Origin of the sequence: Vibrio sp. La 4.2.2, assembly GCF_027586995.1 — a bacterium.
GTDB classification, from domain to species: domain Bacteria; phylum Pseudomonadota; class Gammaproteobacteria; order Enterobacterales; family Vibrionaceae; genus Vibrio; species Vibrio mediterranei.
On the sequence record NZ_JAPPTJ010000014.1, the window covers coordinates 1 to 57671 of the forward strand.

General features: G+C 45.7%; 59 protein-coding genes and 1 riboswitch (1 of these 60 running past the window's edge). Of the genes, 23 read left to right on the forward strand and 36 right to left on the reverse strand.

The window, feature by feature from the left end; genetic code table 11:
- Window positions 1–445: 445 nt before the first annotated feature.
- Entirely contained in the window at window positions 446–901 is a 456-nt protein-coding gene (locus tag OH456_RS22720) for an RNA recognition motif domain-containing protein (protein WP_006075693.1), read from the forward strand.
- On the opposite strand, the gene murI is transcribed toward OH456_RS22720, so the two are convergent.
- From murI to OH456_RS22735, 3 genes are all read right to left on the reverse strand, one after another.
- Complete coding sequence (murI, locus tag OH456_RS22725; RefSeq protein WP_006075692.1) at window positions 855–1655, reverse strand: glutamate racemase; 801 nt, start codon at window positions 1653–1655, stop codon at window positions 855–857. The two genes, OH456_RS22720 and murI, sit on opposite strands and share 47 nt — an antisense overlap.
- A 70-nt stretch (window positions 1656–1725) precedes the next feature.
- Window positions 1726–2397, reverse strand: a complete 672-nt coding sequence (locus OH456_RS22730; RefSeq protein WP_270034302.1) for an ATPase — start codon at window positions 2395–2397, stop codon at window positions 1726–1728.
- A 50-nt stretch (window positions 2398–2447) separates the two neighbouring features.
- Window positions 2448–4298, reverse strand: a complete 1851-nt coding sequence (locus OH456_RS22735) for a TonB-dependent receptor domain-containing protein (protein WP_124940504.1) — start codon at window positions 4296–4298, stop codon at window positions 2448–2450.
- Window positions 4299–4353: 55 nt separating this feature from the next.
- Window positions 4354–4563, reverse strand: a riboswitch (cobalamin riboswitch).
- Between the two features lie 154 nt (window positions 4564–4717).
- Between OH456_RS22735 and trmA the strand changes: the two genes are divergently transcribed.
- Window positions 4718–5827 carry a tRNA (uridine(54)-C5)-methyltransferase TrmA gene (gene trmA / locus OH456_RS22740; RefSeq protein WP_006075524.1) on the forward strand — a complete coding sequence of 370 codons (1110 nt, stop codon included), beginning with the start codon at window positions 4718–4720 and terminating at the stop codon, window positions 5825–5827.
- A 71-nt stretch (window positions 5828–5898) separates the two neighbouring features.
- On the opposite strand, the gene OH456_RS22745 is transcribed toward trmA, so the two are convergent.
- Window positions 5899–6270 (reverse strand): YijD family membrane protein, encoded by a 372-nt coding sequence (locus OH456_RS22745; RefSeq protein WP_006075523.1) that lies wholly within the window; start codon window positions 6268–6270, stop codon window positions 5899–5901.
- Window positions 6270–6911 (reverse strand): HTH-type transcriptional repressor FabR, encoded by a 642-nt coding sequence (gene fabR, locus OH456_RS22750; protein ID WP_006075522.1) that lies wholly within the window; start codon window positions 6909–6911, stop codon window positions 6270–6272. Before fabR ends, OH456_RS22745 begins: the two co-directional genes overlap by 1 nt.
- A 395-nt stretch (window positions 6912–7306) precedes the next feature.
- Between fabR and sthA the strand changes: the two genes are divergently transcribed.
- Window positions 7307–8707: a Si-specific NAD(P)(+) transhydrogenase gene (gene sthA / locus OH456_RS22755; protein ID WP_038228742.1), complete on the forward strand. Its 1401-nt coding sequence runs from the start codon at window positions 7307–7309 to the stop codon at window positions 8705–8707.
- 44 nt (window positions 8708–8751) lie between these two features.
- Here the strand turns inward: sthA and dinF are convergent, their stop codons facing one another.
- From dinF to OH456_RS22770, 3 genes are all read right to left on the reverse strand, one after another.
- Window positions 8752–10098, reverse strand: a complete 1347-nt coding sequence (gene dinF / locus OH456_RS22760; protein ID WP_270034304.1) for an MATE family efflux transporter DinF — start codon at window positions 10096–10098, stop codon at window positions 8752–8754.
- Between the two features lie 95 nt (window positions 10099–10193).
- Window positions 10194–11006 carry a class I SAM-dependent methyltransferase gene (locus OH456_RS22765; RefSeq protein WP_038165398.1) on the reverse strand — a complete coding sequence of 271 codons (813 nt, stop codon included), beginning with the start codon at window positions 11004–11006 and terminating at the stop codon, window positions 10194–10196.
- A 752-nt stretch (window positions 11007–11758) separates the two neighbouring features.
- The gene (locus OH456_RS22770) at window positions 11759–12376 is read right to left on the reverse strand and encodes a c-type cytochrome (protein ID WP_031493056.1); all 618 of its coding nucleotides are present in this window, start codon (window positions 12374–12376) and stop codon (window positions 11759–11761) included.
- A 195-nt stretch (window positions 12377–12571) separates the two neighbouring features.
- On the opposite strand from OH456_RS22770, the gene yihA reads away from it, so the two are divergent.
- Window positions 12572–13231 carry a ribosome biogenesis GTP-binding protein YihA/YsxC gene (gene yihA, locus OH456_RS22775; protein WP_031493055.1) on the forward strand — a complete coding sequence of 220 codons (660 nt, stop codon included), beginning with the start codon at window positions 12572–12574 and terminating at the stop codon, window positions 13229–13231.
- Between the two features lie 401 nt (window positions 13232–13632).
- On the opposite strand, the gene OH456_RS26005 is transcribed toward yihA, so the two are convergent.
- The 4 genes from OH456_RS26005 to hemB all read right to left on the reverse strand — a co-directional run bounded on the left by OH456_RS26005 (window position 13633) and on the right by hemB (window position 18882).
- Window positions 13633–13680 carry a hypothetical protein gene (locus OH456_RS26005; RefSeq protein WP_438356636.1) on the reverse strand — a complete coding sequence of 16 codons (48 nt, stop codon included), beginning with the start codon at window positions 13678–13680 and terminating at the stop codon, window positions 13633–13635.
- Window positions 13681–13873: 193 nt separating this feature from the next.
- Window positions 13874–16672 carry a DNA polymerase I gene (gene polA, locus OH456_RS22780; protein WP_270034305.1) on the reverse strand — a complete coding sequence of 933 codons (2799 nt, stop codon included), beginning with the start codon at window positions 16670–16672 and terminating at the stop codon, window positions 13874–13876.
- A gap of 651 nt (window positions 16673–17323) precedes the next feature.
- Window positions 17324–17752, reverse strand: a complete 429-nt coding sequence (locus OH456_RS22785) for a GNAT family N-acetyltransferase (protein ID WP_006072197.1) — start codon at window positions 17750–17752, stop codon at window positions 17324–17326.
- Window positions 17753–17844: 92 nt separating this feature from the next.
- Window positions 17845–18882 (reverse strand): porphobilinogen synthase, encoded by a 1038-nt coding sequence (gene hemB, locus OH456_RS22790; protein ID WP_006072195.1) that lies wholly within the window; start codon window positions 18880–18882, stop codon window positions 17845–17847.
- Window positions 18883–19024: 142 nt separating this feature from the next.
- Between hemB and OH456_RS22795 the strand changes: the two genes are divergently transcribed.
- On the forward strand, window positions 19025–19786 hold the full coding sequence (locus OH456_RS22795; RefSeq protein ID WP_006072193.1) for a TatD family hydrolase: 762 nt from the start codon (window positions 19025–19027) through the stop codon (window positions 19784–19786).
- A gap of 159 nt (window positions 19787–19945) precedes the next feature.
- Here the strand turns inward: OH456_RS22795 and tatC are convergent, their stop codons facing one another.
- From tatC to OH456_RS22870, 15 genes are all read right to left on the reverse strand, one after another.
- The gene (tatC, locus tag OH456_RS22800) at window positions 19946–20701 is read right to left on the reverse strand and encodes a twin-arginine translocase subunit TatC (RefSeq protein ID WP_006072191.1); all 756 of its coding nucleotides are present in this window, start codon (window positions 20699–20701) and stop codon (window positions 19946–19948) included.
- An 82-nt stretch (window positions 20702–20783) separates the two neighbouring features.
- On the reverse strand, window positions 20784–21185 hold the full coding sequence (gene tatB / locus OH456_RS22805; protein WP_006072189.1) for a Sec-independent protein translocase protein TatB: 402 nt from the start codon (window positions 21183–21185) through the stop codon (window positions 20784–20786).
- 3 nt (window positions 21186–21188) lie between these two features.
- Window positions 21189–21443: a Sec-independent protein translocase subunit TatA gene (tatA, locus tag OH456_RS22810; RefSeq protein WP_006072188.1), complete on the reverse strand. Its 255-nt coding sequence runs from the start codon at window positions 21441–21443 to the stop codon at window positions 21189–21191.
- Window positions 21444–21497: 54 nt separating this feature from the next.
- Window positions 21498–23132, reverse strand: coding sequence for a ubiquinone biosynthesis regulatory protein kinase UbiB (gene ubiB, locus OH456_RS22815; RefSeq protein WP_270034306.1), 1635 nt, complete (start codon window positions 23130–23132; stop codon window positions 21498–21500).
- Entirely contained in the window at window positions 23129–23773 is a 645-nt protein-coding gene (locus OH456_RS22820; RefSeq protein ID WP_006072185.1) for a ubiquinone biosynthesis accessory factor UbiJ, read from the reverse strand. The genes ubiB and OH456_RS22820 overlap by 4 nt, the downstream gene beginning before the upstream one ends.
- 10 nt (window positions 23774–23783) lie before the next feature.
- Window positions 23784–24566 (reverse strand): bifunctional demethylmenaquinone methyltransferase/2-methoxy-6-polyprenyl-1,4-benzoquinol methylase UbiE, encoded by a 783-nt coding sequence (gene ubiE, locus OH456_RS22825; RefSeq protein ID WP_006072183.1) that lies wholly within the window; start codon window positions 24564–24566, stop codon window positions 23784–23786.
- 45 nt (window positions 24567–24611) lie between these two features.
- Window positions 24612–26021 carry a DNA recombination protein RmuC gene (gene rmuC / locus OH456_RS22830; RefSeq protein WP_006072182.1) on the reverse strand — a complete coding sequence of 470 codons (1410 nt, stop codon included), beginning with the start codon at window positions 26019–26021 and terminating at the stop codon, window positions 24612–24614.
- A gap of 172 nt (window positions 26022–26193) precedes the next feature.
- Window positions 26194–26625, reverse strand: a complete 432-nt coding sequence (gene fliJ, locus OH456_RS22835) for a flagellar export protein FliJ (RefSeq protein WP_062462583.1) — start codon at window positions 26623–26625, stop codon at window positions 26194–26196.
- 28 nt (window positions 26626–26653) lie between these two features.
- A complete protein-coding gene (fliI, locus tag OH456_RS22840; protein WP_270034307.1) occupies window positions 26654–28000 on the reverse strand; it encodes a flagellar protein export ATPase FliI in 1347 nt (448 codons plus the stop codon).
- Window positions 27993–28742, reverse strand: coding sequence for a flagellar assembly protein FliH (fliH, locus tag OH456_RS22845; protein ID WP_006072177.1), 750 nt, complete (start codon window positions 28740–28742; stop codon window positions 27993–27995). Before fliH ends, fliI begins: the two co-directional genes overlap by 8 nt.
- A 3-nt stretch (window positions 28743–28745) precedes the next feature.
- Window positions 28746–29762 carry a flagellar motor switch protein FliG gene (locus OH456_RS22850; RefSeq protein ID WP_006072174.1) on the reverse strand — a complete coding sequence of 339 codons (1017 nt, stop codon included), beginning with the start codon at window positions 29760–29762 and terminating at the stop codon, window positions 28746–28748.
- The gene (fliF, locus tag OH456_RS22855; RefSeq protein ID WP_006072171.1) at window positions 29728–31476 is read right to left on the reverse strand and encodes a flagellar basal-body MS-ring/collar protein FliF; all 1749 of its coding nucleotides are present in this window, start codon (window positions 31474–31476) and stop codon (window positions 29728–29730) included. Before fliF ends, OH456_RS22850 begins: the two co-directional genes overlap by 35 nt.
- Window positions 31477–31479: 3 nt before the next feature.
- Complete coding sequence (gene fliE / locus OH456_RS22860) at window positions 31480–31836, reverse strand: flagellar hook-basal body complex protein FliE (protein WP_006072170.1); 357 nt, start codon at window positions 31834–31836, stop codon at window positions 31480–31482.
- Window positions 31837–31848: 12 nt separating this feature from the next.
- Window positions 31849–33177 (reverse strand): sigma-54-dependent transcriptional regulator, encoded by a 1329-nt coding sequence (locus OH456_RS22865; protein ID WP_270034308.1) that lies wholly within the window; start codon window positions 33175–33177, stop codon window positions 31849–31851.
- On the reverse strand, window positions 33178–34047 hold the full coding sequence (locus OH456_RS22870) for a MotY family protein (protein WP_240207323.1): 870 nt from the start codon (window positions 34045–34047) through the stop codon (window positions 33178–33180). It abuts the gene before it with no gap.
- Between the two features lie 519 nt (window positions 34048–34566).
- On the opposite strand from OH456_RS22870, the gene OH456_RS22875 reads away from it, so the two are divergent.
- The 18 genes from OH456_RS22875 (at window position 34567) to OH456_RS22960 (ending at window position 49808) form a co-directional block, all read left to right on the forward strand.
- On the forward strand, window positions 34567–35385 hold the full coding sequence (locus tag OH456_RS22875; protein ID WP_236111286.1) for a FliM/FliN family flagellar motor switch protein: 819 nt from the start codon (window positions 34567–34569) through the stop codon (window positions 35383–35385).
- Complete coding sequence (gene fliN, locus OH456_RS22880; RefSeq protein WP_006072162.1) at window positions 35382–35750, forward strand: flagellar motor switch protein FliN; 369 nt, start codon at window positions 35382–35384, stop codon at window positions 35748–35750. Before OH456_RS22875 ends, fliN begins: the two co-directional genes overlap by 4 nt.
- Window positions 35751–35825: 75 nt before the next feature.
- A complete protein-coding gene (gene fliP, locus OH456_RS22885; protein WP_050798619.1) occupies window positions 35826–36539 on the forward strand; it encodes a flagellar type III secretion system pore protein FliP in 714 nt (237 codons plus the stop codon).
- 11 nt (window positions 36540–36550) lie between these two features.
- Window positions 36551–36820, forward strand: coding sequence for a flagellar biosynthesis protein FliQ (gene fliQ, locus OH456_RS22890; RefSeq protein WP_006072158.1), 270 nt, complete (start codon window positions 36551–36553; stop codon window positions 36818–36820).
- Entirely contained in the window at window positions 36820–37596 is a 777-nt protein-coding gene (gene fliR, locus OH456_RS22895) for a flagellar biosynthetic protein FliR (RefSeq protein ID WP_124940495.1), read from the forward strand. Before fliQ ends, fliR begins: the two co-directional genes overlap by 1 nt.
- Window positions 37593–38720 (forward strand): flagellar biosynthesis protein FlhB, encoded by a 1128-nt coding sequence (gene flhB, locus OH456_RS22900; RefSeq protein ID WP_270034309.1) that lies wholly within the window; start codon window positions 37593–37595, stop codon window positions 38718–38720. Before fliR ends, flhB begins: the two co-directional genes overlap by 4 nt.
- Window positions 38721–38753: 33 nt before the next feature.
- Complete coding sequence (gene flhA, locus OH456_RS22905) at window positions 38754–40847, forward strand: flagellar biosynthesis protein FlhA (RefSeq protein ID WP_198558540.1); 2094 nt, start codon at window positions 38754–38756, stop codon at window positions 40845–40847.
- Window positions 40840–41652 (forward strand): EAL domain-containing protein, encoded by an 813-nt coding sequence (locus tag OH456_RS22910; protein WP_006072151.1) that lies wholly within the window; start codon window positions 40840–40842, stop codon window positions 41650–41652. The genes flhA and OH456_RS22910 overlap by 8 nt, the downstream gene beginning before the upstream one ends.
- A 239-nt stretch (window positions 41653–41891) precedes the next feature.
- Window positions 41892–42758 carry a lateral flagellin LafA gene (lafA, locus tag OH456_RS22915; RefSeq protein WP_006072148.1) on the forward strand — a complete coding sequence of 289 codons (867 nt, stop codon included), beginning with the start codon at window positions 41892–41894 and terminating at the stop codon, window positions 42756–42758.
- Window positions 42759–43215: 457 nt separating this feature from the next.
- Complete coding sequence (fliD, locus tag OH456_RS22920; RefSeq protein ID WP_270034310.1) at window positions 43216–44553, forward strand: flagellar filament capping protein FliD; 1338 nt, start codon at window positions 43216–43218, stop codon at window positions 44551–44553.
- An 18-nt stretch (window positions 44554–44571) separates the two neighbouring features.
- Window positions 44572–44958 carry a flagellar export chaperone FliS gene (gene fliS / locus OH456_RS22925; protein ID WP_006072145.1) on the forward strand — a complete coding sequence of 129 codons (387 nt, stop codon included), beginning with the start codon at window positions 44572–44574 and terminating at the stop codon, window positions 44956–44958.
- Window positions 44942–45253: a hypothetical protein gene (locus tag OH456_RS22930; RefSeq protein WP_006072143.1), complete on the forward strand. Its 312-nt coding sequence runs from the start codon at window positions 44942–44944 to the stop codon at window positions 45251–45253. Before fliS ends, OH456_RS22930 begins: the two co-directional genes overlap by 17 nt.
- A 4-nt stretch (window positions 45254–45257) precedes the next feature.
- Window positions 45258–46307 carry a flagellar hook-length control protein FliK gene (locus OH456_RS22935; protein WP_270034311.1) on the forward strand — a complete coding sequence of 350 codons (1050 nt, stop codon included), beginning with the start codon at window positions 45258–45260 and terminating at the stop codon, window positions 46305–46307.
- Window positions 46308–46341: 34 nt separating this feature from the next.
- Window positions 46342–46830, forward strand: a complete 489-nt coding sequence (locus OH456_RS22940; RefSeq protein ID WP_031493313.1) for a flagellar basal body-associated FliL family protein — start codon at window positions 46342–46344, stop codon at window positions 46828–46830.
- A 9-nt stretch (window positions 46831–46839) separates the two neighbouring features.
- Complete coding sequence (locus OH456_RS22945; RefSeq protein ID WP_006072137.1) at window positions 46840–47568, forward strand: FliA/WhiG family RNA polymerase sigma factor; 729 nt, start codon at window positions 46840–46842, stop codon at window positions 47566–47568.
- Between the two features lie 9 nt (window positions 47569–47577).
- On the forward strand, window positions 47578–48435 hold the full coding sequence (motA, locus tag OH456_RS22950; RefSeq protein ID WP_006072135.1) for a flagellar motor stator protein MotA: 858 nt from the start codon (window positions 47578–47580) through the stop codon (window positions 48433–48435).
- Window positions 48435–49424, forward strand: a complete 990-nt coding sequence (locus tag OH456_RS22955; RefSeq protein WP_006072134.1) for a flagellar motor protein MotB — start codon at window positions 48435–48437, stop codon at window positions 49422–49424. The genes motA and OH456_RS22955 overlap by 1 nt, the downstream gene beginning before the upstream one ends.
- A 90-nt stretch (window positions 49425–49514) precedes the next feature.
- The gene (locus OH456_RS22960; protein ID WP_006072133.1) at window positions 49515–49808 is read left to right on the forward strand and encodes a hypothetical protein; all 294 of its coding nucleotides are present in this window, start codon (window positions 49515–49517) and stop codon (window positions 49806–49808) included.
- A 294-nt stretch (window positions 49809–50102) separates the two neighbouring features.
- Here the strand turns inward: OH456_RS22960 and OH456_RS22965 are convergent, their stop codons facing one another.
- The 9 genes in view from OH456_RS22965 to flgE are tightly spaced (at most 40 nt apart) and all read right to left on the reverse strand, a layout consistent with a single transcriptional unit that may run on beyond the window.
- Window positions 50103–51140 carry a flagellin gene (locus tag OH456_RS22965; RefSeq protein ID WP_270034312.1) on the reverse strand — a complete coding sequence of 346 codons (1038 nt, stop codon included), beginning with the start codon at window positions 51138–51140 and terminating at the stop codon, window positions 50103–50105.
- A 31-nt stretch (window positions 51141–51171) separates the two neighbouring features.
- Window positions 51172–52071: a flagellar hook-associated protein FlgL gene (gene flgL, locus OH456_RS22970; RefSeq protein ID WP_006072129.1), complete on the reverse strand. Its 900-nt coding sequence runs from the start codon at window positions 52069–52071 to the stop codon at window positions 51172–51174.
- Between the two features lie 9 nt (window positions 52072–52080).
- On the reverse strand, window positions 52081–53454 hold the full coding sequence (gene flgK, locus OH456_RS22975) for a flagellar hook-associated protein FlgK (protein ID WP_239940979.1): 1374 nt from the start codon (window positions 53452–53454) through the stop codon (window positions 52081–52083).
- 2 nt (window positions 53455–53456) lie between these two features.
- Window positions 53457–54011 (reverse strand): rod-binding protein, encoded by a 555-nt coding sequence (locus OH456_RS22980; protein WP_062462608.1) that lies wholly within the window; start codon window positions 54009–54011, stop codon window positions 53457–53459.
- A 9-nt stretch (window positions 54012–54020) separates the two neighbouring features.
- Complete coding sequence (locus OH456_RS22985; RefSeq protein WP_006072123.1) at window positions 54021–55142, reverse strand: flagellar basal body P-ring protein FlgI; 1122 nt, start codon at window positions 55140–55142, stop codon at window positions 54021–54023.
- On the reverse strand, window positions 55142–55816 hold the full coding sequence (gene flgH, locus OH456_RS22990; RefSeq protein WP_006072121.1) for a flagellar basal body L-ring protein FlgH: 675 nt from the start codon (window positions 55814–55816) through the stop codon (window positions 55142–55144). The genes OH456_RS22985 and flgH overlap by 1 nt, the downstream gene beginning before the upstream one ends.
- A 40-nt stretch (window positions 55817–55856) precedes the next feature.
- The gene (flgG, locus tag OH456_RS22995) at window positions 55857–56642 is read right to left on the reverse strand and encodes a flagellar basal-body rod protein FlgG (protein ID WP_006072118.1); all 786 of its coding nucleotides are present in this window, start codon (window positions 56640–56642) and stop codon (window positions 55857–55859) included.
- Between the two features lie 23 nt (window positions 56643–56665).
- Window positions 56666–57397 (reverse strand): flagellar basal body rod protein FlgF, encoded by a 732-nt coding sequence (locus tag OH456_RS23000; protein WP_006072116.1) that lies wholly within the window; start codon window positions 57395–57397, stop codon window positions 56666–56668.
- A 10-nt stretch (window positions 57398–57407) separates the two neighbouring features.
- Window positions 57408–57671, reverse strand: the 3' portion of a protein-coding gene (gene flgE, locus OH456_RS23005; RefSeq protein WP_270034313.1) for a flagellar hook protein FlgE. The gene runs 933 nt beyond the window's last position; only the last 264 of its 1197 coding nucleotides appear in the window; its start codon lies off the right edge, out of view; its stop codon occupies window positions 57408–57410.

Sequence of the window (57671 nt, forward strand, 5' to 3'; positions counted from 1 at the left end):
AATACCGAAGTATCTAATTTGATTATCATCAACGAGTGCCCACACAGATTGATAGGTCTATATTTTTAAAGAACATTTTCTAACTCTCAAGCCGCTTCGCGTCTCGTCGTTAGGGGTGCGTATCTTACGCTTCCCGTTTTGAGAGTCAAGCGTTTTTTCAAACTTTCTTTTCTCTCTCAACCGACTCCGCTTTGTGACTTTCGTCTCACTCCGTGTCGGTGAGGCGGCATTATAGAGATCACTCAAACTATGACAAGTGTTTTTTTGAATTTATTTTTCGTTCGCACAAAAAGCCATCGATACGGTGTTTTTTCGATAAAAATTCAACATTTGAAATACATCACACCAATTAATTGGAAAAATCACACTCAACTACGTAATATTCTTATATCTATTTGTTAACGATAGATGCCATTATTCGTAAATAAAAAAGTAGTACTTTAATATGGACTCCAATAAATCTCTTTTTCTGGTAGTAGCGATTGCTATATTAGGCGGTATTGTATTTTCTCAATTCGCTGACGTACCACCAGCTGTTGCTTTTGTCATCGGTGTAGTAGCCACCTTTTTTGTTGTTAAGTTTTCTACTGCTTCACCAACACCATCTGCAGAAACTACAAAGTCGACCAAAACTCTCTACGTCGGCAATCTTCCTTATAAAGCAAATGAATCTCACGTAAAGGAGCTCTTTGCTGAGCATGGTGAGGTATTTGCCGTTAGGTTAATGAAGGATAAACGCACAGGTAAACGACGTGGGTTTGGTTTTGTTGTGATGGCGAGCTCCGATGCAAAAGCGGCAATCAAAGCTCTAAATGAAAAGGATTATATGCAACGTACTTTGAAAGTGCGTATTGCTAATGATCCGAAGCACCCTGAATCGGCAACAACTGAACAGGAGTAAAACAGAGTTGTCGTAATGTTTTATTTAGTGCTTCTTCTTCAAAAGGAGGAGCACTACTAAACGCCTCCATGGTTCCTTGTCCCAAAGATGCCTCTTTTATCTCCAATAGACTTTCAACTCTTCTTGCAATTGCGGCTCCTGAATCAACTAATTCAACACAGTCTCCCAATACCAATGCTATTTCTTCCTTAATAAGAGGAAAGTGGGTACAGCCTAATACTGCTACATCAATTTTTCCTTTAATCGGAGAAAGTATGAGTTCCAACTCTTGAAGGTCGACCTGCTCATTCCTCAGCTTTTGCTCTGCCATTTCAACTAATCGACTATCACCTATCAGCTTTACTTCTTTATCAGTAGCAAAGTTACGAATTAAGTCATGAGTATATTGGCGAGTAATCGTTGCTGGTGTAGCAATCAAGCCAACTGCTGTTTTAGAGAGTAGTGAAGCTGGCTTAATGGCAGGGACGACGCCAACCACAGGAATGTCTATTCGTTTTCTTAAATGAGGGAGCACAATAGTACTGGCCGTATTGCAAGCAATAACAACAATATCGACCGCTTTGCGCCGCATCATTTGTTGTATCAATGTACAGGTGCGGTTTACTAGTGTTTCCGGTGCCAATTCACCGTAGGGATAAGCCTCATTGTCGAATAGATAGATATAGTTTTCTTGAGGTAAGCGTTGGACTATTTCTTTAAATACAGAAAGTCCACCCACACCAGAGTCAAATATTAGTATATTTTTTCGATTCATTGATTAACGTATCACGCTCACTACTAACCTGTTCGCCAACATAATACTCATAACCCTATTGTCGGTAAACTTATCCGCGAAGTTCTGACTCAACGCTGTATCTTAGATGACTGAATCTCGGCGCTGTCTCAATTTCAATCTGTTGAATGGAAATAGGGTGACTAAAATACCTCGAATTACAGACTAAGGTATGGAATTCCCCATCTTCTCCACAAGGGTCAACATTATTAGGTAATTCTTGAATAAGCTCGTCGGTATAAACTTTTCCACAGAATGTTTCCGAAAGCACATTTCTATCGACGGTAACCAACACTGTCTCAATCCCTCTGGCAATGATCTCCTGTGCAAGCTTTGCGCTACTTTCACCAACCAAAGGAAAAACCGCTTCTAGCCCCGCTGGTTCGACATAGCTTTTTCTATATTCAACAATTCCATTACAGAACATGTCACCAAATGCTATCCCATCTACTGCCAAGCCAGAAGATTTTACCCCCTCAATAACGAGCGCTTGGTAAACATCGTTAGGTGGAAAAACTTCTGGTAGCTCTATCGTTACTAATGGCATCCCTAACCTATCTGCTTGCAATTGAACGACTTCTAATGGGGTTACTTGAAATGGAACCTCACCTTTGACATGAGTAGTGTAAAGACCAACGACATTATAATCTGGAGATTCAATTAGTCGTTCGAAAGTAAGGGTTGAATCTTTGCCAGATGACCAACTGATGATGATGTTTTTCATTTAGGACTACCTATTAAAAAGCGCCTCTTAATTGGAGGCGCTGTTTGCTCTTAGAACTGATACATGGCATTCACGTAGTAATTACGTTCTGGTGTTTTATAGCCACTCACCGTTTCATACTCTTCATCGAATAAGTTGCCAACTTTCGCACCTAGACTTAGGCCGTTATCAAAGTAGTAGGTGCCGGCAATATCAACTAACGAATAAGGGTCTAATACTTGAGTATTGGCTGCATCATTATAGCGTTTCCCTTGATATAGGTAGCTTAGCTCGAATCTCCAAGAGGCAATATTATATGAGGCATTCCACTTCCCGCTATTGCGAGCTCGTCTTACTAAGTCCTTACCTGTGCTTTCATCTTTAGCATCTAGATAGTCGTACGACACCTCATGCTCAATCGCTCCGGTATCAAAACGAGTTACTAGTTCAATACCTTCAATCTTAGCTTTGTTTATATTGACGTTCGTTGAACCATTACTGGCAATCATCTTATCCACATTACTGCGATAAGCGCCTAATCTAAATCCTAATAAAGCAAACTCACCCTCTAAAGCAATTTCAGAGGTAGCTGACTCTTCAGGGACCAGATTTGGATTACCTTCATAACAGCCCCATGGACCACACTCTTTAGGCCAATACAGTTCATTAAAAGTAGGTGCCTTAAATGCTGTTCCATGCATGGCTACAACCTTTAATTGCTCTGTGACATTCACACCACCACCTAACTGGTAAGTGGTGTAGTTTCCATAGGCACTATTGTCATCATGTCGAACATTAGCTTCTAGTGATAAGCGTTCTTGATTGTAGAGTGCACCTAAGAAGACGGCTCCATTGTCTCGAGTGTCTTTAGTCATAGCTTTAGTTGTGTTATCAACTTTATCTTTGTACCAATCAATGCCGCCCAAGAAACTCAATTCATCATTGATTTTTACGTTGTTATTCCAATTTACTGCAACGCGATTGGTCGAAATAGTCCCTTCTGGCTCTCCTTGACCATAAGATTTCGCTTTATCTTGATTCGTCGTCAGTGTCAGCGAAGAATCAAAGTTATTACGCATATAGTCACCAGCAACACTAAAACTGTACAAGTCACTATCTGACTTATCTACACCAGTCCAAGGGTTATCAAATTCAGTATTATGTTTTTGGTAATAACCATTGGCCTTTAGTTGCCAGTTTTGATCCAATCGTTTACCCATATCGAGGACTAGATATTGACTGGTATAGCCATCGTCATCCGCATCTATTGGATTAGTGCTGGTCGGTTGGACATTGTAGCCATTACTAGACTGATGAGTGGCTGTCAGATTGAGCCATCCATTCTCCGCATCACCTAACGATAATGTTCCACCAAGGTTGTAACTTCCAAAGCTTCCCGCTCCAGCTTTAACTCTACTTGGAGAGCCATTTTTATTAGTGGTGATAATATTAACCACACCGCTTACGGCATCAGAACCATATACCGCAGCACGGGCACCACGGATAATTTCGATACGTTGCACACCATCAAGAGGAATGGCTGACAGATTCGCAGCACCTGTTGTTGCACTCCCAATTCGAACACCGTTGATTAATACCAAAGTGTTCTTACTAGAGCGACCTCGAATATACAGTTCGGCATTTTGACCAATGCCACCTTGGTTTGCGATCTGTACGCCAGGTAAACGTCGTAATATCTCAGAAACTGATTTAGCTTGAATAGCGTCAATTTGCTCACGATCAACAACTTCAATTGGAGCAAGAACATCTTTCAGTTGCTGTTCAACACGGTTCGCTGTCACGACCATGGTTTCATTTGCGAGTTTGCTTTGTTCACTTGGGTTTGTTGCTTCTGCCAGTGAAAAAGAAGCATAAGAAGAGAGCGATGCAGCCACTGCTATCGCCAAAAATGATTTGTTCATTTGTTATGTTGTCCTAAATCGCGTAAGTCCTACCAAGCTAGCGTTGTTATTTGTTAACGAAGCTTGGCTGCTGGCAGGTATTCGGACTCAAGAGCGTAAGGATCACAGTGAACCTAAACCTACTGCCTCGACTTCCCGTAACTCGTACAGTGTCATTTGAGGGGTCGTTCTCTTTTACCGCTGCGCGTCAGTTCTGGATTTACACCAGATTCCCTTTTCAGTGAGATTCCTTTGTCATTCTCACACCAGCTAGGCGGAATGGTATTAACAACATGGTAATTTGTCTATAACAGATTGAACTAAGCTATAGATATCCAGCCATATTGAGAGACAATTCTGGGAAAAACTGGACAACGACGGGAGATTGAATAAAATCTGCCCTCCTTTTAAAAACTCATTACCGACGATAGGCAACCACAATGGCAAATCTCGACTTCACACCAGAAGGCTACCAAATTCAGCTCGAAGAAAAATCTCAACGATTGATCGATATGATGGCGCCTTATTCTGCTCCTGAACTCGAAGTATTTACTTCTCCAGAGAAGCACTATCGCATGCGTGCAGAATTCCGCGTTTGGCACGAAGGAGAGGACATGTATTACATCATGTTCAATCAAGAAACTCGTGAAAAGTATCGCGTTGACCAATTTCCAGCAGCAAGCCGCCTCATCAACGATTTGATGCCATTGCTTATGGATGCAATGAAAGGTAATGACGTTCTGCGTAAGAAACTATTCCAAGTAGACTTTCTCTCTACACTCAGTGGTGAAATTCTGGTTTCGTTGCTGTATCACCGTCAATTAGATGATGCTTGGAAAGCAGAAGCAAAAGCCCTCAAGCAACGCCTTAATGATGAGGGGTTCAAACTCAACCTCATTGGCCGTGCTCGTAAGATGAAAATCGTCTTAGACCAAGACTATGTGCTAGAAACCTTGCATGTAAATGGTCAGCCATACCACTACCAACAAGTAGAGAATAGCTTCACTCAGCCAAATGGTCCCGTGGCTCAGAAAATGCTGGAATGGGCGGTGGACTGTACCCAAGAAAGCAAAGGTGACTTGCTGGAGCTTTACTGCGGTAATGGCAACTTTTCACTTGCATTGGCGCAAAACTTTGAACGCGTTCTCGCGACAGAGTTAGCCAAGCCTTCAGTTGACTCGGCACAATTCAATATCGCTGAAAACAAGATTGATAATGTACAAATTATTCGAATGTCTGCTGAAGAATTCACTGAAGCGATGGAAGGAAAGCGTGAATTTCGCCGTCTACAGCAACAGAATGTCGATTTGAAAAGCTATAACTGCAACACGATTTTTGTCGACCCACCGCGCGCTGGTATGGATATTGATACATGTAAAATGGTGCAAGGTTACCAACGTATTCTGTATATTTCGTGCAACCCAGAAACACTGAAAGACAATTTAGATGTACTAAGTGAAACTCACACTATTACTCGATTTGCGCTGTTCGACCAGTTCCCGTTTACTCATCACATAGAAGCCGGTGTGTTGTTAGAACGTAAAGCGTAATCCGCCACAGCATAAACAAAAAAACGAGCCCAAGCGGCTCGTTTTTTATTCGCGGACATTAATAATACCTATTAGGCTTCTTTCATAATGTAGCCAAGTTTCTTACCAATCCAGAACAGTAGAACCAATACAACGATGATCGCGAAGAAGTTGGAGCCGGCATCTGGGTACTGGGCTTTAGTGAAAGCCGAATGACCAAATGCGCCAACAAAAAACGCAGCCAAACCTACCATCGGGAAGTCTTCTGGAATTGGGTTCTTTAGGTACTCTTGATATAGCGCTTGAACAGATAGAACAAGAGCTATCAGAGGAAAAATAGAGAATGCGACTTCGCTAACAGTTAGCCAAGACAACATTGCATTACCACACATACCAGCGATAAGTGCTAGCACTAGGGTTTTCTTACCGCTATTACGGCTTTCGGAGGATACTTCATTGGACATTAGTTCAACCCTTCTTTTTGACGGTTTCTTTCACGTTCTTTGCGATACCAGTGTGCACCTTTGGCAACTATCCTAAGTTGGACAATTAACCTTTCTGCCAGTTCATATCTTTCTTTCTTATTAAGATCGAGTGCTTCAGCACCAGAACTGAATACCAAGATTACCGAAGCTTCAGCCTGAGCGATTGCTTCATCACGGTCCATGCCCGTGCTCACAAGGTATTCGGTTAATTCTGCTGAAAAATGCTGGATCTCACGAGCGACTGCGGCTCGAAAGTCAAATGATGTACCCGAACGCTCTCGCAACAATAAGCGAAAAACGTTAGGACTACTTTCAATGAACTCCATAAAGGTTTCAACCGAAGTACGAATCACACTGCCTTCTTTGACAATACGTTGGCGCGCTTGTCGCATCAATTGTCTCAGCAACAAGCCTCCTTCATCTACCATGGTGAGTCCCAATTCATCCATGTCTTTGAAGTGACGATAAAAGGACGTTGGTGCAATACCAGCCTCTCGTGCCACTTCGCGTAAACTCAAATTTGAAAAGCTGCGATCAGCACTTAACTGGCTAAAAGCAGCATCGATCAATGAACGACGCGTTTTCTCTTTTTGTTGTGCACGGATACCCATTGATTTCATGTTTTACCTAGGTTTACTTGTTGACTACCATTCATACGGTAATTGAGGGAGTGCTGGTAATATAGCGCGAATAGCCTGTTTGTATAAGCCTATGCAAAAGGATTTTTAATAAAACACTTTGTAAGTCTCACTTCACTTTGCAACTCAACATATTCTATAAAATTGGCAGCTTACAAAGGCTAAACCACATAAGGTATGGCAACTTAAGACAAATCTCGTGATCTTTCACACCCTATCACGGCAACTTGGTTTACCAAGGTTAATAATCCGTTAGAATCTCGCTAACAAGAATTTAAGCAATGTTAACGCCGCAATGCCTGCTGTTGTGCCTAAATAGGCAAGCCTAACTGGAGGTCTTTTGCGTGATGCAGTTAGGTACAACGAGGATATACACTATGAGTCGCTCCAAACATTTTGATGCCATCGTGATAGGAAGTGGACCCGGTGGTGAAGGTGCTGCTATGGGACTGACTAAAGCAGGACTGAACGTTGCCATCATAGAAAAAGAAAGCAGCGTTGGTGGTGGATGTACTCACTGGGGCACTATCCCATCAAAGGCACTCAGACATGCGGTCAGCCGTATTATCGAGTTCAACAGCAACCCACTGTTCTGTGGCAATAACACCAGCCTCCACTCTACCTTCTCTAATATTCTTGGTCATGCCAAAACCGTGATAGATAAGCAAACTCGACTGCGCCAAGGGTTCTATGACCGAAATGAGTGTACGTTACTGTTTGGCACGGCTCGCTTCGTCGATTCAAATACTCTGGAAGTCACGAAAACTGACGGCACCGTCGATACCTACACGGCCGATAAATTTGTTATCGCGACAGGCTCTAGACCTTATCGCCCAGACGATGTTGACTTTACCCATCCTCGTATCTACGACAGCGACTCTATATTGTCACTAGAACATGACCCAAGGCACATCATTATTTACGGTGCGGGGGTTATTGGTTGTGAATACGCCTCGATCTTCCGTGGCTTAGATGTCAAAACAGACCTTATCAATACTCGCGAGCGTCTGCTGGCATTTTTAGATAATGAAATGTCTGACTCACTGTCGTACCACTTCTGGAACAGCGGCATGATGATTCGTAATGATGAAACCTACGCCAAAATAGAAGGGACCGAAGACGGCGTCATCATTCATCTGAACTCAGGGAAGAAAATGCGCGCTGACTGCTTACTGTATGCAAATGGCCGAACGGGTAATACTGACGCGTTGAACTTATCTGCAGTGGGCCTAAGTGCTGATTCTCGTGGACAACTGAAAGTCGATAGTAACTATCAAACCGATGTTGACCACGTGTATGCCGTGGGTGATGTAATTGGTTACCCTAGTTTGGCTAGTGCAGCTTATGACCAAGGCCGTTTCGTCGCCCAAGCCATCACGCAAGGTGAAGCAGACGGTAAACTGATTGAAGACATTCCAACAGGTATCTATACCATTCCAGAAATCAGTTCTGTCGGTAAAACAGAGCAAGAACTTACCGAAGCAAAAGTCCCTTACGAAGTAGGGCGTTCATCATTTAAACATCTTGCTCGAGCTCAGATTGCTGGCAAAGACGTGGGAAGCTTGAAGATTTTGTTCCATCGCGAAACCAAAGAAATCTTAGGTATCCACTGTTTCGGTGAGCGTGCTGCGGAAATCATCCACATCGGCCAAGCGATAATGGAGCAAAAAGGCGAAGCAAATACCATCGAGTACTTTGTTAACACGACCTTTAACTATCCAACCATGGCTGAAGCCTACCGCGTAGCGGCGCTTAATGGTTTGAATCGCTTATTCTAGTGTTTAACGAAAGCATAAAAAAGGCGGCTTGATAGCCGCCTTTTTTATGCTTCGAGGAAGGTTTTGCTGCGCCATTGATGCAAAAAGATCATGGCTAACCCAAAGCCTCTTATTCCCATAAAACTCAGCATGGCTAACCAAAGTGCATGGTTACCCATTCCACTTGTTATATAGAAAATGGCAAAGAAGCTACAGGTCGCAACAAACATGCTGTTTCTCATATCTCGACCTTTGGTGGCCCCAATAAAGATGCCATCAAACAAGAAACACCACATCGACACCAAAGGCATAGCAATCAACCAAGGTAAGAACACCATCGCTTGTTGTTGGACATCGGGAATACTGGTAATTAAACCAATCAAATTACTGCCCCACGCCATAAAGACCACCGTCAGACCACTACAAATAATCAAACTCCAGAAGAAGGTAGCAAGCAGCGACTCGATTAGCGCCGTTCGACTCTTTGCACCGATCGCCTTACCGACCATGGCTTCCATCGCATAAGCAAAACCATCCATGCCATAAGAGATGATCATTAAAAAGCTCATCAACACAGCGTTAGCAGCCACAATGTCATCACCAAAAGCCGCACCTTGGAAGGTCATAAAGCTAAACGTCGCTTGTAGGCAAAGAGAGCGTAAGAAAATATCTCGGTTCAGTTTTACAAAACGACTAATATCACTTGCGACACCGGACAGCAATGAGCGTATAGCAGGCAACTGACGATGACTCCAAGTACGCCATACGCACCAAAGTCCGAAAGCACAACCCGAGTAATCGGCGATCACAGATGCTAACGCCGCCCCTTCGACTTTCCAGCCCAAGCCGATGACAAATAGAACATCAAGCACAATATTGACTACATTGGTGATGATTACCATCCACATCGGTGCTTTGGCATTTTGTGTACCCAGTAACCAACCCAGTAGTACAAAGTTGAGTAGTGACGCAGGCGCACTCCAAGCACGGATCGAAAAATACTGGTGACCATAGTATTTCACATCCTCACTAGCACTACTCAATGAGAAGACAAGGTCGGCGATGACGCTGTGCAGCAATAAAAATGCCAACGCAAAGCCCAACGCCATCAGTGTTCCCTGCAAAAATACTAAGGCGAGCTGCCGATTATCCTGAGCACCAAAAGATTGAGCTGTCAGCCCAGTTGTCGACATTCTAAGAAAGCCGAGTAACCAAAAGGTCACACTGATCATCGTGCTACCGAGTGCCACGCCTCCGAGATACCAAGAATGCTCTAAATGACCAATAACTGCGGCATCCACTAACCCCAGAAGCGGCACGGTAATATTCGAAAGCACCATGGGAATGGCTAATAGCAAGACACGGCGATGAAGTTCAATATTAGACAGAGTAGAGAAATATTGTCGAAACACGCAGACCCCAAAAACAACACCACCATAGAAACTATGGTGGTGGTTAAAAAATAGTTGGGGCTATAGTAGCGTTAATTGACCCTAGGTTCCTACTCCTACCATTCAATATTGATCACGTTCGGTGTTAATCGATGCTTATAAAGTGGCAGCTTGGCGATAATACGTTGCCACTTAGACCAGCGCTGACAATGTTGGTCGATGGGTGAAAGGAGTGACACTTTATGAATCCACGGCAACCAATTCAGCAATTTCTGAGTTGGGCGGCGCAGACCATGTTGATAACGCTCGCCTCCCATCCTTTTACCCAACCGCGAGGTCGTCAAATCACCGGCCAACACCACACACGCCTGAGCATGTTGAAAATAGCAACCGATCGATTGGATAAAGTGTGCAATGCGGTTTTCTCTTCTTTCAAGTAGTGCTTGCTCACAAACCACTAGTACAGGTCTGTCATTTGGAACCGATAAAGATTGTAGCCAGCTCATATCATCAATAGATCCGCACCTTAATTGATAACGTTCACTTTTATGGAACAATCGTTGTCGCCAAACAAGGTGTTCATTGGTATCCACTTCAACCCAATGACAACGACCATTATCAAGGCGATAAAATCGGGTATCGAGCCGAGCTCCAACGTTGATAACCCAGCCATCAGGGTTGGTTTCGAGAAAGCGCTTTACTTGAAGATCACAAATTTGTGTCAGAGTGGCATGGAGAAGCTGACTTTGATCTACATTACCGGTGAGACAATCGGGAGCGAGATGACAACGACGGCAAGCATGAGCTGCAATAGGGTCATAAATAATGCCATCATCTAATAGGCTTTCGCGACTTCGAAACCAAAGAGGTCGAAGCAACTTAGTTGGCACATCAAAATGCTCTGACTCACGACTCGTTTGATTTTTCATTTCCCACCCTCCGAAAGAGTGCAAATGATAATCGATATCAATTAACTTCACAAGACAAATGATAACTAATGTCATTTATCTTGTGAGCAAACGTAAAAAAAGCGACAGGAAGACCTGTCGCTTTCTATCGCCATACGGCGAAACTGTTAGCATCTTTTGATGCTTCACAAATATCCGTTTGTTATTTGTGCTTCCACTGCTAATTCTTGTTTGTCATCATCCTGATGCGTTTTCGCGTTCCCTAGCAAAGCCATTTGCGCGAGTTCTTCCTAAACCCTGTCCGTTTAAGTTCTCATCCTGAGAAAAGTTGACCATCCTTATCCGCCTGTACTCCTAGTACAAGCCAATCCGTTGTGTTTCTTCTAACCTTCCTAGTTAGACATCCTTGAAAACCATCTTGGTCTGAAATCCCTGTGCCTACTTCCTGTCGACAAGGAACAATTTACCCGAGCGAGGATTGAAAACAACCTGCAGAGCACTTTTTTCATGTTGCCTTTACAGAAGAATGAACAAAAACCATTAATTTCAAACACTTAAATTTAGTTACTGGCAGTTTAGTGACAGCAAGTATGGCAAATATCTCACAACCTCATCAGCCAAGTAGAACAATGAGAGCAACACGCTTAACGAGCAACTCGTGAGATAAGTCACCAAAAACAACAATGCCCCTTCATTCGAAGGGGCATTGTTCGCTCGGTTTGGCGTAAAGAAACTATTGTTGGGCTGCTAAGTTGTTGCAACGTTGAATTGGATTAGTGTAGACCGCCTACATACTTAGATAGGGTGTCGATATCATCATCATTCAGCTTCTTAGCGATATCACGCATCATAGCGTTCATATCGTTAGCACGGTCACCACTGCGGAATTTCTCTAACTGAGCTTTAACATATTCAGCGTGTTGACCAGAAATTTTAGGAAAACCAGAAAGTTCTGTACCGTTACCACGAGGGCCGTGACAAGCAATACAAGCCGTAATACCACGTTCTGCATCACCAGCCATGTAAAGTACTTTACCTTGGTCAACGACATTCTCAGGGGTACTGTTTGGTGCTAGAGGCATTGAAGAGTAATACGCAGCAAGATCCGCCATATCTTGCTCAGATAGCGGCATTGCCATACCACTCATCACAGGATCGTAACGACCTTGTTTACCACTACTCGTCATACCGAGTTTCAGATCTTTTAGTTGTTTTTCAATATATTTGGCGTGTTGACCAGCAATGCTAGGGTACATGGTTAACTGACTGTTACCATCAGCTCCGTGACACGCAACACAGGTTTGGGATTTTGCTTTACCAGCTTCAATATCGCCTTGGGCCCATACTGAGCAGCTGACTACAAGACTCAAGATTAGCGCTAATTTTTTCATGACATTCCATTATAATTATCAAGCTTCCAGTACCACTACACGCCTCGCGAAACCCAACAGAATGGTGCCAAAAGGACAAAGTGAGGTAACACGGGCAATTAATACCGTTCATGGTACAATGTGTGGCCATATGCCGAGCACGGTTATTTTACACAATTTCACAAAAAAGTAATCAATCGACTACACAAAGTCGAGATGGAGTTAACAGTGAGCGTAAAAATTCATTATCAAAACACGCATTTCATAACAAGTGCACCTGATATTCGTCACTTGCCAGAAGATGAAGGAATCGAAATCGCGTTTGCAGGACGCTCCAATGCAGGTAAATCGAGTTCACTAAACCGTCTAACGAACCAAAGAGCTCTGGCTAAAACCAGTAAAACTCCAGGCCGTACTCAACTTATTAACTTATTTAAGGTTGATGAAGGTTGTCATATCGTTGACTTACCAGGATACGGCTTTGCTCAAGTACCCCTAGAAATGAAAAAGAAATGGCAAAAGTCACTGGGTGAGTACTTACAGAAGCGCAAATGTTTAAAAGGTCTTGTGGTCCTAATGGACATCAGACACCCAATGAAAGATCTCGACCAACAGCTAATTCAATGGGCAGTAGAATCTCATATTCCAGTACAAGTGCTACTGACTAAAGCAGACAAACTAAAGAGCGGTGCTCGTAAAGCGCAAGTGCTTAAAATTCGTGAAGCTGCGCTGGCCTTTGGTGGCGATGTTCAAGTAGATGCGTTCTCTTCTTTGAAAGGAATTGGTGTCGACCAACTGCGCAGCAAACTTGATACTTGGTTTGCTCCAGCATTTGAAATGTTAGAAGACGATATCAACGACGATATCGAAGAGTAAGCCTCCAGAAACAAAACGCCCCGCCATCCTGGCAGGGCAATGGGAGAGAGAAGATTTAGTTATTGTTTGCAAAAAGAATCTATCAAGTCCGTTGATAATTCAATTGCCTACCACGCAAAATGTGAGCTAGTCTTCTCTACCACCCCAAATACCTCTCGTAACAAAACCCATCCTAATCTTTATTTTTCATATAGTTATACCTGAATTATGAACCTCTAAAGATGGCTTAGTTCTATGTGTAAATTATCAATACTGTGAAGGTCGTTAAATTACAAATTGGATGGTAAATGGGCGTCAAAACAGAAGAAAAATGACAAGGCGTTTAAGAGATGATGCGGTAGAGAAATTTTCTTTGCCACAAGAAAAAACGCCCCAGTCAAATACTGACTGGGGCGGCTGAATCAGCCTAATCCAATAACGTGAAACAAAAGGTCTGAAAGATAGAACATCTTACCTCTGTACCCTACGCGTCCTAATGTACAACAACTGATCAGAAAATGAAACCGTTTTTGTAGTTTTTTTTCATGAAAGTTTTGTTAATAGACATAACTGTTTTAGATATAAAAACTTTTTTAATGACAAAAAAAAGCCAACGACTGTGCGCTGGCTCATGTTAATTTGCTCAAATTGCTCAAAAATTGTCTAGTGAGCCTGATCCCAGTTGTCACCGTGACCAGCTTCCGCAACCAATGGAACATCAAGCTCTGCTGCTGATTCCATCAATTTTTGTATTTTACTTTCAATTTCGCTCAAAGATGACGATTCCACTTCAAATACCAGTTCATCGTGTACTTGCATAAGAAGCTTAACCTTACCCTCACCTTCCGCTTGCACCCACTCATCAACGAGTAACATCGCTTTCTTGATGATATCTGCAGCAGTACCTTGCATAGGCGCGTTGATCGCCGCTCGCTCCGCTGCTTTACGACGCATACCATTACGCGATTTGATTTCTGGTAGATGTAGACGACGACCAAAGATGGTTTCCACGTAACCTTTTTCAGCAGCCAATGAGCGTGTGTCTTCCATGTACTGCATCACACCTGGATAACGCTCAAAATAGGTATCCATATATTGTTGTGCTTCACCACGAGGAATACCCAACTGCTTAGATAAGCCAAATGCACTCATGCCATAGATAAGACCAAAGTTAATCGCTTTTGCACGGCGACGTTGTTCACTGGTCACCTGATCAATATCGACACCAATGATCTCTGCCGCCGTTGCCGCGTGAATATCTTTGCCATTTTTGAACGCATCCAATAACGCTTTGTCACCAGACAGATGAGCCATGATTCGTAGTTCAATTTGAGAATAGTCGACTGCAAGAATCTTCCACCCATGCGGCGCAATAAACGCTTGTCGAATACGGCGTCCTTCTTCATTACGAATTGGAATATTCTGCAAGTTTGGATCAGTCGACGACAAACGGCCGGTCGCCGTTACGGCTTGGTGGTATGACGTATGAACACGACCAGTCTCTGGATTGATCATCTTAGGAAGCTTGTCAGTATAAGTCGACTTCAGTTTAGCCAACCCACGGTATTCCAAAATCAGCTTTGGTAATGGATAGTCAAGCGCTAGCTCTTGTAGCACTTCTTCATTAGTAGAAGGCGCACCGGATGGCGTCTTTTTGATTACAGGTAAGCCCATCTTCTCAAAGAAAATGGTTTGAAGCTGTTTTGGCGAGCTTAAGTTGAACTCTTGTCCGGCAATCTCAAACGCCTTTTGTTCCAGCTCATCCAGTCTTGCTGCAATTTCCTGAGACTGCGCGCCTAGCAACATATCATCAATCAGTACCCCCGTACGTTCAATACGAGACAGAACTGGCACCAGTGGTACTTCAATATCTTGGTAAATACGATTCAGTGCTTCATTTTTCTCAAGCTCTGCATTCAAACGCTGATGGAGTCGGAAGGTCACGTCAGCATCTTCAGCAGCATAAGGCGATGCTTGCTCAAGATCGATCTGGTTAAAAGTGAGCTGCGCTTTACCTTTACCTGCAATTTGTTCGAAAGAGATACAGCTATGTTGCAAGAAACGCAGAGCAAGGCTATCCATATCATGCTTGCCCCCAACACTGTTGTAGACATAAGACGCTAGCATAGTGTCAAATTTGATGCCTTTAAGCTCAATATCGTAACGAGCTAATACGCTGGCATCGTATTTTAGGTTTTGCCCAACCTTAGCAATAGCATCATCTTCTAATAGCGGCTTCAACTGCTCTAAAACCCACTGACGATCAAGCTGCTCAGGCGCGCCAATATAGTCGTGAGCTACAGGGACATATGCCGCCACCCCTTCTTCAATCGCAAATGACAGACCAACAAGATTCGCCACCATATAATCTAGGCTGTCGGTTTCAGTATCAAAAGCGATAACAGGAGCAGATTTCAGTTTCTCTAACCAGCTGTTAAAACTCTCTTCAGTCAGGATGGTTTCATAGGCACTACGATCAATGGTGACTTGTGACGTGTCCATCTCAGATTGTTCGTCACTTTGAGATGCACTGGTGGTTTTTCTTGCTGCGCTCTCCACTGCTTCAACTTCACCAGTACCACCTTCAAGTAGCTCATTTAACCATGACTTAAAGGTAAGCTGACCGTACAATTTTGTCAGTTCATCCACGTTCGGTTGCTGCTTTCGAAGAGACTCTGGTGTGCAGTCTAACTCGACATCAAGCTTAATCGTCGCTAACTCATAAGACAAAACTGCATTATCTTTATGCTCTGTAAGTTTCTTAGCCATGGTTTTAGAACCACGGAAACCAAGCGGTGCGATATCATCTAAGCGTTCATAAAGATCTTTGATCCCACCAATGCCTTGAAGCAATGCCGTCGCGGTTTTATCGCCAACGCCAGGGACACCTGGAATGTTATCCACTTTATCGCCCATTAGAGCGAGATAATCGATGATAAGCTCTGGAGGAATACCAAACTTCTCTACCACACCTTCTCGATCCATCACTACGTTGGTCATGGTATTGATCAGCGTAACATTATCATCCACAAGCTGAGCCATATCTTTATCGCCCGTGCTAATAAGCACAGGCATACCTGCTTGCGATGCTTGATGTGCCAGCGTACCGATAACGTCATCCGCTTCCACGCCTGGTACACAGATCAATGGCAGACCCATTGCTTTAATCACATTATGCAGAGGCTCAATCTGACATCTCAAATCATCAGGCATTGGAGGACGGTTTGCCTTGTATTCCGGATACATATCATCACGGAAAGTTTTACCTTTCGCATCAAACACCACCGCAATTCGCTCAGAAGCAAATTGACGCATCATGCTTCTCAGCATGTTCACTACACCGTAAACCGCATTGGTTGGTATTTCACCATTGCTCATCGTTTCTGGGTAGGCGTGGAAAGCTCGGTAAAGATAGGAAGATCCATCAATGAGAATCAGTGGGTTGTCTGGTATATGAGCCATGTCTAATTATCCAAGATTGCAGGTTATAAGCTATAAGAATGCCACGTCTCATGGCACTATGCCACGACCTTTCACTGGCTATATACACAGCTTAAGAATAATATTGGCGATTATGACATCATCTTCTGTGGATAAGTCTGTTTATATAGTTGTTTTAAATCGAAGTGGATAACTGAAAAAGAACAAAAACTTTAAATTAAGCCTTTGTTTTATATGTAAATATATTCAGATCTACATGTATAACTATGATCCTTTCAGGATCACGCCATGTGGAAAACCTTCTTTTACAGAAAGCAATCGTTGCAGAATTATGTTCTATTTATAACCGCTCAAATAATACTCAGTCACCAGACAGAAAAAAAGCGACATCATGGATGTCGCCTAGCAAAAATAGGAGGAGGTTATCTCATTATCTGAGTACATCTAACCGACCAAAAAGCTATAAATACACTGGAAGCAATGTGAGCAATGTCGTGTCAAAAAGAACCAAGCTTGATTGAAATCTGGTCACTAGTGCGACTGAAGTAATCAGAACCTTTTTCCTTAGGACGAGTTAATAGTAATCATTCTCATTTAAATCGTCAACAACTAATTGAGAATTTTTCTCATTAAATTTTTATTACCATCACCCATATTCCATTTATTTATATTTTACAGATACTTAATGAACTTAATTCTGGTTTCAATCACTAACTGCTTCGGCTCACAATCATAGATAAAGTATCCATTTTTTATCAGCAGCCTTAACATGGATGGAAACTGATTACGCGATTTAACCGTAATGTGTTGGTAACCTTGTTGCTTCGCCCAGCGTTCTTGGTACTCCATCAGAACTTGAGCAACACCCTGTTTTCTTGCCACAGGAGAGACTCCGCCGAACCAGCTATAAAAATTAGCCTCATCTATCTGATAGCCAATTTTAAAGCCCAGCAAGACTCCCGCTTTTTCTGCCACTAATATCAGGTGCTTGTGGCCATTCAAGCGTGCTTGCAGGCTTTCGATGGTTTCTTTGTGAGCAAATTCCTCGATAAGTTCAACGATACTCACCACCTCTTCAAGCGTTCCTTCACGAACCAACATATCATTCACTCCTAACTGTTATTGGCAAAACCAAAAAAGCCGGTTTATACAACCGGCTTTTCACACTCAAGAATGTCGCTAATCTAAGCTAACTATTTCAAGAAGGTCTTTGCTTGACCATTTTCTTCAGCTAACCACTCCGCGACATCTTTAGCAAAGTAAGTAAGAATACCATCTGCGCCAGCACGCTTGAAGCAAAGCAAAGACTCTAAGACTGTCTCACGCTCTTTCAACCAGCCATTTTGAATCGCAGCTTTGTGCATCGCATATTCACCGGACACTTGATAAGCAAAAGTCGGCACTTGTAGCTCACTTCGTACACGACGCACCACATCCAAATAAGGCATACCTGGCTTCACCATTACCATATCTGCGCCTTCATTGATGTCCATTGCTACTTCATGCAAGGCTTCATCACTGTTAGCTGGATCCATTTGGTAGTTTTTCTTATTCCCGCCCTTCAAGTTCGAAGCGGAACCAACGGCATCTCGGAATGGACCGTAGTAATTTGACGCGTATTTTGCAGAGTAAGCCATGATCTGCGTGTGAATATAGCCAGCTTCTTCAAGCGCTTCACGAATTCGACCAATACGCCCATCCATCATGTCTGATGGGGCAACCACGTCCGCACCAGCTTCTGCATGAGATAACGCCTGTTTGACTAGTACTTCTGTCGTCTCATCATTTTGCACATAGCCGTCTTCATCGATGATGCCATCTTGACCATGCGTGGTAAACGGGTCGAGCGCCACATCGGTAATCACACCCATTTGGGGTACATTCTGTTTTAGTAGGCGCACTGCACGTTGCACCAAACCCTCTGGGTTGTGAGCCTCAGCTGCACAAAGACTTTTCGCGTCTTGGGTGACGACTGGGAAAAGAGCAATGGCAGGAACGCCAAGCTGAGCCAAATATTCCGCTTCTTCCAGCATCAAGTCTATAGATAGACGTTCAATACCCGGCATAGAATCTACCGTCTCTCTGCGGTTTTTCCCCATAAGAATAAACATTGGATAGATCAAATCATCCACCGACACTTTATTCTCCGCCATCAAACGTCGGCTGAAATCATGCTTGCGCATACGGCGCATACGTCGTGCTGGGAATTGACCTTGAATCGATACAGACACCTTTCTCTCCTTGTCTGGACAAATGCGAAAACCAAGCATATCACTCTTGTTTCATCATGCTAGTAGTAAAATTGGAAAATGCTAAATCAGAAACGATATACTCAACCTATTATTTGATCAGTGAAACTACAATGACGCGACTATGATAGATACACACGCTCACATCTACGCTACAGAATTTGATAACGATCGCGACGAGGTCGTACAACGAGCTCGCGCTGCAGGCATCGAACATATCCTGTTACCCAACATTGATTTAGAGTCTATTGAGCCCATGCTGGCCACCGAAGCCGCCTACCCAGAGGTGTGTCGCTCAATGATGGGACTTCACCCTTGCTACGTGGATGGCGACGTCGAGCAGACCTTAAAAACCATTTACTCTTGGTTTGATAAGCACAACTTTATCGCCGTTGGTGAAATAGGCATAGATCTGTATTGGGACAAGACCTATAAAGCGGAACAAGAACGCGCTTTTATTACCCAGCTAAACTGGGCAAAAGAGCTCGACTTGCCAGTTGTTGTTCATACCCGAGATTCAATTGAAGAAACCCTAGCTCTGCTAAAAGGTGAGCAAGATGGCAACCTTTCTGGCGTATTCCATTGTTTTGGCGGTAACTTGGATGAAGCCAAAGCCATTAATGACCTAGGCTTTCATCTTGGTCTTGGTGGCGTATCAACATTCAAAAACTCCGGCATGGACAAAGTGATACCAGAATTAGACTTAGGCTGGGTGATTCTTGAGACAGATTGTCCTTACCTAGCGCCTGTCCCACATCGTGGTAAACGAAATGAACCGGCTTACACTGAGTTAGTCTTAAAGCGTATCGCAGACGTTCGAACTATGAGTGAGCAGCAGATCTTGGACATCACTACACAAAATGCTAAATCACTATTTAAATTATAAATTGTTGTTTATTCATATCAAACCGTGACATTTCCTCACCTTTGAGATGGCACAATTGCATATCAAGAACATAAAGTTCGTGACTGTACAATATATCAACGATTCAACAATAAAAAATAGCGGCCAAAGTAGCCGCTATTTTTTATTGTTTTTGGATGCTTATGCGTCTTCTGCTTCAGACTCTTCCTCGTCATCTTTGCGAGTATAAAATCTTGCAAAGAACAACCCGACTTCAAACAGCAAACACATAGGTATGGCGAGCAAGGTTTGAGAAATCATATCTGGTGGCGTCAGCATCATACCGACAACAAACGCACCAACAATAATGTATGGTCGCTTCTGCTTGAGGCTGTCTACCGACGTCGCACCTGTCCAACACAATAAGATAATCGCGACAGGCACTTCAAAGGCAATACCAAACGCCAAGAAGAGTGCAAGTACAAAGTCGAGATAGCTCGAAATGTCCGTCGCAAATTCTACCCCTCCTAAGGAAATGGCAGTAAAGAAGCCAAACACTAGTGGGAATACAACAAAATACGCAAATGCCACACCACAGTAAAACAGCAGCGAGCTTGAGAACATCAATGGCATCACCAGCCGTCTTTCATGCTTATACAAACCAGGGGCAACAAACGCCCATACTTGATAAAGGATGAAAGGAACCGCAATAAAGATGGACGCAATGAGCGTCAATTTCAGTGGCGTAAAAAATGGCGAAGCAACGTCAGTTGCTATCATCGTTGCACCTTCAGGTAGTCGCTCTACCAAAGGCTTAGAAACGAAATCGTATATATCGCCGGAGAAATAAACCAAAGCCAGAAAAACCACTAACACAGCCGTAATCGCGCGTAGTAGTCGATTTCTTAGCTCAAGCAGGTGACTGATCAAAGGCTGTGTCTGTTCGACGCTAGACATGAAAACCTCGAATAAAATAAAAGTGCTAAGAGAAGGTTTATCTCATTGGCACTTTCGGAATGAAAACGATAAGGGCTGAAGCTCAGCCCTTATTAAGATCTTTTTCTGGAGACTCATTCTCAACAGGCTTTGCCACTTCAGCAGCTGGTGCTTCTGCACTGGCTTCCGATGTCGACGCTTTTGGTTTGTCACTCGCATAAGGACGAGTCACCTCTTGCGCGGCCTGTTTCAGTTCCTCCACCGAACTTTTCAGTTCAGGAGAGAGGTCTTCCATGCCCATTTTCTCAGCTTTTTTCAGGTTCTCTTGAAGCTCTTGCACCTTGAGTTCGTGTGAAAGCTCATCTTTGACATTATTTGCCATAGCCTTCGCAGAGCTGATAAAACGAGAAACACTTCGGATTGCAGTTGGTAGACGTTCTGGTCCTAGAACGACTAGACCAACTACTGAAATGAGTACCAGTTCCCAAAAACCGATATCAAACACGAATTATGCCTGCTCTTTATCTTTCTTCGCTTCTGTCGATGCGTCTGCTGTTTGCTTTTGCTCGATGTTCTTTGGCTCAAAATCAGCGTCTTTCGTGTCTGATTTCGCCGTTGTGTTGTCATCTTCACTCATGGCTTTCTTAAAGCCTTTCACCGCACCACCAAGATCGCCACCGATACCGCGTAATTTCTTAGTACCAAATAGCAAAACAACGATCACGGCAATAATAAGAAGTTGCCAAATACTAATACCACCCATTCTTTCTACCTCGGGTCTTGATTAACAAATAAAAAATTAATACGAGTTTATCGCTTAACGTCTGTAAGTACGCCAACTTAACAGCCAAAATGTGATACCAACAGTGCCTGACAATGCAGATAACTGCTGATATGGCCCTCCCAGTAATATGGCAGAGCATACGATTAAAGTTGCACCAACGCCAAACAAAAATTTACCTGTACCTTGTTGCCGTTTTGTTTCACGGTATCCTTGATACAGCATGTCCATGCGTTGATTCATAGCCTTACCTTGTTTAAGGCTATCGTACAGCAACTCTGGTAGTTCCGGTAACTTTTCTGCCCAAAACGGAGCGCGTTCTTTAATTCCGTTTATAACAGCTTGCGGCCCTACTTGGTTCGCCATCCATTTTTCTAAAAATGGTTTCGCCGTCTCCCATAAGTCTAGCTGCGGATAGAGCTGTCTGCCTAACCCCTCGACATAGAGCAAGGTCTTTTGCAGCAAGACAAGCTGGGGCTGTACTTCCATATTGAACCGGCGCGCGGTATTAAATAGATTCAGTAACACATGGCCGAAAGAGATTTCACACAAAGGTTTGGCAAAAATTGGCTCACACACCATGCGAATAGCAAACTCAAATTCATCGACGTTAGTATCGGTTGGCACCCAACCAGAGTCGACATGCAGCTCAGCCACCTTACGATAGTCACGGTTAAAGAAAGCAAGGAAGTTTTCCGCCAGATAACGTTTATCTTCGCTATTTAACGTGCCAACAATGCCGCAATCTAAGCCAATCCAAAGCGGATTCTCTGGGTGCTCATAGCTAACAAACACATTGCCTGGATGCATATCGGCATGGAAAAAACTGTCACGAAACACCTGAGTAAAGAATACGCTCACACCACGTTCCGCTAACAGCTTCATATTAGTGCCATTCGCTTCAAGTGTCGGAATATCAGACACTTGAATACCGTAGATTCGCTCAGAGACCATTAAGCTTTCGCTACTAAAGTCCGGCATAACCTCAGGAACATAAAGCTCTTCACTGCCTTCGAAGTTGCGACGCAATTGAATTGCATTGGCCGCTTCACGTCTTAAATCAAGCTCATCCAATAAGGTCTTTTCGTATTCGCGCACCACTTCAACAGGTTTTAACCTGCGAGCGTCAGGTAGAGCTTTCGACACTATCCTAGCCATGCGATACATCAGCTTAAGATCTGCATCAATGACAGGGCGAATATCTGGACGAATCACCTTCAAGACAACTTCTTGCCCAGAGTCTTTCAGCTTAGCAGTGTGAACCTGAGCAATTGAGGCCGATGCCAAAGGCTCAATATCAAAATCATCAAACCATTGTTCAATAGGGCCACCGAGAGCCAGTTCCATTTGCGACTTAGCTAAGTGTCCATCAAATGGCGACACTTGGTCTTGAAGTAGCGCAAGTTGATCAGCAATATGCGGAGGGAATAGATCCCGACGCGTTGACATCATTTGACCAAACTTAATCCATACTGGACCCAACTCTTGCAGTGCCAACCTAAGCCTTTCACCAAGCGGCTTGTCTGGATGTTTATTCTTCATCCAGAACAAAGATTTGCGTGCTAGCAACGGTGCTTTGGTGAGCTGATGCGTGGGCATCAACTCATCTAAGCCGTACTCAAGCTGAACCTTTATGATTCGATAAAGACGTTTGATTTCACTTGGAGTCATGCGCGCTCCGCCGATGCATCATTAGAATCATCGCTTGATGTCGCTTCAATTAAACGCTCCAAACGCACACTCAATCTATCTGCTTGGCTACGCACTTCATCAACGTCGTCACAAAATGCTGCTACCGCTAACGGTGGCGGAGCAATTTTCCACTCTTCCGTTAATACTTGACCAAAGTGGTCTTGGTGCTTTGCAGCTTGTGATGCGAAGAAGGAAAAGAGCCCTTTTGCTCCTTGAACCGCAGTATGTGCCACCACATCACCAGTTACACGGGATAACCACTCTTCTAGATCTGGTTTGCAATCGGTTAGCAGAGCAGAGAACTTCTGAGCCAGCTGAATGTCACCTTCCAATTGCAACTTATCCTGTTTGATAAGCTTGGTGATATTCGCCTGCTCTTTTAGTTCAGGAAGTACCGAAAGGTTTAAAGATAAATAACAGTCCGGCTCGCCCTCATAGTTGGAAAGGACATCCAACTGATGACTAAACACAAAAGTGAGTGACTTATTAAACTCACGCAAATGAACTTGAATAATCTGACCTTTAAGACGTGCAACGCGCTTAACCAACGCATCGTCATCTTTGATTAAGGTATTGAGCGTGGTTTCCACCACCGCGGTGACTAATGGGTCAAAGGGCATAGCTCAGTCCTTAGAATTTGTATCCACGGTGCAGCGCAACAATACCACCCGTTAGGTTGAAGTATTTGGTCTGCTCAAAGCCAGCGTCTTTCATCATGCCTTCCAGAGTCTCTTGATCTGGATGCATTCGAATAGATTCAGCAAGATAACGATAACTTTCTGCATCGTTCGCTACCAATTCACCCATTTTCGGCAACAGATGGAAAGAATACGCATCGTAAACTTTAGATAGAGGCTCAAGGATAGGTTTTGAAAACTCAAGTACCAGTAAGCGACCACCCGGCTTCAATACGCGATACATAGAACGCAGCGCCTTGTCTTTATCGGTCACGTTACGTAGACAGAAACTGATAGTAATACAGTCAAAGTAATTATCTGGGAATGGCAGCTCTTCAGCATTAGCCTGAACGTAATGAACGTTACCGACAATACCAGTATCACGCAATTTGTCGCGCCCCACATTCAACATGGAGTTGTTGATGTCAGCGAGAATCACATGACCTTTGTCACCAACGATACGAGAAAACTTAGCCGTCAGGTCACCAGTACCACCACCAAGGTCGAGGATACGTTGACCCGGTCTCGCACCACTGCAATCAATAGTAAAGCGCTTCCATAAGCGGTGAACACCACCAGACATCAAATCGTTCATGATGTCGTATTTTGCTGCTACCGAGTGAAATACCTCAGCAACTTTTGTCACTTTTTCTTCTTTCGCGACTGTTGTGAAACCAAAGTGTGTGGTTTCGTCTTGTTGATTAAGCTGATTTGATTGCACGTTACTATCCGTCATTATTCTTCCTCTTAGGCGGCGCAACATCACCTACGCCGCAGACGGTCAGTTTACTTTATCCATGTCTGGTTGTCTTTCCACCAACGCATCATTTTGTGCAATTTCTGTCAGAGAAGGAGAAATGGAGCGTTTCACTTCCACACCGAGTTGCTTAAAACTCTCCGCTTGACGGATCGCATTGCCCCTTCCGGTGGCCAATTTGTTCATTGCACCTTGATAACTTTGGTTCGCTTTATCGAGTGCGCCGCCCAGCCCTTCCATATCATCAACAAACAAACGCAACTTGTCGTAAAGCTTGCTCGCCTTGTCAGCAATCACCTGTGCATTCTGATTCTGGCGGTCGTTGCGCCAAAGGTTATCAATAGTACGCAGCGCCACCAGCAAGGTCGTCGGGCTGACCAAGATGATGTTGCTCTCCATCGCCTCTTTCACCAAACTCGGATCGGCTTGAATCGCCACTTGGAATGCAGGCTCTACCGGGATAAACATCAAGACGTAATCGAGCGAACGGATACCTTTTAGTTGATGGTAATCTTTTTGCGACAATCCTCGAATATGATTACGTAGCGCAATCAGATGATCACTCAATGCACGATCGCGTTCGGCGTCTGTCTCAGCATTAAAGTAGCGCTCATAGGCCACTAGCACCATTTTCGAGTCGATAACCACTTGCTTCTCTTGGGGAAGATGAACAATCACATCTGGCTGATATCGTTTACCCGCTTCATTTTGCAGGCTGACTTGGGTTTGATACTCGTGACCTTCACGCAGTCCTGATTCAGCCAGCACGCGCGCCAGAACCACCTCACCCCAGTTACCTTGCTGTTTATTATCACCTTTTAGCGCTTGGGTGAGGTTCATCGCCTCTTTGGTCATCTGATCGTTAAGACGTTGTAGGTTCTTTAGTTCATGAACCAAGGTATGGCGTTCTTTGGCTTCCTGACTGAAACTATCATTAACTTGCTTTTTAAACCCTTCCAACTGCTCTTTGAGTGGCGACAGGATGCCCTCTAAGCTTTGTCGGTTTTGTGCGTCAACCTTAGCCGTTTTGGCTTCAAACACTTGGTTGGCTAGACGTTCAAACTGCTCTTTTAAGCGCAATTCAGATTGCTGTAGAAGCTCAAGCTTTTCTTGGTCAGACCGCTGTTGTTGCTGATAAGTCGCTAACTGCTCACGCAGCTCGGCTTCAGACTGAGCCCGCTGCTGCTTCACATATTCAAGGTCAGTCGCATACTGCTGACGTTCTTGCTTCACCGCTTCAAAGTAACGCAACTTTTCCATTGCAGCCATGACTTTGCCATGCGCTTGCTTAAGCTCAAACGCCGATTTATCTCGTTCGTCATCCAGTTCGTCAAGCTCTTGCTTTGCGTCTTGAAGGTCGTGGCGTAAGCGTTCAATTTCTTGCTCTAAAGCGGTCTTTTCTAACTGCGCTTTTTGCTCAAACATCTGCTCCATCTGACGTGACTTAAAGTGCAGAATTGCAGCGGCGGAAAATCCGAGGCAAGTTGAAATAGAGGTGATTGAAAGTAGGAGGGTTTGGTTATCAATTATCCATTGCATTGTATACGTGCCATCAGCCTAGGTTCTATAGCTAATGGTAATTTATACTGGATAAATGTCCAGATATTTACAAGGCACGCCGCTTGATACGTGAGTTGATGATATCTTCGATAAGCTTCTGTTCACGCTTTGCTTTTTCGTAGTTTTGTTTTTTACTCCAACGATCCAGCACTTGCTCTAGTCCGTGCACTCTTGCCGCTTTTTGTTGCAGCTGTTTCTGAACCGACTGACACTGTGCTTCCATCACCGCTTGCTCATGCTTTTGATGATTCAGCATTTTTTGCAGCATTTGGTCAACAAGGTTAAGGTTCATCAACCCCATGCTATTGGTTTGATTTGAGCCACTGTGATTTAATGTTTTCAGTTCAGACAATGCCAGTAGCTGCTTAGCCAAATGCTCATTTTGGTGGCGCATAGATTCCAAACGCGCACCAATCTGATCACGTCGTAATTCCTCTACTTGGGTTATTTTACCGACTGCACGAATTTTACTGTCCATAGTTTTTGGTTAGCGTTTGGCTTCCTGCTTAATTAGGGTTTTGAAATAGCTGCGCCAACTCCGTTAACGATGTCTGAAAATCCACCGCATCATTGGCCGCTTGTAATAGATAGTTTTTGAGTTGAGGGTGCATCGCCACCGATTGGTCGAGTTCAGGGTCTTGGCCTGGCTGATAACCGCCTAAAGGAAGCAGCTCTTTCACTTGCAAATAGTTGGAATAAAGCTGACGAAATTGATTGGCTAGCGTACTGTGCGCTTCAGGAGTACATCCTGACATACAACGGCTGATCGACGCATTAATATCAATCGCCGGATAGTGTCCTTGCTCCGCCAATGAGCGAGAGAGTACCACATGCCCATCTAGAATTGCGCGGGCAGAATCCACCACAGGATCTTGTTGGTCATCCCCTTCTGCTAAAACCGTGTAAATGGCAGTCAAACTGCCATCGGGATGCTCACTGTTACCGGCACGCTCCAACAGCTGAGGCAAGACACTGAAAACCGAAGGTGGATATCCTCTTGATGCCGGAGGTTCACCTAATGCTAACGCAATTTCACGCTGCGCCATGGCATAGCGAGTTAAAGAATCCATTAGCAACAACACATCGTTGCCTTTATCCCGAAAATACTCGGCAACTCGATGACAAAGTAATGTGGCTCGTAAGCGCATTAATGGTGACTCATCCGCAGGAGCCGCAATAATAATGGCTTTCTTACGCGCTTCTGGCGTCAAATTACGTTCGATAAACTCACGCACCTCACGGCCACGCTCACCAATCAAGCCAACAACAATGACATCAGCTTCGGTGTTTTGAGTAATCATCCCCATCAACACACTTTTACCCACACCGCTACCTGCCATTAAACCAATGCGCTGACCCTTGCCGATAGTGAGTAAACCGTTGATCGCACGAACACCAACATCCAGTGGCGTATCAACGGGACGACGTTTTAATGGGTTTATTGGTTTCGGCTCTAAAGAGACACGATCGCCTCCTTTTAGCACCGCGCCATCATCCAATGCTTCACCAAGTCCATTCACCACACGCCCTAACCAATGGCTGCCCAAATTAACCGAGCTATCACCATCAAGCGGTATGACTTTGGCACCGGCAAATAATCCCCCCAACTGACGAACGGGCATGAGGTAGGCAATATTATGGTCAAAGCCCACCACTTGCGCTTCAATCATATCGCCTTCATCTGTCTCAACCAGACAACGTTGCTCAAGCTTAAATCGACACCCAACCGCTTGCAGCATTAAACCGTTTACCTTTACTAATCGACCTGTGACTCGCGCAACAGGTACTAGGTTAAGCGACGCAATCGCATCGTTTAGGCGGTCATGAAGTAGAGGGGAGGAAGCACTAGTCATCGTTACTCGCTAAATCAATAGGTGTCACTTCATCCAATAAGTGCTCTTTTACTGCATCCATACACGACTCCAATCGAGAGTCGCAACTGGCATCAGCTTCAGCATCTTCTGTCACCAAATGACAGCCACCAACGGGCAGTTCTGGTTTGGCAACTAACTTCCAACCGTCAGCTAACTCAGGGTTAATCTGGGTAATACGCTCTAGGTCTTGTGGGTTTAGGTGTACGGTGACCTTTTCAGTTTTACCCGGCATGGCCTCCAGTGTCTCATCGACTAATGCCAGAATTTGCTGAGGCATCAGCGTCAACTCAGCACGAATGACTTGCTGCGCCACTTTTTGCACCAACTCACAGATGATATGGCGTTGTTGCTGTTCTTTTTCTTCCTGCCAGCGAGACAGTGACACATAGATATCATTAACAGGTTTAACGGCATCAAGGAACGCTTGCTTGCCCGACTGTTCACCCGAGACAAAACCTTTTTGAAAGCCCTCTTTTTGACCTTCCAATAAACCCTGTTGCTTACCTTGTTCAATACCTTGGTTTAACCCTTCTCGATGACCACGCTCTAGCCCTTGTTGAAAGCCTTCTTCAAGGCGTTCCTGTACGTCGATTTGTGTCGGTGCGTCATCCCAACTGAGTTCAGCGGTAAACTCATCCACTGCTGAAGGTTGTGCCAATGGCGGGAAGCGGTGTTGTCTATAACCACTAGGTGGCAAGGTAAAAATCGCTTTTTCCTTCATGGCTTACTCCACTGTCTGCTCTTGGTATAGCGACAACTCGATCTCGCCCGCTTCCGATAGCTCTTTGATGATCTGCATAATGTCATTGCGAGCACGCTCAACCGCACTAACAGGCACCGCGCCGCGCAATTGCATATCGTCTTCCAGTGCTTTTACCATACGCTGTGGCATCGAACGTTTGATCGCTTGCTGCAAGGTAATTTCCGCCCCTTTTAACGCCACCGCCCAAAGCTCAATTGGTACTTGCTGAACTAACGTATCCATGGTGTCTTCACGCTGCCTACCTAGCACCATAAAGTCGAACATGTTCTCTTCAATTTCACTGACGACGTCTTCATCATGCAGTTTGAGCATTTCCATCAACATTGCTCGGTCACCCGAGAAACGGTTGATAATGTCGGCTACTTGTTTAACGCCAGACATAGGTGCACTTTGACTTACTGAGACCTGCTCAATACAGCGTTCTATTAATTCGTTAAGATCCGCTGCCACTTGATGGTCAATATCTTGTAAGCGAGCAATGCGATACAGCAACTCATCATGATAATCTGCAGGAAGGTAACTCAGTACCGCCGATGAGGTCTCTGGAGGTAAATACGCTAAGAATATAGCCTGCATCTGTGGGTGCTCTTTCGCTACAAATCTCGACAAGATCTCCGCATCAACCCATTGCAGTCGCTGCATGTTATTGCGAATTTCATCACCATACAGGTTGTTAAGTAATCCTTTAGCTAAATCATTACCTAGAGCTTTACGCAATGTGTTCGACAGGTATTCTTTTGAGGCGCCACGAATACCACTGTGTTGTCTAAAGTCTTCGAAGAAGTGTTGAATCACCCCTTTGGCATTATCACTTTTGATGCCACTTAGGCGTGCCATCGCTCGGGTGACACGCTGTGTTTCATCGCGAGAGAAATGACGCAGCACCTGAGCAGCGGCATCCTCCCCCATACCTAAAAGCACAAGAGCGGTTTTCTCAACATGACTAAGCGTTGCTGGCGTTGACTGTGCTGTTTTCATTCACATTTACCCATTGTTTAAGTACTTCCGCTACGCGCTCAGGCTCTTCATTGGCAATAAGCTGTAGATGTTTAAGTTGAATTTCCAACGGCGACCCTGGAGGGGGCAGCATGTCACTGCTAGCATCAAGACCTGAAGAGGTGGATTCTATGCCTTTCTCAGACAATCGACGATTCAGCATCTCTTCACGTTCGCGCTCTTCACGAGTCTGAATATTCTCTTGGTATTCCTCTTCTTGAGGCTCAGCGAATTCAAGTTCGTTGCCACGCTTGTCCGCTCCCGTTAGGTGCATAATCAATGGACGAAGTACAAAGAAGATCATCGCCATTCCGAGCATACCGCCAATGACATAACGCAGAGGCTGTTGCACTGTCGGGTCTTGCCACCACGGCATAGCCGGTGGCGCTTCGATTTCAATTGGGGTGAAGTTAAAGCTCATTAGACTCAAGCTGTCTCCACGATCGGCGGAGATACCTACAGCATCGGTGATCATCGTTGATATTTGTGCGCGTTCGGCTGGTGTCCATGCTGTACCATTTGGCGCAGCACTTTCATTAAGGAGTACAGAGACACTTAGCTTAGAGATTTGACCTTGCTGATATTGAGTACGGCGCACGCTGCTGCCTACCGCGTACTGACGATTTAGCTCACTGCGTGCATTGGTATTTTGACTATCATTGGTTGGCACTTCACCTGTCACTGGCGGTTGGTTACTCAGAGAGCCCGGAATACCAAGTGCTATTTTATCAATGGTATTGTTCTGAATGCTGTGCTCGTTGCGCACCACCGGATTAGTGTCGAGGATTTCTTGCGTTTCTTCCACTCGACTGAAGTCCATATCCGCCGCAACCTGGACACGATAGTTACTCGGACCTACAATCGGCGTAAGCATATCTGCCGCACGTTGAATGATCTGCTTTTCAACGTTCTTTTGATATTCCAGATATTTCGCATTGACCTTACCTGCTTCTGCCGAGCCAACATCGGCACTCAACAGACGGCCATATTGGTCAATAACCGAAACAAACTCTGGTTTCATTCCCGTTACGCTACCCACCACCAAGTTGATGATGGCTTCGACTTGGTCGGGTTTCAGATCTTCGCCCGGCTTAAGCTCAATCATCACCGACGCCGACGGCTCTTCACCTTGTTGGCGAACAAACAATGTCTGTCTTGGAATGGCTAAGTGAACACGAGCATTAGAGATGGCATTAAGAGAAATGATGGTGCGTACTAGTTCACCTTCGAGTCCATGACGGTAACGGGCATTTTCCATGAACTGGCTCGTTCCCAAAGAGCTGTCTTCTTTGAGTGAGTCCAATCCGGTTGGCAGTTGAGCTTTAACACCCTTCGCCGCCAATAACATACGGATTTTCGCCACTTGACCTTCTGCGACTAACACTTGACCGTTCTGCTCTTGCAGTCGATAGGCAATACCTTCGGACTCTAATACCGAGACAATTTCACCAATATCAAAACGTTCTTGTTGGCTGTATAGCGGACGATAACTTTGCGAAGAACTCCACAGCGCCACCACAATAATGGCTGCAACAATAGCAGCCAGTACTGCTGACAATACCAAGTTACGCTGCGAGCTTGACCACAGCTGCTTCACCTTGGCGTTGATATCGTTCATATTCGATGAGTTTGCTGTTTTGGGGGCAACATCGATTGGTCCCGCTGCCGCCACAGTTTGAGGTGCTAATTCTGACATGTTCTACACCGGCATCTTCATAATATCTTCAAAGGAAGCAACTACCTTGTTGCGAACTTGCATTAGAGCAGAAAACGATAAGCTCGCTTTCTGGCTAGCAATCATGGCTCCAACAAGATCATCACTCTCCCCAGTCTCTACTGCTGTGATTTTCTGTGATGCCGTAGATTGATGCTGGTTCACCATATCAAGCACATTTTTCATTGCACCAGAAAATGCCATCGGTTCATTAACCTTGTTCACATCGATTGGGTTATTGGACACCACAAAATCAGGCTGCACGTGCTGCTGCATTACCTGCATTTTTGTCAGCATTAATTGCTCTGCGGATAACGCGTTATTTATAGGTTGCATCGCCATCAAATTTCTCCTTTACGCAGCCGAGCCAATGGCTGACTGTAGATCGATTCCTTGCTCTCGCATCGCAGCTAATTTGTAGCGCAGTGCTCGCGTAGAAACCCCTAGAGCGTCCGCCGTTTTAGTTCGGTTTCCGCCAAATTGACGTAGTTTTTCTAAGATAAATTGGAATTCCGCCTGCTTTTTGACTTCCACGTGCCCCATTAGGTTTTCATTGGACACCACAGGATTAAAAGCAGGGATCTCAATCGGCAACATCAAGTCGTGAGCCGTAATATAGTCGCCGTGGCGCATGACGAGCGCACGTTGAATCACGTTCTCTAATTCACGAATATTGCCGGGCCAGTGGTATTGACTAAGCGCTTGCTGCGCATCCTCAGATAAGTAGCAATTGGCTTGCTCTTTGTATTTATTAATAAAGAATTGGCTAATAGGTAGGATGTCATCTTTGCGATCACGAAGTGGCGGCCAATGCAGCGGCAATACGTCTAAGCGGTAATACAAGTCTTCTCTAAACGTCCCTTTTTGAACCTCTTCGCGAAGATCTTTATTAGTGGCCGCAATCACTCGAATATCTAAAGCAATCGACTTATGGCTACCCACACGCTCTACTTCTCTCTCCTGAAGCACTCGCAATAACTTAGCTTGAACGGCTGGTGACATTTCGCCAATTTCGTCTAACAAAATTGTGCCACCGTTAGCTTCTTCAAACTTACCGGTTTGTGAACACGTCGCGCCGGTAAATGCTCCTTTCACATGACCAAACAGGACCGCTTCTAACATGGACTCAGGAATAGCGGCACAGTTAACGGCTACAAAAGGCTGCTGTGCGCGAGGCGATTGATCATGGACGTAACGAGCGAGTACTTCTTTGCCGGTACCCGATTCCCCAGTAATCAACACACTAGCACTGGTGCACGCCGCACGGTGCGCCAATTGCAAAACTTGTTTGCTCCGCCAAGATTCCGCCACAATATTGGCCATTGGCTTCTCTAGCGCTTCAACGCGACGAATCAAGTTGACCAGTTGCGCTGCTTCAAATGGACGCAGCAAGTAATCTGTCGCCCCCGCCTTCATCGCTTCTGCAGCTAATATACCTTGGTCTTGTTCGACAATGGCAATGGCGACACCAGGGTTAGCTTTTCGCTGATGACAGGCAATCCACTCACGAATACTCATATCGGGCAGATTGGAGCTGACTAAACTGATGGAGCTTGAAGCGGTTAACAACGCCGAACGACCAGTTCGAACATGATTTACGCTAAAGCCCTGCTCCGTTAATAGGTCGATAATAGGTTGAGCGTTTTGCTCACAAGGCTCAACGTAGAGAATATCCTTTTTCATTTACTGAACCTCCGTCTTCAGATCCGTTGAAGACGCTGTGTTGGTGGAAGGGTGACGAACCACTCGAACCGTAACTCGGCGGTTCTTAGCTTGACCAAACTCAGTCTCATTGCTGCTCACTGGGTAACGGGCACCATGGGCTCGTACTTCGATCAGTTTGGCTGGCGTCCCTAACTCAGTGAGTACACTGGCGACGTCATCGGCTCGTACTCGTGACACCTGTAGGTTGCTCAATGACGAACCAACATTATCCGTGTGTCCATCCACTAGCACTTTTGATATGTGGCCATCTGCTTTGATATAGCTGGCTAATGATTGCAGTGTTTGACGCTGTTCACTGGTGACCACTCGTTGGCCAAAATCAAACTTCAACACCACGTCTCTCGCTTGGCTGTAGTTCATTTCAGGTAATTTGGAGCGGCACTGATTGAAGCTAAAGTACGCCGATTCAATTCGAGTGGAAGGTAAAACAAAGGCATCACCTACTTGATTAGCAGCTTGCATAGAGCTCACTCTGATCCAAGCCCCACGAGTGGTGGCTGCTAATAAAGCATCAATATCCACATCAAAGATGGCGTAGCCACGCGTTGTTTTCGCAGCATCATCAATCATGGTGTGTTGCACTGGGGTATGCCATGGTGCCGACAGTTGAAATAGCTGTGCTTGTTTGATGTTATTGTTAGGTAAATGCAGAACTGCCGACAATTGGTTATTAGGTTCCGCATGGAAGTAAAACTTCCCCCTATTATTTGGCAAGGTCTGAACAAGCTGGCACTCAAATTCTCCCTCTACAAATTGCCAATTAACCAAATCCATCGGAATATTTACTTCCGCTGCGTGTGAGATCTTAATCCCAAAAAACATCCCCATTAATAACGCCAATGGATACATCTTATTAACAGCGAAAGTGTGAATTTGTATTTTACATTCTCTTGACCGAGAAAAATCTCGACATAATGAGAAATAATATTTTTTAACTAAGCCATAGATCATATTGCTGTCCATCTATATCTCTTTCACATAATACATAGAAGCCTACTTTCATATGAGAGAGACGTTTTATAAAATCCCTTGATAGGCGTTATAAAACATAAATTTAGATAAAATACTCACTCTGATTATTGCTATACAAGGGCTATGCGCATTATTTAGTCGCTATTTTGCCCATGAAATATAATTATTATTTAATTAAGCTACCTGTATTTATTTTATATTTAAAGATGCTTTATATAGCGAAAACAAACATATGAACCAAGTTCACAAATTTACATTAGAGGGCTAAAAATAAATAAAAAAACCAGAGTAGACTGACGAAAAATGACGCTTTGTTATTAAATAGCAACACATAATTACAAATGAAACCCCACTCAGATTACGTTTGGTAAAGATATGGATATGCAAAAAACAGAGATGCCTGAACAGGTGCAAACTCTTAATGTAGAATTATTAGGTAAACCCATTCATATCATTCGCAATAAGCTCGAAGAGTTATTGATTAACTCATGCCAACAGCTAAGCCTTGAACTACAAGCTTGGTTAAAAACACAACAAGTGTTAGTCGAATTGGACCATGTTTCGCTTACTGAACTACCACAAACTAACGTAGATGCCACCAGTGTTTCAGTCCTCAAACACAACGATGACGGCATGCTCTATGTGTCGATGGAACCCACCATGCTAATGCGCTTATCTGACCAATTTTATAGCACTAGCATGGAACGCAGCGGCGGGGAGCTCACTAATAGCGACTTGCGATTATTACAGCGCATTGCCAAGTGCGCCTCACAGTGGATAGCGCCAGAAACCACATGGAAGCAACATGAATTCGAGGTTATTCCGGGCATTGGTATTGCTGCCAAGCTATCCATTTATGTGCGTAACCAACAAGCTCTATTGGCCGTCACATTAGATAGTGCTCTGATTCAAACGCTGATCGACGAACTGGAACTAACACCCAACCCACACATGGCAAGTGACTTCAATCATGCTTTGCACAAAACCCCGGTCCGCTTAAACGTTCAATTGAGTAAGACCGTGTTGCCTTTGACACAAGTACTCAAACTCAAAGCCGACGACATTCTCCCTATTGAACTGCTCAATAACGCTCCAGTGAACATTGGTAAAGAGACCCTATTCACAGGGCGCGTGGCAGAGCAAGAGGGGCAACTTGTTTTAATTTTAAATGATGATAAGGAAACCAACCGATGAGCGATTCGCCAGAACAAAGTGTCTTCGACGGTGACGAACTGCGCTTCGATGACTTTCAACTTGAGGACTTTGATACCGACGCCCCAATGGCCGCTCCAGTTCAATCTGAGCGAGATATTAGCTTCTTCAAAAATATCCCCGTCACTGTGACGCTTGAAGTCGCCAGCAAAGAGGTCGCACTGGGCGATCTGATGTCTGCTGGTGAGGGCAGTATTATCGAACTTGATAAGCTAAATGGCGAACCGTTGGATGTGAAGGTGAATGGTTCTCTAATGGGGCATGCCGAAGTCGTCGTCGTCAATGAAAAGTACGGCCTGAGACTAATTGATGTCGTTGATTCTGCGCTCACTTCTATGGGTAAGTAGCTCGTGAAACTGCGTTTAGCTGGTATCGCTTATCCTTCGAACCTACGCCTGCTCCTCATAGGCCTGGTCATCGTCATGCTCGGTTTGTTTGCTCATCCCGCTTTAGCGGATAACGGGCTGACTTTTCTGACCGTTAACGATGGTCAATCAGAACAAGAATACAGCGTAAAGCTGCAAATATTGCTCTTGATGACAGCTTTGAGCTTTTTACCTGCGTTCATTTTGATGGCCACCAGCTTCACTCGCATCATTGTCGTGTTAGCGATTTTACGTCAGGCTCTGGGCTTACAACAAAGTCCCCCCAACCGAGTATTAATCGGTATTGCACTCAGTCTGAGCATCCTCATCATGCGGCCCGTTTGGAGCGATGTGTATGAGCACGCTTTCGTTCCTTATGACCAAGGCGAAATCACTTTGATGCAAGCTTTTGCTACCGCAGAAAAGCCGGTACGCAATTTTATGCTCGCACAAACACAACGTAATTCACTCGAACAAATGCTGCGCATTGCGAACGAGCCAGTGGATTCAAAAGTGGAGGACATTTCCTTTGCTATTGTTCTTCCAGCCTTTGTGATCAGTGAGCTGAAAACCGCGTTTCAGATCGGCTTCATGTTGTTTATTCCTTTTTTAATCATAGATTTGGTAGTCGCAAGTGTCTTGATGGCAATGGGTATGATGATGCTTTCGCCATTGATTGTCTCATTACCATTTAAATTGGTGGTGTTCGTTTTGGTTGATGGTTGGGCGATGACAGTCGGAACCCTATCCGCCAGCTTTGGCAGTGGATGAGAGCGTGAATCATGACTCCAGAACTGACCGTTACTCTGTTTTCAAACGCCGTCTGGCTCATCATCAGTATCGTGATGGTACTGGTAGTGCCAGGACTGCTTGTGGGTTTGGTTATCGCGGTTTTTCAAGCTGCAACTCAAATCCAAGAACAAACACTTAGCTTTTTACCTAAATTATTGGCCACCCTGTTGATGGTCATTTTTGCCGGGCATTGGATGCTACGCAAAATCATGGAGCTATTCGACTTCTTGTTCCATAACATTCCAGGGATGATTGGTTAATGCAGATTACGTTCGCCGAAATATCTCAATGGTTAGGTCAGTTATGGTGGCCCTTTTTCAGGATTGGGGCTGCCTTTCTGGCCATGCCATTTTTCGGTGATGCGTTAATTCCAGTATGGGTCAGAGCCCTACTTGCCTTATCTATTGTGGTGATCACGGCACCGCTTATGCCTGCAATGCCTGCTGTTGATTTGCTGTCGATGACCTCTCTGTTTTTGGCCTTTGAACAGGCTATGTGGGGACTTTTTTTCGGACTCATACTGCACCTTTTTTTCACCATCTTCACCATGCTAGGGCAAATCGTCTCGCTACAAATGGGGCTTGGTATGGCGATCATGAACGACCCGGTCAATGGACTCTCCGTTGCCATTTTGGGACGAATTTTCTTGCTGCTGTGTACGTTATTATTCCTTGCACTCGAAGGGCATCTTCTGGTCATTGATATTTTGGTGCAGAGCTTTGTGGTATGGCCGGTCGGCTCTGGCATCACCATCGCCTCTTTAGACAATATCGTTTCTTTGTTTGGTTGGATGTTTGCTTCAGCCTTAGCTTTGGCGTTGCCAGCCATCGTCTCCATGCTATTGGCGAACATCAGTTTTGGTGTCATGAACCGAGCGGCACCCAGCCTAAACGTTTACGCCCTTGGCTTCCCAATGACCATGTTGCTTGGTTTGTTTAGCATCTTGCTAACAGTTAGTGGCATCCCTAGTCGCTATACCGCGCTGGTACACGAAACATTGAGTCAACTTAACCTGTTTATGGCGGGGGGCGCATGAGCGAGCAGTCCAGCCAAGATAAAACCGAAAAGGCCTCACCCCAGAAGATCAAAAAGGCGAGGCAGGAAGGTCAAATTCCTCGTGCCAAAGAGTTCACTACTGCAGTGCTGTTTTTGATTGTTGCCATCTATTTTTATATCCAAATCGGTCGTATTTGGGAGCACATTTCTGGTGTATTTCGCTTCAATATGGCACTAACACGTCAGGACCTAGAAAACCCTAAACAAATGATTGAGCAACTGGGTCAAAGCCTTGGCATCATCATCGAATTACTACTACCCATGTTTATGGTTATCGTCATTGCCGCTATCGGCAGTAGCATGATACTTGGCGGTTGGATGTTTCGCCCAGCGAATATCCAACCCAAGTTGAGTAAGCTCAACCCCATTTCCGGTGTTGGACGTATGTTTTCAACACGTTCATTGGTTGAGCTGCTGAAGTCGTCACTCAAGGTCACGGTGATTTTTGCCTTACTGTATACCTATTTGGATAGCAACTTTTCTCAACTACTTGGCATGCAAAAGCTCACCCTATCTCAGGGCATCACTATGGTGATGACGATTTTGTTTGAAGGTCTATTACTGATGGGTGTGGCTCTGCTTATCTTCGGCGTGATTGATATTCCTTACCAACGTTGGGAGCATCTCAAGCAGCTTAAAATGACCAAGCAAGAGCTGAAAGAAGAGTACAAAAATAATGAAGGGCGTCCGGAAGTAAAACAGCGTATTCGTCAGATTCAACAGCAGTTTGCACGCCGAAAAATCGACAAAGCCGTCCCCAAGGCTGATGTGGTGATCACTAACCCAACGCACTACGCCGTGGCTCTAAAATACGACACCTCTTTGTCAGATGCGCCATTTGTGGTGGCGAAAGGTATCGATGAGACGGCGATGCACATTCAACGTATTGCCCGCGAAAATCAGGTAGAAATATTACACTCGCCGCCATTAACGCGCTCTATCTACTACACCACCGCCATAGAGCAAGCGATCCCAAGCCAGCTCTACATCGCCGTGGCACATATTTTAACTTACGTGATGCAATTAAAGGCGTTTCGCCAAGGCTCGGGAGACAAACCGCTACCACTTCCCGTGTTCTCAATACCTAAACATTTGCAACACTAACGGATAACTAGAACAAGTAACAAAGGAACTCTCATGTTGAATCGTCTTAAACAATTTAGACGCTCAGGAAAAGGCTATATTGGCATCCCTATTGTGTTGCTGATGATTTTGGCTATGGTGATTTTACCATTGCCGCCTTTGCTACTCGATGCGTTGTTCACGTTCAATATTGTTCTGGCTATTTTGGTGCTACTGGTCAGTACCACCGCCAAAAGACCGCTCGACTTTTCCATCTTCCCAACCATTTTGCTTATCGCAACCCTAATGCGACTCACCTTGAACGTGGCCTCTACTCGTATTGTCCTACTCGAAGGTCATAATGGTGGAGACGCGGCTGGTAAAGTTATCCAAGCCTTCGGTGAAGTCGTGATTGGTGGTAACTACGTCGTAGGTATGGTTGTCTTCGTCATCTTGATGATCATTAACTTTGTGGTGATCACCAAAGGTGGTGAACGTATTTCTGAAGTTTCGGCTCGTTTTACCCTTGATGCGCTCCCTGGCAAACAGATGGCGATCGATGCAGACTTAAACGCAGGACTGATTGATCAAGAAGCGGCAAGACAAAGACGTAAAGAAGTCGCCAACGAAGCTGATTTCCACGGTTCGATGGATGGTGCCTCTAAGTTTGTGCGTGGCGATGCTATCGCAGGCTTAATGATTCTGTTTATCAACATTATCGGCGGTATCAGTATCGGTGTGTTTGAACACGGCTTACCCGCTTCTGAAGCTTTCAAGACCTATGCACTACTGACCATCGGTGATGGCTTAGTGGCACAGATTCCATCACTGTTACTGGCAACGGCAGCGGCCATCATTGTTACTCGCATCAATGATAGCGATAACGATATGACCGATACCATGCATAAGCAGTTATTGGCGACGCCAGCAACCTTATACACGGTTGCCGCCATTATGCTGATTATTGGTCTAGTACCAGGCATGCCACATCTCGCCTTCTTCACGTTTTCTGGTGTATTAGCGTTTGCAGGCTGGCGTCAATCCAAAGCTCCTGTTAGCGACCCGCAACTTGATGAAGTTGAAGCGATTTCTGCTGCCATGCAAGCAGACAATGAGCAACCACTATCTTGGGATGATATCCCACATGTACACAGCTTATCGCTAGCTTTGGGTTATCGATTGGTTCACCTAGTGAATAAAGAGCAAGGTGCGCCGCTGACACAGCGTATTCGAGGGGTACGTAAAAATCTTTCCGAACAAGTGGGCTTCTTAGTTCCAGAGGTGAGTATTCGAGATAACCTGAGTCTTAAACCTAACCAGTACACCTTATCACTTAACGGTGAAATCATCGAAGAAGGCTTTATCGAACCCGATCGTCTGATGGCTATCGCTGTTGGTGAAACTTATGGCGAAGTGGATGGTATCTTAGGCAGTGACCCTGCTTATCATTTGCCGGCGGTTTGGATCGAACATAAAGACAAAGCCAAAGCACTTAATATGGGCTATCAAGTCGTCGATGATGGCACCGTTATCGCCACACACATTAGTAAGGTGATGAAGTCGCATCTAGCGGAATTATTTACTCATGATGACGTGGATGCAATGAATCTGCGCTTAACCCAACAAGCACCTAAACTCTCCGAAGCGCTCGGTGCAGCTTTAAACCCAGCACAACAGTTAAAGGTGTACAGGCAACTACTGCTCGATCAGGTTCCTCTTAAGGACATTCGCACCATTGCCAATACCATGCTGGAATCAGCAGAAAATACTAAGGACCCTATTCTTATTGCTGCCGACGTGCGTTGTGCACTGCGCCGCACTTTAGTTAACCTTGTGGCTGGGCAACGTAAAGAGCTAAGCGTGTACGCACTTTCTGATGAGCTCGAACAGATGTTGATGACGTCACTACAACAAGCTCAAGCCAATGGCAGCGTCATGTTAGATAGCTTCCCAATTGAGCCCAATATCCTAAGTCAATTCCAGCAAAACTTGCCGCTGATAAAACAGCAGCTTAAGCAACAAGGGCTTGCGCCCATCTTATTGGTCATGCCCCAGCTAAGACCTTTGATCGCTCGATATGCCCGCACCTTCTCGCAAGGATTGGCGGTACTGTCTTATAACGAAATCCCAGAAAACAAACAGATAAACGTGGTAGGAAACCTTGGATAACCTAACTTCAAACCAAGCGCTGTATCGCTACCTACATCAGCTAGTGGAGCAGCATGTCGTTACGGAAGACGACCAGATTATTTTTGACGCTTTTGAACAAAATGACATTCGCCATGCCTGTCAGGCCATTCGCGACACCAAAAACGGGGAAGTCGAGTTTCAGCATTTAACGCTGCGATTCGGCAGCCAAAGTGAGCAAAGCGTCTACCAGTTTGACCTTTCTGATACGATGCGCTTTTGTCTCGATTTGTACAGTTTGTATCTCGCCTTGCGCCAAACCAAGTTCCAAATAGAGACCTTTCACCCAGATCTCACCAGTAATGTCGTCGTGCCTATTAGTAGTGATGCCCTGCTGTGGGAATCGGGTGAGCACTTTCTCAAACAAGTGATTCGATACCACGCAGGCGCGTTCTACCATATTATCCCTTCACTGCAACTGGGTGAGACCACCCCTTTGCATGAGCGGGTTAATGCATTAACCGAAACCCTCAAAGAGCAAGCTTTCGCATTATGGTTCGACGTTGACCCGAGCCAAGGTATGTTCGAACAGTTACTGCCCTTCGAGCCCGATGCGCTCAAAGTAGCAGCAACGTTAGAAAACAAACAAGACCGAACACGGTTATTACCTTTGGTGAAATTCTGTCGTAATCATAAGTTAGCTTGGGTGGCAGGACGAATCAGTAATCAAGATGAACTCACCCAATTTAAGCGCCTTGGTGCCAGTCATTACTTTGGCTACTTCAGTGATATTCCGACCTCAATGTCATTTAAGTCATTCGGTGATGCCGGTAATGATGAGTACTAACCAAGCGCTTATTTAAACCACATCGGCGCCTCTCCTTTCACTCTTTCTAGCAGAAAAGAGAGGCCAACTTCCCTAACAAAATCGCTGTTTTTTCGGAATAAACCTCACACTTTCCCACCCAAAATCAATAATTTCCAAGTTTTTTTCATTTTCCAATTAATCCTAGAAATTAACCGACCGCCTCTTGTTAGTGAGCGGGGCGAATGTCCCACATTGATATAGATTCAAGGAGAATGACAATGGCTTTATCGATGCACACTAACTACGCTTCGCTAGTTACACAAAACACTCTGAACAACACAAACGGTCTGCTAAACACAGCAATGGAGCGTTTGAGCACAGGTTACCGCATTAACTCTGCAGCAGATGATGCGGCAGGTCTTCAAATCTCTACTCGTTTAGAATCTCAAACTCGCGGTATGAACGTTGCAATGCGTAATGCACAAGACGGTATCTCAATGATGCAAACTGCTGAGGGTGCGATGGACGAGATGACAAACATCGTTTACCGCATGAACGACCTAGCAACTCAAGCATCAAACGGTTCTGCTTCTACAGCTGACAAAACTGCACTGAACAAAGAATTCCAACAGCTTAACGAAGAGCTAGTAAACATCATGGATTCAACTAACTTCGGTGGTCAAAAGCTGTTTAACACGACTGGTTTCGCTGCGGGTGCAGTTAACCTACAAATCGGTACTAATGCTGGTGAGCAACTAGCAGTTGACGTATCTACAGACATCACAGCTCTAAACACAGCAATCGGTGCAGCTGGTGGCTTTGCTCTAGGTGATATCTCGACAGAAGCTGGTGCTCAGACAGCACTTACTACTCTAACAGGTGCAACAGGTGACACAGGTCTTCTTGCTGATATCGGTACTACACGTTCAAGCTTTGGTGCGAACATCAACCGTCTAGAGCACACTATTGTTAACCTTGGCAATATGGTTGAGAACACATCTGCTGCGAAAGGTCGTATCACTGACGCTGACTTCGCTGTTGAGTCTTCAAACATGACGAAGAACCAAATGCTAATGCAAGCGGGTACAACAGTTCTGTCGCAAACTAACCAGCTACCTGGTATGGCGATGTCACTACTTCGTTAATAAAGCAAGCATCCTTAATAATTGGTGCGGTGATCGCTACCAGCCAACCGCATCGGTTATTTTTGGATATGATGAATTTTCCTTCGTTAACTATTCATCCGTCCTTTTAACCTCCTTCGGGAGGTTTTTTCATTACTAGGTGGTGCTTGATGGGATGTGAAGAGATGAAAACAAAACTAACTCTGAACCCAGATCTCATATTGCCACTTATCTTATCACCAACGATTAATACCTCTCACCGTCAAGTCGCCTTAACCCTCTGAGTAATAGGCAGTTTACTGGTGGAAAAGCGGAACTAGCACAATGGAAACCCCGCTTCCGCCCACGAGAGAAAACTATCCTAACCAATTGAATTTTAATGTTTTAAATCATGGCATACATCTTGATTTAACCCACTAAGAATACTGTGCTGTCCATCCCTATCGCACGGCGAGCAGCAAAACTAAGGAGCACTCCAATGAGTTCGTTTGACCCAATCACTATGGCGACCAACCTTGCCACTTATGATGTGCAGCCATTTCAGCAGCGTTATCAAATGCAAGCAGATAAGTATCAGGCTCAAATTACTGCGCTAGGTAAAGTGGAATCGGCATTGCGTGAGTTCCGAACTGCCGTAACCAACATGAACAGCAGTAGCTCGAACATCATTAAGAATACAGCAACGGTTTCACAAGAGGGTTTCCTTTCTGCGACGGCCAATGCCAGTGCCATGGCGGGCAGCTATCAGGTGTTTGTGGAACAAGTTGCCACCGCACACCAACTCTCAACGGGTATGCCAGCCGACCTAGATGCCAACACTGAGATTCCAACAACAGGCACGCTCGATTTAACGGTTGACGGTAAAACCCTATCACTCGATCTATCAACAGTTGATACCGACGGCGATGGCAAAGCAACTATGGCCGATTTGGTTTCAGCTATTAATAACGACCCTGATAACCCAGGCGTCAATGCCACTCTGGTTCGTTCCAATGGCCAGACGCACTTTATGTTATCAAGTACTGAAACGGGTGTTGCCAATACTGTAAACGTGTCAGCTTCAGGCACTGGAGCATCCTGGTTTGAAGATGCCTTTACTAACACCAGCAATATCAGTACACCGCAAGATGCCGTCATTTGGCTAGGCGCTGAGGGTAGCGGCCTAAAACTGACCAACAGTAGCAATACCTTTACTGGCGTTATTGATGGTGTTGACCTGACGGTCAGTAAGGCGCAGGTCTCGGGAGAGCAACCGCTGACGCTGACTATTGGTGCCGATGATGAAGCGACAAAAGAACAAGTTAACGCCTTCATTGACGCTTACAACACTCTGATGTCTACCATGGATGAATACACTGGTATCGGCGGGGAGGATAAAGCACGTGGCGTGTTAGCGAGTGACCCAACACTTCGCTCTATTGAAAGCCAACTTACCAGCATTATTCGTGGTGAATACAACGGAATGCGCCTAAGTGAAGTGGGTATTGAGATTGATCGCAGCGGCAAGATGACACTGGATACTGCCAAGTTCGAAGAGGCGCAAAAAAATAACAGTGCCGCGCTAGAAGCCATGTTTAACGGCGACGGTAATCTTCTGGATTCCATCGACACCATGGTTGACCCATTTTTGAAGTCGACCACCGGTCTTTTCAAAACCCGTAAAGACTCCTTACAACAGAACATTTCGCGCATTGACGACAAACAAGCAACGTTAGAGCGCAAGTACGACATGGCGTACAGCCGCTACCTCAAACAATTCACTCAAATGAACACCTTAATGACACAAATGAACCAAACCATGAGCATGTTTGGTTAGGGCTAGGAGTACAAAATTATGCTAATGGATTCAGGCTACGACTCATATCAGCAGGTCGATTTAGATGCCCAAGCAGCAGCCGCAAACCCACATCAACTAGTGGTGATGCTGATCGACGGTTTACTTAATGAAATTGAACGTGTGCGCGGTCATATAGGCGCAGGGCGCTTAGCTGAAAAAGGTGATGGTATCAGCAAGTGTATGAACATTCTTGTCGGCCTCGATAGCGCACTTGATGATGAAAATGGTGGCGAAATCGCCGAGAACTTGCACCAACTTTATGACTTCTGCCAAATCGAACTCTATCAAGCCAGTATTCACAATGACGTGGAAAAACTCGCCAGTGTAGAGCGTGTGATGGGCAATATCAGAGAAGGATGGTTGAATTTTGGCAATCAAGCATAAGGTGTCCCCTGAGCGATTCCGACACCTCAGTAAACTTATTGAAATCGCGACAAAAACGGAAGATTGGCACGCACTAAAACGCTACGACGTACAGCTTCGTGAGCTTTTGGACACCCATAGACCTTACTTAAAGGACCCTAGGTTAGCGCCCGAAATTCGCCATGCTAGACAGACTCATTTAGCGGCGTACGAAGCGTTGTCCGTTGCAACCAGTGAACTCAAAAAACGCCTCCACAGTGTGAGCGAGGAAAAAGAGCGAACGGTGGCTTATCAACTTGCGATGACATTGGAGTAACCCCATGCTAACCATGACCAATATTCAAAGTGGTGACAGTTCGGCGCGTGTTAGTGATGGTTCATCAAACCAGAGCATTAATGCAGCAAGTACCTCATCACCTAAGGACGCTGCTGTCCCTTTTGGCCAACTCGTTAAAGCGCCAAAACAACACGATCAATCCGTGGTTGATGACCCTTTGTTAACCAACGAGGCAGATAACGCTGACGAAAGTGCTGTGCACGCTACACTAGCGACACTGATTACCGAGCCAGAGTTGCCTCAAGGTTCTGCCGTTGCAACAAGCCAAACACCTGCAACCTCACTGCAGCAACAAGCTTCCGAGCTACTTAGTCAGTTTGTGGTCAATGCCAATACACGCCATTCCGCGGCACCTCAAGTTGAGGCACATGTCGCTCACCCATCAATAGCGATAGGTAAAGAAAACTCACCACGTAGCTCGGTCAACTCGGCTCTGCTGGTGACACAAGCAGCTCCAGACAACACCATCTCTCGCCCCATTAATGCAGAGATAGCTAACTCACTAACAAACTTAAGTAGCCAGCCAGTGACAGCCCAACAAACTCAAGGTCACCAGACTACTCCTGCGCCAGTATCCACCACACCTTCCTCAACAGAATGGGCACCGGTTCGAGTGGACACTCAAGCAGGTAAATGGGGGGAGCAAATGCTGCAAGTGCTCAACGACCGAGTCACTCTACAAGCTCAACAAAACTTGCAAGAGGCTCGGATCAGATTAGATCCGCCTGATCTTGGCAAATTGGATCTTATGGTTCGTGTTGAAGGCGATCGCTTAAGTGTGCAAATCAATGCCAATGCCGCTGCTACACGCGAGGCATTAATGCAGGTCTCAGAACGTCTTCGATTTGAACTGCAAAATCAGAACTTTATGCATGTTGACGTTCAGGTCGGTACTGGAGAAGGCCAACACGAATCACCGCAGCATAGTCAGGAGGAAGAGTCGACGGTTCTCGCCTCTCGTCGCTTTGATGATGACTCTTCATTTCAATCCACCTTTACCACTGCTGAACACTGGCTCAGTACGCAAGCCTAGTGCTATGCACTAAGTACCTCATAGGAAATAAATTATGACTAAACCGCAACTCTTCGCCATGTTCATCGCCATGATAGTGACCAGTGCCTTGGTCTCTGCTGCTACTGTGTTTGGTGCAGCCTGGTATTTAAAGCAAGCGGGCGATGACCGCAGCATGATTGAAGACACTCCACTGTCGTTTTTGACCCAAGACAACCAAAATAGCCAAGGCCCAAGCTTTCAATCATTGGACAAGGTAGTACTGAGTGTCAGAGGCAAGAAGCAAACTCACTTTGTAATGATCGAGCTAGCGGTAGAAACTCGTCGCCCAGATCGACTGCAGAATATCAATGACTACATGCCCATTGTCCGCAATGCCATGCTCAACTTGTTCAGCCAAAAAACTTATGAAGACCTTCATGGCGAACAAGCTCTTGCATCGCTACAGGACGAAGTAAAAAACACTGTGATGATGGCGTTTGCTAAAACTGAGGTGATACGCGATATCGACGATGTACTGCTTACCAAGTACGTCGTGCAGTAGAGGCCGCCTATGTTGGATATGAATTACACGGACAGTTATGGTGTCGCCGACGAGGTGAATTCGCCAACGACACCCATTGATGAAAATCGTCTTCTGAGCCAACACCAGATTTTGGTGAAACGAGTGGTCAATCAACTGCGTAACCATGCTACGACCCATTGCAGCATCGAAGACATGCAGCAAATAGGATTGATAGGGTTACTGGAAGCAGGGCGTCGCTATGGCAATATCGATGACCCCAACTTCCCTGCATTTGCTGTGTGTCGTATTCGAGGCTCTATTTTGGATGAGCTACGCCGACTTGATTGGCGTTCACGTAAAACACGCCAGCAAGCGCATGAGCTCAACGATATCACCCGCGATCTCACCAAAGCACTGAAACGAATGCCGACGGAGCAAGAGATCATTAAAGCCCTTGGCACCGATCAAGCGGATTATCACACTCGGCTCAGCGCCTCAATGGCTGGCGAGATGCAAAGTCTCGATCAGTTGATAGAAAAAGGGCTGGAAGGTCAGGTAGATAGTGCCTATGAAGGTATGAGCCATGAGCATATTCGCCGCAGTCTAGAGGTCGCTCTCGCAAAATTGCCAAAACGAGAACAACTGCTGATGACACTGTTTTATCAGCACGAACTCAACCTACATGAAATTGCCTTGGTACTCGAACTGACACCACCACGGATCTGTCAGCTCCACAAACAAGCGCTAAAACAACTCAACCAATTACTATCTTCTTAGGAGTCACATATGCAAAAGTTTATGGGCGCGATCATTATTCTGATGTGTGTCTTCGGCGGTTACGTTTGGGCCGGGGGAAGCATGATGGCCATTTGGCAGCCAGCCGAATTTCTGATCATCATAGGTGCCACAGTCGGTTCATTGATCATAGGTAACCCTCCGCAAGTCTTGAAAGAAATGCGCAGCCAGCTTCGCTCTATTATGTCACCTCACAAGGACGAGCAAGCGTTCTACATGGAATTAATGGCATTACTGCAAGTCTTGTTAGAAACCGTTCGCAGTGGTGGCTTCAAAGCACTCGATAAACATATCGAGAACCCTGAACAAAGCCCGATTTTCAACCGTTACCCACTGGTTAGCCGTGATTATCGTCTTGTTTCTTTCATTACCGACAATTTGCGTTTAATGGCAATGGGACAAATGTCGCCTCATGAATTAGAGGGACTACTAGAGCAAGAGATTGAAGCGATTGAATCAGACCTGCTGCTTCCATCTCGCTCAATGCAACGTACGGCAGAAGCTCTACCCGGTTTTGGGATATTGGCAGCCGTTGGCGGGATCATCATCACCATGCAAGCTATTGATGGTTCCATTGCCTTGATTGGCTATCATGTCGCCGCCGCTCTAGTAGGTACATTTTTAGGTATTTTTGGTTGTTACTGCTGTTTAGACCCAGCCAGTAATGCCATGGCTCAACGCGTTAAGCGTGATATGTCAGCCTTCGATTGCATCCGCGCGACACTGGTCGCCTATGTGGCGAAGAAGCCGACGTTGCTCGCGATTGATGCTGGCCGCAAACACATTCAGCTCGACATCAAACCAACCTTTAATCAAATGGAGAGGTGGCTAGCTGAACAGGAGGGATAATGCAAAAACAAGAGCAAGTCGTCTTTAAGCGTTCAGGACGCCGCCATGACCATGAGTACCATGGCGGTGCTTGGAAAGTCGCCTTAGCCGACTTTATGATCGCGTTAATGGCTCTGTTCCTCGTGTTATGGGTAATGCAAGTGGTCGACAAAGAAGAGCGCAAAGCGATTGTCGCCCACCTTCAAATGGCCAGTGTTTTTGATAAGAGCACTGGCAGCCTTTTCGATACTTCACAAAGTATCTCCCCTATTGATCTTGCCTCCGACTCATCGGTGACCAGCCGTCATGATTCAGTGCATACCGTGACCTCTTTTTTCCAGGGTGATCGCGATGGACCAGAGTCTGACTCGCTGATAAACGGCACCTTTGATACCCAAGAGCGCTTAGAAGCCTTGGCGAAAGTGGTCAATGAAATGATGCGCCAGATTAATGCTGATGGGAACGTTGACGTCACGGTCACCCCACAAGGCTTAAGAATCGTGCTGCAAGATGACTACAAACAAAACATGTTCCGACGAGGTGGTTCAACGCTTACTCCTTTCTTTGAAGACCTGTTATTGGCATTAGCACCGGTATTCCAACGCGTTGAAAACCCGATGATCATTAGTGGACACACCGACGCAACTCAATACCGTAAAGCGTTTAGTAGCTCCTCTAACTGGGAACTGTCCTCGTCTCGAGCCAATAGCGCCCGACAAACCTTGGTCGCTGGCGGTATGCCTGAGCAAAGAGTGCTACAAGTCACCGGAATGTCTGACCGAGCGCTGCTCAATCAACAGGATCCTAAATCGAGTGAGAACCGCCGTATTGAACTGTTTATCTTGACCACTCCAGCTGCCGAAGTGATCAGCACCTTATTTGGCGAACAGCCGACTAACGAGGTCGAAAAGGCACGTGAGAAGGCTCAGTTTAATCAACCTGTGTTCCGAACCGATACCATTCGCTTTGAGTCGGAAGGCACCTCTTCCGTTGAGCCACAAGCACTTTAGCTTGCGCGCTTAATCAGGTGTTCTATGCTTAGGTAGAACACCTAAATATGCTAATAATTTCTTATTGATTTCATCGAAGTAGAGCGTGTTATGCGTCAAACTCATCCTCACATTGCAGACAGCAAATCTGACCCGCTTCAAAAAGCATTTTTGTGGCTGATCATTATTGATTACGCGTTGCTTGCTCTGTTTTTAAGTCAGTTATCCACACTGTCTTTAAAAGGAGGAACGGGGATCAGCTTACTGCTCGTGGTCTATAACGGCCTACTGACTTTCCTCTGCTTCCGCCGAACCAATAAGCGCGACGCCTACATCATCTACCCCACTCTTTCAGCGACGCTGTTAGCGTTTATCTGCTTTTTGTATTTTTTCTTTTTGGTGTGACTTGAACCCTATTTAGTAAGTCATTTACTTCAGGTGTCATCCCCCCAAAAAAACGTTCGTCATTCCCTTGAAAAAGGGAATCTCATACAGTGCATATCAAACCCAAATAACATGACTTACTTTTAATTTTCAGTCATCTACGCGATTTAGAAATTCTTCGTTGTCACGAAGATGACCATCTATTTGAGATTGCAGGAGACAGGATGCCGCCGTGACAATTTCTCTTTTCACGGGCAGCTGAAAATCCTCACATCCGTGAGGAGAATGATTTGTTTCCGAGGTTTTTAGAAGGGATTATTTAAGCAACGCAACTACAGTATGACGACGAACATTCGCTTGTGCGTTGAGGGCTTTAAATGTAGTGGTGAAGTCTTGAGAGAGCTGAGTGAAGTCATTGAGCTTTTGGGAAACTTGTTCTGAAGATGGCACATTAGACTGGCTTTGAATGCGCGTCATTTGGGTATTCAATTGAGATTGAAATTGTCTGGCTTCGTTTAAGCTTACTTGTGCTTGCTGTAGATGTTGATTGACCTTAGCAATGGACTGTTTGATTCCATCTCGAGACGCTAAGTCGAATTTTAACTCCGCCATGCCATCAGGCTCAGCTTGAATATTGAATGCGTTCGCTTGTCCGGCAGGGAAACGGTGTCCTTGCCCAGTGACCAGAACTTGTTGCTGCATGGCCGCATAAGCAGATTCATGGACATCAAACAAAATGCTGCCATCCTGCGATAAAGAGGCACGCATACCCATAGGTATTAAGCTGCGATCAAGCTGTTTCACCGTTCGAACACCATCAGATTGGCCATCAAACTGCAACACAACCGAACCGCCACTTGGGAAATCCAGTCGAATTTGCTCGGCCCTTTCGCTCATACGATGGACGTTGAGTCCTGGAATAGAAAAACGGCGCACATCGGCGGTATCGAGCTTAAGGTTAAGCTCATTATCCACCACTCGCTTGCCATCAAACCTCGCTTGATTCAATGTCGCTTCAATCGTGGCTTTAGAGCGTACCAACGAATCAGGCATGTTACTGTTAACGCCATGCGAAAGCGCTTGGGTCAGTTGGCGTTTAACTTGGGTGAGTTCTTTACCGACACCTTGCAGTGCCTTAGTGGCAATCTGCACTGAAGTAGCGTGTTGCTGACCTTGTGTAAGCAACACGCCTGAAAGTGAATAAGCTGACGTAATGTCAGCTTGAGGTCTTAGCAGGCGCTTTGACAGTGAGGTACTGGTATCAGTGGACGCTTGTGAGGGCGCGATACTGGCCGCTTCTTGCCCTGTTAGCTTGATACTATGCGGTCTAACTTCAACCGTACTTACTGCCATAACACCTTTCCTTGTTAACTAATTCTTAGACCTAAATACGGTCGAAAAGCGAGAGATCGTTAATTTTTACATAGCTGGCTTGAGTTGCTTGTAATGCTGCCATGTAGTTGCTGAGACGAACGGATGCTTCACCATAATCCAATGCAGAAATATCACTGGTCACTTTATCAACGAATAACTTGTTTTCACCGTGTGCGCCATCCATCAAATCAAGGTTATTGTGGCGACCACCGATCTCTGTCATCGCCCCAAGCACGTTACCCAAGGTATCATCTATGGCGTTCAGGCTAGCATCAACTTCAGCTTGGAAATTTGGACTCGGGTTCTTAAATTCGACAATCAACGCATCGATTTGATTAAGTACGTTGTTTCCTCCGCCAAGCTCAAGAATATCCTTGGCCGTCATGTTCGACTCCATGGTGACGCCTTTCGCAACCGTCACCACTCGCTTATCGCTGTTACCATCCACGACATAACCTGCCCCAGAGTTTGACAGTGCTGGCGTATCAGTTTTGGTGCCCGAGAACAAATAGTGCCCTTCTTCATCCTGAGCATTAAACGAAGACTCGATGGAATCACGTAGACTTTCCAGCTCGGTGATCATGCCGTCGCGGTCTTCGTCCGTTAGCGTGCCATTAGATCCCCACAGCACCAATTCACGCATACTTTTTAAACTCTCATTGACCGAATCGAGATAAACCTCTTGGCTTGATAGCGTGGTTTTCACATTAGCAATATTGCGTTGATATTGATTAATTGCGCTGCCTTCACGGTCGAGGTTCAACAACTGAATCGAGGCCATTGGGTCATCAGACAATTTAGTTAGCCGATCACCGGTCGCCATTTGTTGTAGCACTTTGCCAAGCCCAGCATTATTGGTCTGCAAGCTTTGCAGCATCATCTGGCTAAATTGAGTATCACTGATTCTCATACTAACTCCTTAAAATAACTGCAAAACGGAATCAAACAGCTGGTTAGCCGTACTGATCACCTTCATATTGGCATTGTGCGCATTGGCAAAGGTCATTAGGTTTGCTGCTTCTTCATCACTATTAACGGCACTGACGTTATCGCGCGCTGCCACCGACTGTTCAAACATTGACTGTTTCGCTTGGTAATCTGAATCCGCTTGGCGGGCTTTGATTGCCGTTTCTCCGACCATCGCAGTAAACGCGTCATTCAGCGACAGGGAACCAAAGCCAGTAATGGTCACTGGTTTGTTACTGATGGCAATCAAGTCCTTGAGGTTATCACTGTTACCTGGGTTACCATCGCTCGAAAATGCTAACTCATCCGACTTAATATCCGTGATAGTTAAGCTGGCAGCTGGGTTAGCTGGGTCGTAGCTAAATAAGGCTTTACCCGCATTGCCATTAAGATCCTGACCTGCTGCCAAGACCGCATTCACTTCATCCGCCAAGCTACGCGCCATATCATCAATGGCGTCTTGATAGGGTTTGAGTACATCCACTTGATAGTCATGAAGTGAGCCCAACTTACCGCCAAGGTCACCTTTAGCCGCAAAGGTTTGATTGCCAAACTCAATATGGATGTCGGCAAGATATGGATCGCTTGGGTCAGGAATCGCTTTAATCACACTGGCATCGCTGCCCATTACTAAAGGCTGCCCTGAAGCCAATGAGACTTGAATACTGCCATCCGCTTGATTGGTGGTCTTCACTTCCATCACTTTGGAAAGTTCTCCCACAAGCGCATCACGCGTGTCCATCAACTGCGCAGGGTTACCACCCGTGCCTTGCATTTCAACAATTTGCTTATTCACATCCGCGATATTGGACATCAAGCTATTTGCATGAGAAATGGCGGCGTTACGCTGGTCATGTACATCTTTATGTTGATTGTGCAGCGATTCGGTCAAAGTATTGAAGCGGCGAGCTAAGGCCTCCGACTCATTAATCACCTGTTGACGCAGTGGGGTTGATTCAGGCTTTGTCGTTGCATCGTTCAGTGCTGCAAATAGAGAATCTAAGCCCGCCGATAAGCTAAAGCCATCAGCCCCTAACATGTTTTCCAACTGACTCATGGCGCTGGTATAACCCGATGCGTAGTTAGCGGCACTGGCCGTTGACCACGTTTGCTTCACCAAATATTGATCGGTCACTCGGCGAATACTGGTCACTTCCACCCCCATTCCGGGGTTGGTTTTATCGTATTTCCCCCCAGCCAACGACGCCATCACCGCTTGCTGACGGCTGTATCCCGGCGTATTAATATTGGCGACGTTTTGAGCGGTCACATCCAATGCCACTCGGTTGGCATTCATGCCTGAAAGCGCAATATTGACGAGGTTCATAACTAGAGCTCCGTTGTTCTAATAAGAGGCTGAGAAAACGCCATGGTCGTGGCCGCCTCGCTTGGGGACTGAATAGTGAAGGCGACGGAATGATCGATGCCATTAATCACATCGTCACTGTGAAGCGAAGCTGTTGTGCTAACCTGTGAAGTTGCTTCCATATCGTTAGCCGACCCTAGGGTGCGTGTTAAGCTAGGGTCGAACTGCACCTCGAGGTTCGAGGCTGATGCTTGAGTAGGGCTTAGCTGTTTCACCAGCATATCGGCAATGCCAGAATTCTGCTTTTTGGCAAGTTCGATAGCCAATTGTCCATCATGCATATCTCGAAACACGCCATGTTGCTGCGACGAGAAAGGGCTGTCTTCATCGGCCAGTACGTCACTACTGCTGCGCATTTGGCGCAGTACCATTTGCAAGAACATGGCTTCGAACTGCCCTGCGACTTCTTTTAGTGCACCTTGCTCATCGGCACTGTGTTTAATGTTGGTCAGAGCGGCATTGTCGTGATAGAGCATGCTATTAATTCTCGTGCTGTCATTCATCGCGTCTATTTTCATCACACTCTCCTAGATCACTACCAACTCAGCATTGAGCGCACCCGCTTCATGCAAGGCCTGTAGAATGGACATCAAATCGGTTGGGGTTGCCCCTAAGCTGTTGACGGCATTCACAATGGTGTTGAGCTCTGTCCCTTCAGGCCAGATCACCATTTGCGCTTGGTCTTCACTGATATCAATTTTCGATTGATCGACCACAACCGTGTCACCGTCAGCGAAAGCATTCGGTTGGCTCACTTGTTGAGACTCAGTAATCGATACCGTTAGGTTGCCATGGCTTACCGCTGCTTCAGTCACTTTTACGTTTTGTCCTACGACAACCGTGCCGGTACGCGAGTTAAAGACGATTCGAGCAGGTTTGCGTCCCTCTACAACACTCATTTCTTCTAGCATCGACATCATGGTCACACGCTGCTGAGTATCTTTTGGCGCGCGCATATCGACACGCACTTTATTGATGGCAATGGCCACATCTGGACCAAACGTACCATTGATTTCACGAGCGATATTTTTTGCCGTGGTGAAGCTGGCTTTACGCAGATTCAACGTGATTTGAGAACGAGAGTTAAAGTCCGACGGGATCTCACGTTCCAAAGTGGCGCCATTAGGCACTCGTCCCGCGGTGGGCGTATTTACTGCGATTTTAGAACCGCTGCGTCCTTCAGCAGACACACCTCCAACCACCACATTACCCTGAGCAACTGCGTAGACTTCACCATCCACACCTCGCAATGGCGTTAAGAGTAACGTGCCTCCACGTAAACTCTTGGCATCACCAATTGACGAGACCACTATATCCAACATTTGCCCTGGGCCTGCCATCGGGTCCACCGAAGCAGTGACACTCACCGAGGCGACGTTACGCAATTTTGGATTCGCATCATCACCGATTTGTACCCCAAATTGGCGCAGCATATTGGTGATAGACTGAGCGGTAAACTTCACTTGGTTGCGGTCACCTTGGCCGTCGAGACCCACAACCAAACCATAACCAACAAGCTGGTTAGTGCGCACACCCTGTACGTCCACCAGATCCATAATTGGGATTTCTACCTCGGCTCTGGCTGATGACATCATACCGAGAGCAAATGCCAGTAGAATTGAAGTAAAGAAATAGCGTTGTTGAGTCATTAGAACGGCATCCATGGGCTGGTAAAGAACTGAGTGAGCCAACCAGCAGAGTTGCTGTCAGCTAAAGCACCACGTCCAGAGTAGGTGATGCGCGCATCCCCTATGCGATGAGAAAACACTTGGTTGTAACGGTCCACATCGTCGGCACGAATAATGCCCGTGACGCGAATAAATTCATCGCCTTGGTTAAGACGAATCCATTTCTCACCGCTAATTTTAAGTACGCCATTGGGCATCACTTCATGTACCGTGACCGTAATAGCGCCTTCTAACTTATTACCTTGGGAGCTAGCGGCACTGCCATCAAAAGCTCGGCTGCCATTAAGACCCACCGCCGTCTCGTCAAAGGTGTTTCCACCAACGGTTGCCGCACCAAAATCCACTTTAGACGTCTTGCCGAATTTGGTATCCGCTTTCTTGCTCGATTGCGTTTCTTCCACCAGCAAAATCGTCAGTACATCACCCACTCGGTACGCTCGACGGTCTTGGAATAAGGTTAAGTTATATTGATGGCGATAGAGGCTTCCTCCCGTTGCTTGTGGCAGCGCGTAATTGAGCTCAGGCGGCGCATACTTTTGTTCATCCGGCTCTGGTGGTACAAACTCTGGTCGAGCTGCACAGCCAGTAAGCACGAGTAGCCCAATTACCACTCCCCAGCGAGAAAGCCATTTCATACCACTTATCCCTTTTCCGTTAATTCCCAACTTTACTAACCTACACCGCTTGTGCGACGAACTTCAGCATGTCATCGGCAGCCGAGACCACCTTGGCGTTCATTTCATAAGCGCGTTGGGTGGTGATCATATCGACCATCTCTTCCACTACTTGCACGTTTGAGCCTTCTAATGCGCCTTGCTTGATACTGCCCGCCCCTTCTTCACCGGCAATCAGCTCTTCTGCTTGCCCACTGGCTTCGGTCTCTTTAAACAAGTTGCCTCCAATGGCTTCTAGACCGGCTGGGTTAACAAATTTCGCTAGGGTGATTTGTCCTAGATCCTGTGGCGCAGGACCGTCTGCCGTGGTCGCCGTCACCGTGCCATCAACACCAACAGAGAGTGTCAAAGCGTTATCGGGAATCTGAATTTGAGGCTCCAATGGCAAGCCTTGGCTATTTACCATCAGACCTTCTGAGTTGACATGGAACTGACCATTTCGGGTATACATGATCTGGCCATCAGAGTTTTCAATCTGGAAAAAGCCTTGTCCCATCACAGCTAGGTCTAGGTCTTGCCCTGTGTTTTGCGCGCTGCCTTGAGTAAAGACTTTTTGAGTGCCCACCACACGCACACCACTACCTAACTGAACCCCAGTCGGTAGTTGGTTCACTTGGTCGACTTGCGCGCCTGGCTGGCGCTGAATGCTATAAAATAAGTCTTCAAACACCACTCGATCGCGTTTGAAGCCTACGGTATTAACGTTGGCAAGGTTATTGGAAATCGCCGTCATTTTTGTATCTTGGGCGGCCATCCCTGTTTTACTGACCCATAATGCTGAATGCATGGTTTACTCCTTGGCGCGAGCGATTAGCTCGCACTCATTAATTTGTTGCCGGATTGCGCAAGGGTTTCCGCCGTTTTCATCATGCGGATTTGCATCTCAAAGTTCCTGGTAAGTGACATAACGCTAAGCAGCTCATCAATGGCTGACACGTTACTGCCTTCGATATGTTCCGGGGCAAGGTTTACCGTTGGATCAGCGGCAAAAGGTTGACCATCAAGGCTATGCAGCAAACTATCGCTTTCCTTTTGCAGTTGATTCATATCCGGTTTGACCAACTTCAATGTGCCTACTTCCACTTCGGCACCACCGCCTGGAGGAATCACCGAAACACGACCACGTTCACTGATCTCTACCTTTTGGAACTCAGGCAGTACCATCGGGCCATTATCACCAACCACGGCAAAACCATTGATGCTCATCGCACCCAGTTCATCGACTTTGATGTTACCGGCACGAGTGTATGCCTCATTGCCGGTAGGGGTTTGTACACTGATGTAGCCTTCACCCATGATGGCAATGTCTAGCGCTCGGCCCGTTTTCACCACATCGCCAGCATCAAAGCGTGTCGCTGCCGAGTTGGTGACCACCATAGTACGGCCATCAAAACCAGAACCTTGCAGGGGAATGCTTTTAACGCGTTCCATATCGGCGCGAAAACCTGCAGTGTCCGCGTTCGATAAGTTGTTGGAGCGAACGTGTTGCGCTTTGAGTACTCGGCTCGCCCCTGTGGTTGCTGTGAATAACAAGCTATCCATGCTCTACACCTTATACTGCGTTAAACAGAGCTTGAGTGAGCTTGTCAGACGTTGAGATGGTTTTGGCGTTAGCTTGATAGTTGCGCTGTGCTGTCATCAAGTTCACAAGCTCAGAGGTCAGGTCAACGTTCGAGCCTTCTAATGCACCCGGCGTTAGGTCACCTAACACACCAGAGCCCGGGGTACCCATGACTGGCGCCCCTGAGCCATAGCTTTGAGTCCATGCGGTACCATTGGTTTTCGCAAGCCCTTGAGGGTTGGCAAAGTTGGCTAA

What these genes read in the sequence shown, in the direction of transcription:
- polA (WP_270034305.1), bottom strand. Translation starts at nt 16,672, where the DNA reads ATGGCTCATATACCAGACAACCCACTGATTCTCATTGATGGATCTTCC.
- OH456_RS22745 (WP_006075523.1), bottom strand. Translation starts at nt 6,270, where the DNA reads ATGTCCAATGAAGTATCCTCCGAAAGCCGTAATAGCGGTAAGAAAACC.
- flhA (WP_198558540.1), top strand. Translation starts at nt 38,754, where the DNA reads ATGTTGAATCGTCTTAAACAATTTAGACGCTCAGGAAAAGGCTATATT.
- flgL (WP_006072129.1), bottom strand. Translation starts at nt 52,071, where the DNA reads ATGAGAATCAGTGATACTCAATTTAGCCAGATGATGCTGCAAAGCTTG.
- OH456_RS22820 (WP_006072185.1), bottom strand. Translation starts at nt 23,773, where the DNA reads ATGCCCTTTGACCCATTAGTCACCGCGGTGGTGGAAACCACGCTCAAT.
- OH456_RS22730 (WP_270034302.1), bottom strand. Translation starts at nt 2,397, where the DNA reads ATGAAAAACATCATCATCAGTTGGTCATCTGGCAAAGATTCAACCCTT.
- OH456_RS22945 (WP_006072137.1), top strand. Translation starts at nt 46,840, where the DNA reads ATGTTGGATATGAATTACACGGACAGTTATGGTGTCGCCGACGAGGTG.
- OH456_RS22770 (WP_031493056.1), bottom strand. Translation starts at nt 12,376, where the DNA reads ATGAAAAAATTAGCGCTAATCTTGAGTCTTGTAGTCAGCTGCTCAGTA.
- fliD (WP_270034310.1), top strand. Translation starts at nt 43,216, where the DNA reads ATGAGTTCGTTTGACCCAATCACTATGGCGACCAACCTTGCCACTTAT.
- OH456_RS22980 (WP_062462608.1), bottom strand. Translation starts at nt 54,011, where the DNA reads ATGAAAATAGACGCGATGAATGACAGCACGAGAATTAATAGCATGCTC.
- OH456_RS22720 (WP_006075693.1), top strand. Translation starts at nt 446, where the DNA reads ATGGACTCCAATAAATCTCTTTTTCTGGTAGTAGCGATTGCTATATTA.
- rmuC (WP_006072182.1), bottom strand. Translation starts at nt 26,021, where the DNA reads ATGGAGCAGATGTTTGAGCAAAAAGCGCAGTTAGAAAAGACCGCTTTA.
- OH456_RS22960 (WP_006072133.1), top strand. Translation starts at nt 49,515, where the DNA reads ATGCGTCAAACTCATCCTCACATTGCAGACAGCAAATCTGACCCGCTT.
- fliN (WP_006072162.1), top strand. Translation starts at nt 35,382, where the DNA reads ATGAGCGATTCGCCAGAACAAAGTGTCTTCGACGGTGACGAACTGCGC.
- tatA (WP_006072188.1), bottom strand. Translation starts at nt 21,443, where the DNA reads ATGGGTGGTATTAGTATTTGGCAACTTCTTATTATTGCCGTGATCGTT.
- fliP (WP_050798619.1), top strand. Translation starts at nt 35,826, where the DNA reads ATGCTCGGTTTGTTTGCTCATCCCGCTTTAGCGGATAACGGGCTGACT.
- ubiE (WP_006072183.1), bottom strand. Translation starts at nt 24,566, where the DNA reads ATGACGGATAGTAACGTGCAATCAAATCAGCTTAATCAACAAGACGAA.
- fliI (WP_270034307.1), bottom strand. Translation starts at nt 28,000, where the DNA reads ATGACTAGTGCTTCCTCCCCTCTACTTCATGACCGCCTAAACGATGCG.
- fliR (WP_124940495.1), top strand. Translation starts at nt 36,820, where the DNA reads ATGCAGATTACGTTCGCCGAAATATCTCAATGGTTAGGTCAGTTATGG.
- flgK (WP_239940979.1), bottom strand. Translation starts at nt 53,454, where the DNA reads ATGAACCTCGTCAATATTGCGCTTTCAGGCATGAATGCCAACCGAGTG.
- flgH (WP_006072121.1), bottom strand. Translation starts at nt 55,816, where the DNA reads ATGAAATGGCTTTCTCGCTGGGGAGTGGTAATTGGGCTACTCGTGCTT.
- OH456_RS22785 (WP_006072197.1), bottom strand. Translation starts at nt 17,752, where the DNA reads ATGTTGGTTCGTGAAGGAACGCTTGAAGAGGTGGTGAGTATCGTTGAA.
- trmA (WP_006075524.1), top strand. Translation starts at nt 4,718, where the DNA reads ATGGCAAATCTCGACTTCACACCAGAAGGCTACCAAATTCAGCTCGAA.
- OH456_RS23000 (WP_006072116.1), bottom strand. Translation starts at nt 57,397, where the DNA reads ATGGATAGCTTGTTATTCACAGCAACCACAGGGGCGAGCCGAGTACTC.
- OH456_RS22985 (WP_006072123.1), bottom strand. Translation starts at nt 55,142, where the DNA reads ATGACTCAACAACGCTATTTCTTTACTTCAATTCTACTGGCATTTGCT.
- OH456_RS22955 (WP_006072134.1), top strand. Translation starts at nt 48,435, where the DNA reads ATGCAAAAACAAGAGCAAGTCGTCTTTAAGCGTTCAGGACGCCGCCAT.
- OH456_RS22850 (WP_006072174.1), bottom strand. Translation starts at nt 29,762, where the DNA reads ATGAAAACAGCACAGTCAACGCCAGCAACGCTTAGTCATGTTGAGAAA.
- OH456_RS22865 (WP_270034308.1), bottom strand. Translation starts at nt 33,177, where the DNA reads ATGAAAAAGGATATTCTCTACGTTGAGCCTTGTGAGCAAAACGCTCAA.
- OH456_RS22795 (WP_006072193.1), top strand. Translation starts at nt 19,025, where the DNA reads ATGATAGATACACACGCTCACATCTACGCTACAGAATTTGATAACGAT.
- tatC (WP_006072191.1), bottom strand. Translation starts at nt 20,701, where the DNA reads ATGTCTAGCGTCGAACAGACACAGCCTTTGATCAGTCACCTGCTTGAG.
- fabR (WP_006075522.1), bottom strand. Translation starts at nt 6,911, where the DNA reads ATGAAATCAATGGGTATCCGTGCACAACAAAAAGAGAAAACGCGTCGT.
- murI (WP_006075692.1), bottom strand. Translation starts at nt 1,655, where the DNA reads ATGAATCGAAAAAATATACTAATATTTGACTCTGGTGTGGGTGGACTT.
- OH456_RS22875 (WP_236111286.1), top strand. Translation starts at nt 34,567, where the DNA reads ATGGATATGCAAAAAACAGAGATGCCTGAACAGGTGCAAACTCTTAAT.
- fliE (WP_006072170.1), bottom strand. Translation starts at nt 31,836, where the DNA reads ATGGCGATGCAACCTATAAATAACGCGTTATCCGCAGAGCAATTAATG.
- fliQ (WP_006072158.1), top strand. Translation starts at nt 36,551, where the DNA reads ATGACTCCAGAACTGACCGTTACTCTGTTTTCAAACGCCGTCTGGCTC.
- fliF (WP_006072171.1), bottom strand. Translation starts at nt 31,476, where the DNA reads ATGTCAGAATTAGCACCTCAAACTGTGGCGGCAGCGGGACCAATCGAT.
- yihA (WP_031493055.1), top strand. Translation starts at nt 12,572, where the DNA reads ATGGAGTTAACAGTGAGCGTAAAAATTCATTATCAAAACACGCATTTC.
- fliS (WP_006072145.1), top strand. Translation starts at nt 44,572, where the DNA reads ATGCTAATGGATTCAGGCTACGACTCATATCAGCAGGTCGATTTAGAT.
- flgG (WP_006072118.1), bottom strand. Translation starts at nt 56,642, where the DNA reads ATGCATTCAGCATTATGGGTCAGTAAAACAGGGATGGCCGCCCAAGAT.
- OH456_RS22735 (WP_124940504.1), bottom strand. Translation starts at nt 4,298, where the DNA reads ATGAACAAATCATTTTTGGCGATAGCAGTGGCTGCATCGCTCTCTTCT.
- motA (WP_006072135.1), top strand. Translation starts at nt 47,578, where the DNA reads ATGCAAAAGTTTATGGGCGCGATCATTATTCTGATGTGTGTCTTCGGC.
- OH456_RS22935 (WP_270034311.1), top strand. Translation starts at nt 45,258, where the DNA reads ATGCTAACCATGACCAATATTCAAAGTGGTGACAGTTCGGCGCGTGTT.
- fliH (WP_006072177.1), bottom strand. Translation starts at nt 28,742, where the DNA reads ATGAAGGAAAAAGCGATTTTTACCTTGCCACCTAGTGGTTATAGACAA.
- OH456_RS22765 (WP_038165398.1), bottom strand. Translation starts at nt 11,006, where the DNA reads ATGAAAAATCAAACGAGTCGTGAGTCAGAGCATTTTGATGTGCCAACT.
- flhB (WP_270034309.1), top strand. Translation starts at nt 37,593, where the DNA reads ATGAGCGAGCAGTCCAGCCAAGATAAAACCGAAAAGGCCTCACCCCAG.
- OH456_RS22965 (WP_270034312.1), bottom strand. Translation starts at nt 51,140, where the DNA reads ATGGCAGTAAGTACGGTTGAAGTTAGACCGCATAGTATCAAGCTAACA.
- sthA (WP_038228742.1), top strand. Translation starts at nt 7,307, where the DNA reads ATGAGTCGCTCCAAACATTTTGATGCCATCGTGATAGGAAGTGGACCC.
- lafA (WP_006072148.1), top strand. Translation starts at nt 41,892, where the DNA reads ATGGCTTTATCGATGCACACTAACTACGCTTCGCTAGTTACACAAAAC.
- OH456_RS22870 (WP_240207323.1), bottom strand. Translation starts at nt 34,047, where the DNA reads ATGGGGATGTTTTTTGGGATTAAGATCTCACACGCAGCGGAAGTAAAT.
- OH456_RS22940 (WP_031493313.1), top strand. Translation starts at nt 46,342, where the DNA reads ATGACTAAACCGCAACTCTTCGCCATGTTCATCGCCATGATAGTGACC.
- ubiB (WP_270034306.1), bottom strand. Translation starts at nt 23,132, where the DNA reads ATGACTCCAAGTGAAATCAAACGTCTTTATCGAATCATAAAGGTTCAG.
- fliJ (WP_062462583.1), bottom strand. Translation starts at nt 26,625, where the DNA reads ATGGACAGTAAAATTCGTGCAGTCGGTAAAATAACCCAAGTAGAGGAA.